50 protein-coding genes and 1 pseudogene (2 of these 51 only partly in view) are annotated in these 57,671 nt (G+C 52.0%); 29 read left to right on the top strand and 22 right to left on the bottom strand.

The window, feature by feature from the left end:
- The 3 genes and pseudogenes from BUQ98_RS12335 to BUQ98_RS12345 all read right to left on the bottom strand — a co-directional run.
- Positions 1-1,897 (bottom strand): annotated as a pseudogene (locus tag BUQ98_RS12335) (glycosyl hydrolase family 18 protein); its annotated part reaches 92 nt to the left of the window's first position; the annotation flags it as partial.
- Positions 1,898-1,906: 9 nt separating this feature from the next.
- On the bottom strand, positions 1,907-3,079 hold the full coding sequence (locus BUQ98_RS12340) for a lytic polysaccharide monooxygenase (protein ID WP_083605283.1): 1,173 nt from the start codon (positions 3,077-3,079) through the stop codon (positions 1,907-1,909).
- A gap of 52 nt (positions 3,080-3,131) precedes the next feature.
- Positions 3,132-5,957 (bottom strand): glycosyl hydrolase family 18 protein, encoded by a 2,826-nt coding sequence (locus BUQ98_RS12345; protein ID WP_074214231.1) that lies wholly within the window; start codon positions 5,955-5,957, stop codon positions 3,132-3,134.
- Between the two features lie 663 nt (positions 5,958-6,620).
- On the opposite strand from BUQ98_RS12345, the gene rpsF reads away from it, so the two are divergent.
- The 4 genes from rpsF to rplI are packed head-to-tail and all read left to right on the top strand — an operon-like array spanning position 6,621 to position 8,086.
- Positions 6,621-7,049, top strand: a complete 429-nt coding sequence (gene rpsF / locus BUQ98_RS12350; RefSeq protein ID WP_074214084.1) for a 30S ribosomal protein S6 — start codon at positions 6,621-6,623, stop codon at positions 7,047-7,049.
- 8 nt (positions 7,050-7,057) lie between these two features.
- A complete protein-coding gene (priB, locus tag BUQ98_RS12355) occupies positions 7,058-7,360 on the top strand; it encodes a primosomal replication protein N (RefSeq protein WP_074214085.1) in 303 nt (100 codons plus the stop codon).
- Positions 7,361-7,376: 16 nt separating this feature from the next.
- Entirely contained in the window at positions 7,377-7,604 is a 228-nt protein-coding gene (gene rpsR, locus BUQ98_RS12360) for a 30S ribosomal protein S18 (protein ID WP_021023493.1), read from the top strand.
- Positions 7,605-7,636: 32 nt separating this feature from the next.
- On the top strand, positions 7,637-8,086 hold the full coding sequence (gene rplI, locus BUQ98_RS12365; protein ID WP_074214086.1) for a 50S ribosomal protein L9: 450 nt from the start codon (positions 7,637-7,639) through the stop codon (positions 8,084-8,086).
- A gap of 56 nt (positions 8,087-8,142) precedes the next feature.
- Here the strand turns inward: rplI and BUQ98_RS12370 are convergent, their stop codons facing one another.
- Complete coding sequence (locus BUQ98_RS12370) at positions 8,143-8,889, bottom strand: DUF481 domain-containing protein (protein WP_074214087.1); 747 nt, start codon at positions 8,887-8,889, stop codon at positions 8,143-8,145.
- A 178-nt stretch (positions 8,890-9,067) separates the two neighbouring features.
- On the opposite strand from BUQ98_RS12370, the gene BUQ98_RS12375 reads away from it, so the two are divergent.
- Positions 9,068-10,459: a replicative DNA helicase gene (locus tag BUQ98_RS12375; protein WP_074214088.1), complete on the top strand. Its 1,392-nt coding sequence runs from the start codon at positions 9,068-9,070 to the stop codon at positions 10,457-10,459.
- On the top strand, positions 10,449-11,579 hold the full coding sequence (alr, locus tag BUQ98_RS12380; RefSeq protein ID WP_074214089.1) for an alanine racemase: 1,131 nt from the start codon (positions 10,449-10,451) through the stop codon (positions 11,577-11,579). The genes BUQ98_RS12375 and alr (BUQ98_RS12380) overlap by 11 nt, the downstream gene beginning before the upstream one ends.
- 40 nt (positions 11,580-11,619) lie before the next feature.
- On the opposite strand, the gene BUQ98_RS12385 is transcribed toward alr (BUQ98_RS12380), so the two are convergent.
- Entirely contained in the window at positions 11,620-12,054 is a 435-nt protein-coding gene (locus BUQ98_RS12385; protein WP_074214090.1) for a secondary thiamine-phosphate synthase enzyme YjbQ, read from the bottom strand.
- A gap of 229 nt (positions 12,055-12,283) precedes the next feature.
- Between BUQ98_RS12385 and pgi the strand changes: the two genes are divergently transcribed.
- Positions 12,284-13,939 (top strand): glucose-6-phosphate isomerase, encoded by a 1,656-nt coding sequence (gene pgi, locus BUQ98_RS12390; protein WP_074214091.1) that lies wholly within the window; start codon positions 12,284-12,286, stop codon positions 13,937-13,939.
- Between the two features lie 105 nt (positions 13,940-14,044).
- Here pgi and BUQ98_RS12395 read toward each other — a convergent pair whose 3' ends face one another.
- Together BUQ98_RS12395 and zur are read right to left on the bottom strand one after the other, a co-directional pair.
- Complete coding sequence (locus tag BUQ98_RS12395) at positions 14,045-14,509, bottom strand: chemotaxis protein CheX (RefSeq protein ID WP_074214092.1); 465 nt, start codon at positions 14,507-14,509, stop codon at positions 14,045-14,047.
- Positions 14,510-14,538: 29 nt separating this feature from the next.
- Complete coding sequence (gene zur / locus BUQ98_RS12400) at positions 14,539-14,982, bottom strand: zinc uptake transcriptional repressor Zur (protein ID WP_074214093.1); 444 nt, start codon at positions 14,980-14,982, stop codon at positions 14,539-14,541.
- A gap of 282 nt (positions 14,983-15,264) precedes the next feature.
- On the opposite strand from zur, the gene azu reads away from it, so the two are divergent.
- The 10 genes from azu (at position 15,265) to alr (BUQ98_RS12450) (ending at position 26,201) form a co-directional block, all read left to right on the top strand.
- A complete protein-coding gene (gene azu / locus BUQ98_RS12405; RefSeq protein WP_074214094.1) occupies positions 15,265-15,711 on the top strand; it encodes an azurin in 447 nt (148 codons plus the stop codon).
- A gap of 240 nt (positions 15,712-15,951) precedes the next feature.
- Positions 15,952-16,980 (top strand): tRNA dihydrouridine(20/20a) synthase DusA, encoded by a 1,029-nt coding sequence (gene dusA, locus BUQ98_RS12410; protein ID WP_074214095.1) that lies wholly within the window; start codon positions 15,952-15,954, stop codon positions 16,978-16,980.
- A gap of 158 nt (positions 16,981-17,138) precedes the next feature.
- The gene (gene pspG, locus BUQ98_RS12415; RefSeq protein WP_074214096.1) at positions 17,139-17,402 is read left to right on the top strand and encodes an envelope stress response protein PspG; all 264 of its coding nucleotides are present in this window, start codon (positions 17,139-17,141) and stop codon (positions 17,400-17,402) included.
- Positions 17,403-17,563: 161 nt separating this feature from the next.
- Positions 17,564-18,208 carry a TIGR04219 family outer membrane beta-barrel protein gene (locus BUQ98_RS12420; RefSeq protein ID WP_074214097.1) on the top strand — a complete coding sequence of 215 codons (645 nt, stop codon included), beginning with the start codon at positions 17,564-17,566 and terminating at the stop codon, positions 18,206-18,208.
- A gap of 213 nt (positions 18,209-18,421) precedes the next feature.
- Positions 18,422-19,930 (top strand): acetaldehyde dehydrogenase ExaC, encoded by a 1,509-nt coding sequence (locus BUQ98_RS12425; RefSeq protein WP_074214098.1) that lies wholly within the window; start codon positions 18,422-18,424, stop codon positions 19,928-19,930.
- A gap of 128 nt (positions 19,931-20,058) precedes the next feature.
- A complete protein-coding gene (locus tag BUQ98_RS12430; RefSeq protein WP_074214099.1) occupies positions 20,059-20,286 on the top strand; it encodes a thymidylate kinase in 228 nt (75 codons plus the stop codon).
- 154 nt (positions 20,287-20,440) lie between these two features.
- The gene (locus tag BUQ98_RS12435) at positions 20,441-22,249 is read left to right on the top strand and encodes an assimilatory sulfite reductase (NADPH) flavoprotein subunit (RefSeq protein WP_074214100.1); all 1,809 of its coding nucleotides are present in this window, start codon (positions 20,441-20,443) and stop codon (positions 22,247-22,249) included.
- Positions 22,249-23,964: an assimilatory sulfite reductase (NADPH) hemoprotein subunit gene (cysI, locus tag BUQ98_RS12440; protein WP_074214101.1), complete on the top strand. Its 1,716-nt coding sequence runs from the start codon at positions 22,249-22,251 to the stop codon at positions 23,962-23,964. Before BUQ98_RS12435 ends, cysI begins: the two co-directional genes overlap by 1 nt.
- Positions 23,957-24,736 carry a phosphoadenylyl-sulfate reductase gene (locus tag BUQ98_RS12445; protein WP_074214102.1) on the top strand — a complete coding sequence of 260 codons (780 nt, stop codon included), beginning with the start codon at positions 23,957-23,959 and terminating at the stop codon, positions 24,734-24,736. Before cysI ends, BUQ98_RS12445 begins: the two co-directional genes overlap by 8 nt.
- 229 nt (positions 24,737-24,965) lie before the next feature.
- The gene (alr, locus tag BUQ98_RS12450) at positions 24,966-26,201 is read left to right on the top strand and encodes an alanine racemase (protein WP_074214103.1); all 1,236 of its coding nucleotides are present in this window, start codon (positions 24,966-24,968) and stop codon (positions 26,199-26,201) included.
- 79 nt (positions 26,202-26,280) lie between these two features.
- Here alr (BUQ98_RS12450) and BUQ98_RS12455 read toward each other — a convergent pair whose 3' ends face one another.
- The gene (locus tag BUQ98_RS12455) at positions 26,281-26,901 is read right to left on the bottom strand and encodes an FKBP-type peptidyl-prolyl cis-trans isomerase (protein ID WP_074214104.1); all 621 of its coding nucleotides are present in this window, start codon (positions 26,899-26,901) and stop codon (positions 26,281-26,283) included.
- Between the two features lie 124 nt (positions 26,902-27,025).
- Between BUQ98_RS12455 and BUQ98_RS12460 the strand changes: the two genes are divergently transcribed.
- The gene (locus tag BUQ98_RS12460; RefSeq protein ID WP_074214105.1) at positions 27,026-27,643 is read left to right on the top strand and encodes a LysM-like peptidoglycan-binding domain-containing protein; all 618 of its coding nucleotides are present in this window, start codon (positions 27,026-27,028) and stop codon (positions 27,641-27,643) included.
- A 377-nt stretch (positions 27,644-28,020) separates the two neighbouring features.
- Positions 28,021-29,652: a methyl-accepting chemotaxis protein gene (locus tag BUQ98_RS12465; protein WP_074214106.1), complete on the top strand. Its 1,632-nt coding sequence runs from the start codon at positions 28,021-28,023 to the stop codon at positions 29,650-29,652.
- Between the two features lie 64 nt (positions 29,653-29,716).
- On the opposite strand, the gene BUQ98_RS12470 is transcribed toward BUQ98_RS12465, so the two are convergent.
- Positions 29,717-30,184 carry a GNAT family N-acetyltransferase gene (locus BUQ98_RS12470; RefSeq protein ID WP_074214107.1) on the bottom strand — a complete coding sequence of 156 codons (468 nt, stop codon included), beginning with the start codon at positions 30,182-30,184 and terminating at the stop codon, positions 29,717-29,719.
- 78 nt (positions 30,185-30,262) lie between these two features.
- Positions 30,263-32,227: a bifunctional 2',3'-cyclic-nucleotide 2'-phosphodiesterase/3'-nucleotidase gene (locus tag BUQ98_RS12475; protein WP_074214108.1), complete on the bottom strand. Its 1,965-nt coding sequence runs from the start codon at positions 32,225-32,227 to the stop codon at positions 30,263-30,265.
- Positions 32,228-32,523: 296 nt separating this feature from the next.
- Between BUQ98_RS12475 and cysG the strand changes: the two genes are divergently transcribed.
- Genes cysG through cysC form a run of 5 tightly spaced genes read left to right on the top strand, consistent with a single transcriptional unit; the run spans position 32,524 to position 38,716 of the window.
- Complete coding sequence (gene cysG / locus BUQ98_RS12480) at positions 32,524-33,951, top strand: siroheme synthase CysG (RefSeq protein WP_074214109.1); 1,428 nt, start codon at positions 32,524-32,526, stop codon at positions 33,949-33,951.
- A 12-nt stretch (positions 33,952-33,963) separates the two neighbouring features.
- Positions 33,964-34,872 (top strand): sulfate adenylyltransferase subunit CysD, encoded by a 909-nt coding sequence (gene cysD, locus BUQ98_RS12485; RefSeq protein WP_074214110.1) that lies wholly within the window; start codon positions 33,964-33,966, stop codon positions 34,870-34,872.
- A gap of 9 nt (positions 34,873-34,881) precedes the next feature.
- Positions 34,882-36,306 (top strand): sulfate adenylyltransferase subunit CysN, encoded by a 1,425-nt coding sequence (gene cysN, locus BUQ98_RS12490; RefSeq protein ID WP_074214111.1) that lies wholly within the window; start codon positions 34,882-34,884, stop codon positions 36,304-36,306.
- A 3-nt stretch (positions 36,307-36,309) separates the two neighbouring features.
- Positions 36,310-38,052 (top strand): SLC13 family permease, encoded by a 1,743-nt coding sequence (locus BUQ98_RS12495; protein WP_074214112.1) that lies wholly within the window; start codon positions 36,310-36,312, stop codon positions 38,050-38,052.
- 34 nt (positions 38,053-38,086) lie between these two features.
- Positions 38,087-38,716, top strand: a complete 630-nt coding sequence (cysC, locus tag BUQ98_RS12500) for an adenylyl-sulfate kinase (protein ID WP_074214113.1) — start codon at positions 38,087-38,089, stop codon at positions 38,714-38,716.
- On the opposite strand, the gene BUQ98_RS12505 is transcribed toward cysC, so the two are convergent.
- The 7 genes from BUQ98_RS12505 to BUQ98_RS12535 form a co-directional block, all read right to left on the bottom strand.
- Complete coding sequence (locus BUQ98_RS12505) at positions 38,713-39,618, bottom strand: TIGR03899 family protein (protein ID WP_074214114.1); 906 nt, start codon at positions 39,616-39,618, stop codon at positions 38,713-38,715. The two genes, cysC and BUQ98_RS12505, sit on opposite strands and share 4 nt — an antisense overlap.
- 240 nt (positions 39,619-39,858) lie before the next feature.
- A complete protein-coding gene (locus BUQ98_RS12510; RefSeq protein ID WP_074214115.1) occupies positions 39,859-40,356 on the bottom strand; it encodes a DUF3299 domain-containing protein in 498 nt (165 codons plus the stop codon).
- Positions 40,357-40,359: 3 nt separating this feature from the next.
- Entirely contained in the window at positions 40,360-41,625 is a 1,266-nt protein-coding gene (locus BUQ98_RS12515; protein WP_074214116.1) for an ABC transporter permease, read from the bottom strand.
- The gene (locus BUQ98_RS12520; protein ID WP_074214117.1) at positions 41,622-42,317 is read right to left on the bottom strand and encodes an ABC transporter ATP-binding protein; all 696 of its coding nucleotides are present in this window, start codon (positions 42,315-42,317) and stop codon (positions 41,622-41,624) included. Before BUQ98_RS12520 ends, BUQ98_RS12515 begins: the two co-directional genes overlap by 4 nt.
- Positions 42,318-42,357: 40 nt before the next feature.
- The gene (locus BUQ98_RS12525) at positions 42,358-43,092 is read right to left on the bottom strand and encodes a ZrgA family zinc uptake protein (RefSeq protein WP_074214118.1); all 735 of its coding nucleotides are present in this window, start codon (positions 43,090-43,092) and stop codon (positions 42,358-42,360) included.
- Between the two features lie 25 nt (positions 43,093-43,117).
- Entirely contained in the window at positions 43,118-43,405 is a 288-nt protein-coding gene (locus tag BUQ98_RS12530; protein ID WP_074214119.1) for a hypothetical protein, read from the bottom strand.
- Between the two features lie 98 nt (positions 43,406-43,503).
- A complete protein-coding gene (locus BUQ98_RS12535; protein ID WP_074214120.1) occupies positions 43,504-44,061 on the bottom strand; it encodes a YtfJ family protein in 558 nt (185 codons plus the stop codon).
- 373 nt (positions 44,062-44,434) lie between these two features.
- Between BUQ98_RS12535 and BUQ98_RS12540 the strand changes: the two genes are divergently transcribed.
- Positions 44,435-44,641: a DUF1107 domain-containing protein gene (locus tag BUQ98_RS12540; RefSeq protein WP_074214121.1), complete on the top strand. Its 207-nt coding sequence runs from the start codon at positions 44,435-44,437 to the stop codon at positions 44,639-44,641.
- Between the two features lie 69 nt (positions 44,642-44,710).
- Here the strand turns inward: BUQ98_RS12540 and msrA are convergent, their stop codons facing one another.
- The gene (gene msrA, locus BUQ98_RS12545) at positions 44,711-45,343 is read right to left on the bottom strand and encodes a peptide-methionine (S)-S-oxide reductase MsrA (protein WP_074214122.1); all 633 of its coding nucleotides are present in this window, start codon (positions 45,341-45,343) and stop codon (positions 44,711-44,713) included.
- A 163-nt stretch (positions 45,344-45,506) separates the two neighbouring features.
- Here msrA and BUQ98_RS12550 point away from each other — a divergent pair, with 163 nt between their 5' ends.
- Both BUQ98_RS12550 and BUQ98_RS12555 read left to right on the top strand, forming a co-directional pair.
- The gene (locus BUQ98_RS12550; protein ID WP_074214123.1) at positions 45,507-47,210 is read left to right on the top strand and encodes an autotransporter assembly complex protein TamA; all 1,704 of its coding nucleotides are present in this window, start codon (positions 45,507-45,509) and stop codon (positions 47,208-47,210) included.
- The gene (locus tag BUQ98_RS12555; RefSeq protein ID WP_074214124.1) at positions 47,207-50,974 is read left to right on the top strand and encodes an autotransporter assembly complex protein TamB; all 3,768 of its coding nucleotides are present in this window, start codon (positions 47,207-47,209) and stop codon (positions 50,972-50,974) included. The genes BUQ98_RS12550 and BUQ98_RS12555 overlap by 4 nt, the downstream gene beginning before the upstream one ends.
- Positions 50,975-51,027: 53 nt before the next feature.
- Here the strand turns inward: BUQ98_RS12555 and ppa are convergent, their stop codons facing one another.
- Positions 51,028-51,555 (bottom strand): inorganic diphosphatase, encoded by a 528-nt coding sequence (ppa, locus tag BUQ98_RS12560; protein ID WP_074214125.1) that lies wholly within the window; start codon positions 51,553-51,555, stop codon positions 51,028-51,030.
- Positions 51,556-51,690: 135 nt separating this feature from the next.
- Entirely contained in the window at positions 51,691-52,713 is a 1,023-nt protein-coding gene (fbp, locus tag BUQ98_RS12565; protein WP_074214126.1) for a class 1 fructose-bisphosphatase, read from the bottom strand.
- 256 nt (positions 52,714-52,969) lie between these two features.
- Between fbp and mpl the strand changes: the two genes are divergently transcribed.
- Both mpl and BUQ98_RS12575 read left to right on the top strand, forming a co-directional pair.
- The gene (mpl, locus tag BUQ98_RS12570) at positions 52,970-54,343 is read left to right on the top strand and encodes a UDP-N-acetylmuramate:L-alanyl-gamma-D-glutamyl-meso-diaminopimelate ligase (protein WP_074214127.1); all 1,374 of its coding nucleotides are present in this window, start codon (positions 52,970-52,972) and stop codon (positions 54,341-54,343) included.
- Positions 54,333-54,959 (top strand): flavin prenyltransferase UbiX, encoded by a 627-nt coding sequence (locus BUQ98_RS12575; RefSeq protein WP_074214128.1) that lies wholly within the window; start codon positions 54,333-54,335, stop codon positions 54,957-54,959. Before mpl ends, BUQ98_RS12575 begins: the two co-directional genes overlap by 11 nt.
- Positions 54,960-55,002: 43 nt before the next feature.
- On the opposite strand, the gene BUQ98_RS12580 is transcribed toward BUQ98_RS12575, so the two are convergent.
- Positions 55,003-55,434 (bottom strand): universal stress protein, encoded by a 432-nt coding sequence (locus BUQ98_RS12580; RefSeq protein WP_074214129.1) that lies wholly within the window; start codon positions 55,432-55,434, stop codon positions 55,003-55,005.
- A 58-nt stretch (positions 55,435-55,492) separates the two neighbouring features.
- Positions 55,493-57,671, bottom strand: the 3' portion of a protein-coding gene (locus BUQ98_RS12585) for a TRAP transporter permease (protein ID WP_074214130.1). 392 nt of this gene lie beyond the right edge of the window; the window shows 2,179 of its 2,571 coding nt (coding positions 393-2,571); the start codon falls outside the window, past its right edge — the gene reads right to left on this strand; the stop codon is at positions 55,493-55,495.

A 57,671-nucleotide genomic window follows, 5' to 3' on the forward strand; every position in this document is an offset into this window, starting at 1 on the left:
TCAGGGCATCGTCATCCCGATCGCGCCCATTAGCAGCAATGGTTAGCGACGCTCCAGGCGCCAGCGTATAGCTTTGTTGCGCAAGGGTGACGGTGGGGGCGCTATTAACCGGCGGCTGCCCATCCTGCGCTAAGCCTTCGTGCATGGCATTGAGAATATCGCCATTGTCGGCATCAATTTCCCATGCAAACAAACCGGCGAAGTTGTGGTTGCGCACATACTGGCCTTTGGCTTTGACCGAGCGGGGGGTGTCATAAGTGACTAGCTTGCCGTTGTCTGGGTTCCACACATACGCCGCTTCGGCTTGCTCATCATAGCCGGTTTGGAAGCCATTGATACCGTTACCCGTGCTGCCGAGCATCGATTTCACGATCCCTTTGTAGTCAATCACACCGGCTTCCCAAATACCGTCAGCGGTGCTGCCTTTGATGGGGCCGTTACCGGGGGCGGTCATCGGGTTGCTAGGATCGGTCGCATTGGCAGGGAAAACGCCTTCCCAACCACGCCCGTACATCGCGGTACCGATCACCATTTTTTCTGGTGGCACGCCGCTTTCTAGCATCAATTGCACGCCATTATCGAGCGTGTAAGCCGGGCCTTTTCGGGGCTCGCCGTTATCATCGACGCCAGTACCATCACATTCATCGGCACTCATATGGCTGCCGCAGTAAATGGCGGTTTGGTGGCCGGTGACATTATTCCACGCCCCGAAAAAGTCGTAGGTCATGGCAAAAATGTAATCCATGTACGGTGCGCTGGCACTGTAATCGACATTGGCCACTTTGTCATAACCGGCACCGACGGCCGAGGTGAGTTGGTACTCACGGCCGGTATCGGCTTCGAGCTCATCCAGCATCGCGCGCAGCTCACGCATCAATGCAGCATAGGCTTGACTGTCCTGATCTGGGTTGCCCAAATCTGGGTTGGCACCGCCACCGCCTGGGTATTCCCAGTCAATGTCGACCCCGTCATAGAACTTCCAGGTTTTTAGGAACTCTTTCATCGAGGCAACAAAGACGTCACGGTTGGCTTTATCGGTAAAATCATAGAAGGGGTCTGATAAGGTCCAGCCGCCTACGGATGGGAGAATTTTCAGATCCGGGTAGCGCTGCTTGAGCGCCATCATTTGCGCATAAGTGCCACCAATCGGATCTTTGGCCGGTGTGCCGGGCAGTTTTTTCTGAATCGCTGCCCAAGGATCATGGATCGCCACTTCATAGTCTTCTGAGCCTTGGCAGGCGAGCTCGAGCGCGCGCAAGCTGTTGCCATTTTCGATGCTTCCCAATGACTCATTGGGGCCACAAATGGGGATAAAGCCATATAAGATGTGGGTGAGGTTACCCGCGGGCACCTGACTAACATCGAAGTTACGGCCATAAATGCCCCATTCGACAAAGTATGCCCCCACTACGGTATCAGGCTGTTTGGGGTAGTCATTGTTGTTGGGGTCGACATTCATCGGCAGTGGGTCAAGGTGGACACCGTCGGTGTCTGCGATCACGATGGGTTTAGCGGCACTGGTCGCGCACTGGCCATCCACGCCGCCTTCACACAAGGCGAGTTTAAGCTGGTGACGACCGCCTTTGTCATAGGGGAAAGTGACCGTGCCGGACTGAGTGCCTGCCGGTAAGGTGCCTTGATTGACCACCTGATCGTCAAAGTACACCTTGTAGCTATCGCCACCGTCACCAGACCACGCATTCCATTTAATTTCAATTTGGACTTCGTCCACGCGTTGCACCAGATCTTTGTACGATCCGCGGCCATATTCGTCGACTTCAACAAAAGAATAGTTTTGTGGCTTCCAGTCCAAACTTGGGGTTGAGGGGGCCGCCACGGCGTGGCTGGCACCCAGTGCCCCAGCAATCGCCAGAGAGAGTAGGGTCATTGGCTTCATGTTTTCTCCTTATTGTGTCACGCGTTGCCAAACAAGGGCAGCGCCGGGTTGCTCGTTGCGTGTCCACCATTTTGCTTGGTAGATGTTGTCGCCGTAGCGCACGCGATCCTTGGCCACATAGACTTCTGAAGCGCTCCATGCGGGCAGGTTGCTGGTGGGTTCGTCGGTAGCCGGGATCACCGACAGGTTGAAGCTATAGCTATCGTGATGGCTAAAGACTTGGTTTTGCACCACGTCATCGGCATTAAACTGGATCTCACCGTTGCTCATCACCCCGATACGCAAAGGCTCATTGGCCTGCTGTTCGATAAGGCTGGCCAGCGCGTGTGGCCAATTCGCCACATTTTGATCCGTCAGGGTGAGTGTGACATCTACCACTTCTTGGCCTTGGCGGTTGTGCAAGCGGGCACGCACGCGATCGCCCAATGCTGCCATTTGTGGATGTGGGACAAAGTAGCCCAGCTCGTGCCACTGGGTAGGCGCTGTCTGACTGGGAGTGATGGTGATGTCGGCACAGTTGTAGAAGCCTTCACCGGCCGGATCAATGCGTTGCCAACGGCTATAGAGAATGGCGTCACCTTGACGATCGGCGGGCAGGGTCACGGTCATCTCGTAATACCGGTTTCCGTCATCGCCGATCACAATGGGCAGGTCGCCAAAGGTGTCGATCTTTTCGAGATCGTCCCACGTCAGCGCATCGGTCGCGCCGTTGTAGCCTGGCTTGGTGAGATAAATTTCCCAATAGCTTGGGTTGTGAGGTGTGGTGGCGCGAAAGCGTACATCAATTTGGCCGTTGCCATCTGGGGTGACCTCGGTGCGTTGCCAATCCGGTGAGGGCAAACTGATCCCAGCTTTATTGGGATCGCCGGCACCACATAAGTTGCCATCGGTAACGGCCGCTTTCACCGCATCCATATTGCGATAATCCGCCACCAATTGCGCCGATTCATGGTGTTGCACAAACGGGTAGTGCCCCGACTCTAAGAACGCAGCGCGACAGGCAGCGTTAGGGATTCGTGACCCATCTGAAGGCCACCAATAGCCCCCTTGCTCATGGCAAATCGCTTGGCGTGCTTTGGGGCTGTCTAAATAGCCATGTGCCATCACCTGTGAACTGCTTGCGACCAGCGCAAGGGCCACGGCGGTACGACAGGAAAACTGTGTGAACGAAGACTTGAACATAACGACTCCTTAACGGGGGCACGCAGCCCCCGCATTCAAGACCAGAAATGGATTAGAGGCTGCAGACTTGGCGCCAAGCTTGACCACCGGGTGCCGCTTGGGTCCACCATTTGGCTTCCCATACCGCCTCTTGGTAGATAAGTTGGTCGCCACCGCTGGCATGGTTGCCCCCGTTAGGCCAGTTGGGATAGGCACTCAGGCTGGCAACATCGACGCCGGGACACTGAGACTCTCCGCCACTTTGGCTGGTGCTACCGGGTAGCGAAGGCGGAAGGCTTGGATACTCCTGCTTCACCGCATAGCGCTGGCCATCTTTTTCGATGGTGATATTGGTCGGGTTGGTGATCGGCATGTAGTACATCACCTGAGCATCCAAGGTTTCACCCGGCTTAAAGCTTTGCTCAATGCCGCCCCATTCGTTAATCAGGGTGATGGCAAAGCGATGGTGCGTGGCATCAAACCCGCCGATGTTGTTGCCACTGGCGTTGCTGCTATCACGGACCACTTCCATGCGTAGCTTTTTCTGAGCGTTCCAGTCAGATTTAAAAATGGCCGAGGTGGAAACTGGCACATCAAAGCTGATGGTGGCGCCCGATAAGTCCAGATCGGAGTGGTTGGTAAAGCGGAACGTGGGGCGAATAGGATAGTTGTCATCGCCCACTGGGAAGTTCAGCGCGTCAAAGGTGACATCCACTTGCTCGCTTGGCACTTGGAAGTTGGCATCGCCACGTTGCAGTGAGTAGTCGCTGCCCGCTTGCTTAAAGGTTTGGTACGCCAGCGAAGTCAGGGTATCGCCCATAAAGTAGGCTTGACGCTGATCATCATAGCGATAATCCCCCGCCAGCTCCCAGAACATCACCCCGCCTAGGCCCTTATTGACTACGTAGTCGACCTTTTCGGCCATTGAGGTTTCGTCTTCCATCGACAGGAATACGCCTTTTTCCTCGTTCCAAACCCATGGAGCTTTGGCGATATCATCGTAATAAGCTTGATAGCTACCGGTGAGGCGATCGCTAGGATCTTGCTCAGGGTCGAGCCCGTACTTCGCGGCATAGGCCGGTAGTTTGCCGTCGAGCAGGTTTTTCACATGCCACAAAGGGTTAGAGCCAGCAGGTACTTCGTTACCGAGCTCGTCCACATCATGCCAAAGGTTATCTATCCCGATTGCACCGTTGCCGCATTTGTTTTTCTCACCGACACCTGTGCCAGCCGGGCACTCGCTTTGGTTTGGCAGTGGTGCGCGACCCCAAAGGCCTTTGTTGCCGCCTTGCACGTCTTTAAATCCACGGGTGTAATACGGGATGCCGATGTTGATACGGCCGGGTGACATACCGCCCATAAAGTAGGTGGCTGCCCAGTCGGTATTCAAATAGCCAATCCCTTCAAACTCAGGCGTTTGGTAGACATTCCATTGCTTGAGTTCGGAGTCTTCCCCGGTGTCGTACAGCGGTGCTTGGTGGCCAACATGATCATTCCATGCCCCGTGCAGGTCATAGCTCATGATGTTGACGTAATCCAAGTACTGGGTGGTTTGGAAGGTTTCCATCCCGCGCAATAAGTAACCCGATGACGGTGCGGCAATGGTCAACATATAGTGCTTATCATCTTGCGCACTGGCTTTATCGAGCGCTTCACGCAGCGATTTCATCAGCACTTGGTAAGATTTATTCAAGTGCGCTCGACGTGGGTTGGAGTAATCGAAATCGTCAGGGTGGCCAGAGTCTTTCATGGACGATGGGTATTCATAATCAATGTCTAGGCCATCAAAGCCATACTGGCGTAAAAAGGCGACGGCACTGTCGGTGAAAGCCTGAATGCCTGCTTGGTTGACGCTGCCATCGGCATTGGTGGTCATGGTGTAGAAGCCACCGCTATCGACGCGCTCGCCGTTTTCACCGAAGTAGCCCCCAGTTTCGGCCCAGCCACCCACAGAAATCAACGTTTTCACGTCGGGGTGTTGCTTTTTGTACTTGTTGAGCAAGTTAAAATGGCCTTGGTACGGCAGGGTTGGATCCATGTCTGCGCCTTCAACGCCCGGCCAGGTCATTTGTGTCGCTGGATTGTCCGGCGCATTGGGATCGCCAATTGAGAGTTGGTTGTCGGCATTCACGTGCGCAAAGGCGTAGTTAATGTGGGTGATCTTGTCCCAAGGAATATCGCTGACTAAATAAGCAGGCTGGCCGTTGGCACCGTTTCGCCAGCTAGTGAAATAACCGATGACACGGCGAGGGTGATCGGCCCCCATGTCTTCCAGACCGTTTTCGTCATACACAGAGCAATACGGCACCTCGACATCAGGGGTGGTATATAAACCGGCAGGGCGACAGGCGTACTCATCACCGCCGGTTTGGTCATCACCCACCACCTGTTGCAATGTTTGGGTGTCGGTGGCGCCTTTGTCGTCGGTCACGGTGAGGGTAAACGTAAAACGACCCGTTTGTTCGGCTTGCCAGTCAATGGTGGTCGCCTCGGCGCCTTCATACAATAGGGTGTCGCCTTGCGAGAGCGCGAATGAGGTCACCGTGCCGTCACTGTCGGTGCCCGAGAGGGTGAAGGTCAGTGTGTCGCCAACTTGTATCGGGCCGGAAGGCGAAACCGTTAACGATGCCGTGGGCGATTCGTTAACGCTGCCGGCACATTGGCCGAGGATTTTCCATGCTTTCCATTCCCCAGACTGGGTGGCCGGATTGGCTTGCGTCCACCATCGAGCTTCATAGGCGGTATCATCCGCTTTGACTTGCTCCCCTTTGGTGTAAGTATTCCCGTTTTGCCAGTTGCTCAGGGGCTGGCAATCAACCGCAGCCTGCACGCTGGGGCTACTTAACGCAAGCCCCGCCAAACCTAGCGCGACGGCACGCGATGGCGTCATCAATTTCATATTTTGCTCCCAAAATTTTTGAAGCGAATTCACTCGCCTATCCATATTGGCGAGCGTGATTATTACGGCCTTTACGCATGAAAATGTCGATTCATGGTCAAGCTTAGGTAATGAATCGGTTATGTTGGGCAATAAGTGCCAAGAAATGGAGACTGTCGTGCAATAATTTGAGCGCGGGTTCAGAAATTAATTATTGGTAAAAAATAAGTACATCAATAGCGTGAACCTGGTTGAAAATTGCGCATAATTGACAGCTTGCAGGGTTGATTTCTTAATTTATTTGCGAATCGTCATGTTTTTAAGGTCGATATCACGGAGGATGTTATCGGCAAGTTTATGTTTTTAGAAAAATAAGTGGGGTCGCTTGGCGGTCAAACTGAATGCGAATGAAATGGCGTGGCCACTGTTACCACTCACTGTTGATCTTAAAAAATGCCTGTTAGTGATCACCGACGGTATTGGCAGACATAAATAGGAGGTGTTCTCGCGCATCTTTACGAGGCAAACGCGTCGAAAAGTGATGGGGTGAAAATCTGTTTGCTTATGCCGCTGCAATTCTGTACTATCTCGCGCCTGATTCTCGGTCTTTTTCTTTTCGTTCCTTGCTTCCGCTGGACGACCGGGCCAATTGTGGAAGCTGATTAATCCGTAAGGAGCAACTCAATGCGTCATTACGAAATCGTATTCATGGTGCACCCTGATCAGAGCGAGCAAGTTGCTGGCATGATCGAGCGTTACACTGCGTCTATTAAAGATGCAGGCGGTCAAATCCACCGTCTAGAAGACTGGGGCCGTCGTCAACTGGCTTACCCAATCAACAAGCTGCATAAAGCGCATTACGTTATGATGAACGTAGAAGCTGAGCAGTCTGTGATTGACGAGCTGGAAAGCGTGTTCCGCTTCAACGACGCAGTGATCCGTAACATGGTCATGCGTACCAAAGGCGCTATCACTGAGCCATCTGTGATGATGAAGGCTAAAGAAGAGCGTACCGCTAAGCGTGAAGATCGCCCTGAGCGCGAAGAGCGTGCAGAAGCGAAACCAGAAGCACAAGCTGAAGCGCAAGCTGAAGGCGAAAACGCAGCTGAGTAATTGCTGTGATGACCAATCGGTTGGAGCTTGCTGGTGTTATCAGTAAAGCGCCTATCCATCGCCAAAGCCCTGCAGGGATCCCGCACTGTCACTTTGTGTTAGAGCATCGTTCCACGCAGGTAGAAGCTGACTTATCGCGGCAGGTGTTTTGTCGCTTATCCGTGGTTGTCAGTGGGCAAGGGTCAACACAACAAACGCAACATTTAGCTTTAGGCAGCCCTATCAAGGTAAGTGGCTTTTTGGCTTACCAGACTAGCCGACAAGGCGAAGGCAAATTGGTATTGCATGCCGACCACATTATAGACATTTAGATCAGGAGATAAGCCCATGGCACGTTTCTTCCGTCGTCGTAAGTTCTGCCGTTTTACTGCAGAAGGCGTCACAGAGATCGACTACAAAGATGTAGCGACTCTAAAAAATTACATTACCGAATCAGGTAAAATCGTACCTAGCCGTATCACTGGTACTCGTGCTAAGTATCAGCGTCAACTGGCTCGTGCTATCAAGCGCGCTCGTTACCTGGCCCTGCTACCGTACACTGACAAGCATCAGTAATCGGAACTGTCCAAGTTAGAGAGGATTGAAGAATGCAAGTTATTCTACTTGATAAAATCGGTAACCTGGGTGGCCTAGGTGATCAGGCAACTGTTAAATCTGGTTACGCACGTAACTTCCTTATCCCTCAGGGTAAAGCGGTTATGGCAACCAAAGCCAACATTGAACATTTCGAAGCACGTCGTGCTGAGCTAGAAGCAAAAGTTGCTGAGCAACTGGCAGCGGCTCAAGCGCGCGCAGAGAAAGTTGAAGCACTAGAAGCGGTTGAAATCGCTTCTAAAGCGGGTGATGAAGGTAAACTGTTTGGTTCTATCGGTACCCGTGATATCGCTGACGCTGTGACTGCAGCGGGCGTTGAAATCGCGAAAAACGAAGTTCGTCTACCAGAAGGTGCCTTGCGCAACACTGGCGAGTACGACATCAGCGTGCAACTGCACTATGACGTTTTCGCAACCGTAAAAGTGAACGTTGTTGCTGCTTAATGTCGCAATAATGGTTCGATAAAAAGCCAGCCTTCGGGCTGGCTTTTTTTATGATGTTACAACCATTGGTAACGGACACCCACCGTAAATACACTGTCATGGTGCTTCAGTCCTGGCGGCACATCTGTCATATAGTTGTGTTTGCTGGTTATTTTGATCGCGAGCTTCTCCGTAATGGTGGAGGCTAAGGTTACCGAGCCTTCGACGCTCGTGTTGCTCTCTCCTGAGATCACGATACTTCTCCCCTCTAAACTGACAGTATTAATGATATTCCACTGTCCCTTTGCCTGTGCTCGGATAACGGGCTCCCGGACGGAATAGGGCATAATCAGATCATCATTATCGATTTCGTCCAAATTAGGACGCTGATACCGATAACCTGGCCCAACTTCGGTACTTAGATTGAGGGTGTCGCTTTGCCACCATTGGTGCCCAACCCCTGTGGCTAACATAAAATCGTCATAATAAGGCCCGTAACGGTCAGCCACATACGTGGCATTGAGCAAGGTATAGCTTTGTGCGCTAATACTTCGGTTGGCTTGGGTTTCTACTTCTGTTTTGCGTTTGTCTTCTTCACCATCTTTCTCTACTTGTAGCAAGCTGACACTGGCTTGGTAACGAGTCTGTTGCGCATCATATTGTCCGGTCACTTCGCCGTTAATGGTTTGCGAGTCGGCATTACCACTTAGACGCTGTAAGCCAAGGGATAGGTCACTTTCCCAAGGCGATGGCGTGGCATTCGCGGCGTGACAGGCAGGCATATAGAGTGTCGTCACGACAAGGTAGACATAAGCAGATTTCATCGTGGATAACCTATCTCAAACTATAGCGCGTTATCCTAGGGATCCTGAGGCCCTTGGCGGTCAAATTTCCGTTAAAATCCAGGGTGCTTATTCAGCGTTTAGAAAAAAATGTCGTATAGGGCAGCGTCCCGCGAGGACAGCGGGTATAATGATGCCCATTAGCAATAGGTGAGTTTTTATGGCAGACAATCGTAAACCCGCAAGAGATCAGCAAGTCGCTAACCTCAAAATGCCGCCGCATTCAATAGAAGCTGAGCAGTCGGTTTTGGGGGGGTTGATGCTCGACAATGAGCGCTGGGATGCGGTTGCGGAGAAAGTGGTCGGTCATGATTTTTATAGCCGCCCCCATCGGTTGATTTACGAATCAACCAAATCTCTGCTCGATGAGGGCAAGCCGCTTGACTTGATCACCTTATCTGAGCATCTAGAAAAAGCCGGTCATTTGGATGATATTGGGGGTTTTGCCTATCTTGCGGAGCTGGCGAAAAATACCCCGAGTGCAGCGAACATTGTTGCTTATGCGGATATCGTCCGCGAACGTGCGATGGTCCGTAACCTGATTGGTGTTGCTAATGAGATTGCCGATGCGGGTTATGATACACAAGGGCGAAGCTCTGAAGACTTGCTTGATATGGCGGAGAGCAAGGTGTTTGCGATTGCCGAGTCACGTACCAGCGAGACAGAAGGCCCGCAGCATATTGACTCGGTGCTCAGTAAAACCCTTGAGCGTATTGAAGAGCTGTTCAAATCCCCACAAGACGGTGTCACTGGTGTGTCGACTGGCTTTACCGATCTCAATAAAAAGACGGCAGGTTTGCAATCATCTGACCTAGTGATTGTCGCGGCTCGACCATCAATGGGTAAAACCACATTCGCCATGAACTTGTGTGAAAACGCGGCGATGGATCAAGATAAACCGGTCCTGATCTTCTCTCTCGAGATGCCGGCCGAACAGTTAATGATGCGTATGTTGGCTTCGCTATCACGTGTGGATCAAACCAAGATCCGAACGGGTCAACTTGACGATGAAGATTGGGCACGCATTTCCTCATCAATGGGGATCTTGATGCAGAAAAAGAACATGTACATCGATGACAGCTCAGGGCTGACCCCCACGGATGTGCGCTCGCGTGCTCGTCGAGTGGCGCGTGAACATGGCGGTCTGAGCATGATCATGGTCGACTATTTACAGCTAATGCGTGTGCCTGGGTTACAAGAAAACCGAACCCTCGAAATCGCCGAGATTTCTCGCTCGCTGAAAGCGCTCGCCAAAGAGCTCAATGTACCTGTGGTCGCCCTGTCGCAGCTAAACCGCTCGTTGGAGCAACGCGCCGATAAACGCCCGGTGAACTCGGATTTGCGTGAATCGGGTGCGATTGAGCAGGATGCTGACTTGATCATGTTTATCTACCGTGACGAAGTCTATAACCCGGAAAGTGCGATGAAAGGGATTGCCGAGATCCTCATCGGTAAACAGCGTAACGGTCCGATTGGCTCCGTGCGCCTGACTTTCCAGGGGCAGTATTCGCGATTTGATAACTATGCAGGACCGGCTTTTGATGACGAGTAACCCTTTTATCATGACTAATGCGGCTAAAGCCGTTATCGATCCGGAGGCGATGGTACACAACATCCAGGTGATGCGTCGCAAAGCCTCCAATAGCAAAGTGATGACAGTGGTTAAATCCGATGGTTATGGCCACGGTTTAGTGTCAGTGGCCACCACACTTGCGCCTTATAGCGATGCCTTTGGGGTGGCTAGGATTGAAGAAGCGCTGACCTTACGTCAGGCCGGTATACACTTGCCTATTGTTTTGTTGGAAGGTTTTTATGAAGCCGACGAGCTGCCGCTATTGGTTGAACACCAACTGACCGCCACGGTGCACTGTGATGAGCAAGTCACTATGCTGACTAACGCGTCATTGAGTGAGCCTTTACCCGTGTGGTTAAAGGTCGACTCAGGGATGCATCGCTTAGGCTTCGAGCCGGACCAAGTACCAGACGCGCTCTCTGCCCTGACAGCATGTGACAATGTGGCGCCAGACATCGGCTTTCTCAGTCATTTTGGTTGTGCCGATGAAATGGATAACCCCATTACTCAAGCGCAAATAGACACCTTCACACAGGTGACAGAAGGGCTGCCTGGTGAACGCTCACTGGCGGCGTCGTCGGGAACCTTGTTTTGGCCGCAAAGTCACTTTGATTGGGTGCGACCCGGCATTTGCCTATATGGCATTTCTTCGCGGATTGAACTGACGGGTGAACAGCTGGGCTTGAAACCGGCGATGCGCTTAACCTCAAGGGTAATGGCCGTTCGCAAGCTAAAAGCCGGTGAGCCGGTAGGATATGGCGCGCGCTGGCGTAGCGAGCGCGATACGCTGATTGGTGTGATAGCCATCGGTTATGGCGATGGCTACCCACGACTGGCTCCCGATGGCACCCCTGTTTGGTTGAATGGCCGCGAAGTACCACTCGCTGGGCGGGTATCGATGGATATGATCACCGTCGATTTAGGGCCAGATGCCACTGACAAAGTGGGGGATGAGGCGGTGTTATGGGGCCCCGAGCTTCCCGTCGAGCGGGTTGCCCGCTTGGTCGATACCATCGGCTATGAGCTCGTGTGCCAAGTGACCGGCCGAGTGCCGCGCCAATACCTGACCACCACCTCTGAGCAGCGGGCGGCCGGCTAGGCCCCGCCACCCTTATCTAAACGCATGCTGGCCAGCGAGACTAGACGTTGGCTTGTGGTGTGCCTTGCAGGGTCACTACCAAGGTACGCATGCCGCCCTCATCGCGATGCTCGCCCAGATAAATCCCTTGCCACGTGCCTAAATTCAGCCGACCTTGGCTGATGGGCACCGTGACGCTTGCGCCTAACAATGACGCTTTGATATGCGCTGGCATGTCATCGTCCCCTTCGTAGGTGTGGCGATAATAAGGCGCACGCTCAGGTACTGAGTGATTAAAGTGCGCCTCCATATCTTGGCGCACGGTCGGGTCGGCGTTTTCATTGAGGGTTAAGCTCGCCGAGGTGTGCTTGATAAACACTTGCACCATGCCCATATCCATGTCGCCCAACATGGGGAGCGCGTGCACGATCTCGTCGGTGATCAGGTGAAACCCGCGCGGCCGAGCACGCAGACGAATCTCAGTTTGATACCACATAAGCAATCCTTGTTGTGATCTTTATCGTATGCTGTTGGCTCACAGGCGATCCAACTATTCTATGATTGATCGCAACCTACTCACCGCGATTAGATGTGAGAATCGAGCCATGATTATGTAATATTACACCAATGACCGCTGCGTACAGCGTGGTGGTGCTGACGTTATACAGGATCCTTGCCTGCTGTGATACCCACAGCAGCACTCACAACGCGATTTGGATGACATGATGCTAAAGACAACGAATCCCACTCAGACCGTGGCGTGGCAATCACTGACCGCCCATTTTGAAGAAGCGCAGGACTACACACTGGCTGATCTGTTTGCTGATAACCCAGAGCGATTTGCCCACTTCTCAACGCAATTCGAAGACAGCATTCTGTTGGATTATTCCAAAAACTTGATCAGCGAAGAAACGCTGACCAAGTTATTGGCACTCGCCGACGAAACCGGGGTCGCTGAAGCGATTGAGTCAATGTTTAGCGGTGAGAAAATCAACCGTACAGAAGATCGCGCGGTTCTCCACACAGCACTACGTAATCGTAGCAACACGCCTGTGATGGTTGACGGCGAAGATGTGATGCCTAAGGTTAATGCGGTACTGACGCAGATGCAGTCTTTTTCTGAGCGCGTGATCAGTGGCGAATGGAAAGGTTATACCGGTAAAGCGATCACCGATGTGGTGAATATTGGTATCGGCGGATCAGACTTGGGTCCTTATATGGTCACTGAAGCGTTGGCGCCGTATAAGAATCACCTTAACCTGCACTTTGTCTCTAATGTCGACGGCACCCATATGGCTGAGACGTTAAAAGGCCTTAACCCGGAAACCACCTTGTTCTTGGTGGCGTCAAAAACCTTTACCACCCAAGAAACCATGACCAACGCACACACGGCGCGTGACTGGTTTATGAATGCAGCAGGGGATGAGACCCAGGTGGCGAAGCATTTTGCTGCGCTATCAACCAATGCCGATGCCGTGGCGAATTTTGGTATTGATACCGCCAACATGTTCGAGTTCTGGGATTGGGTTGGCGGCCGCTACTCACTGTGGTCGGCGATTGGTTTATCTATCTGCTTGGGGGTAGGTTACGACAACTTTGTCGCGCTGCTTGATGGTGCGCACCAAATGGACAATCACTTCAAAACCGCGCCGATGGCACAGAACATGCCGGTTTTGTTGGCACTGATTGGTCTTTGGTACAACAACTTTCACGGGGCGGAATCAGAAGCTATTTTACCGTATGACCAATACATGCACCGTTTTGCGGCTTACTTCCAGCAAGGCAATATGGAATCAAACGGTAAGTATGTCGACCGCAACGGTCGCCCGGTTGACTACCAAACAGGGCCTATCATCTGGGGCGAGCCAGGAACGAATGGCCAGCACGCTTTCTACCAGCTGATTCACCAGGGCACCAAGTTGATCCCATGTGATTTCATTGCTCCTGTGCACAGTCATAATGCGATTGGCGATCATCACGCCAAATTGATGGCGAACTTCTTCGCCCAGACGGAAGCGCTAGCCTTTGGTAAGAGCCGTGAGCAAGTCGAAGCTGAGTTGACGCAAGCAGGCAAATCAGCCGAAGACGTGGCTGCGATTGCGCCATTTAAAGTGTTTGAAGGCAACCGCCCAACCAACTCGATTTTGGTGGAGAAAATTACCCCTTATACACTCGGCGCGCTGATTGCCATGTATGAGCACAAGATTTTCACCCAAGGGGTGATTTGGAATATCTTCAGCTTTGATCAGTGGGGCGTTGAGCTCGGTAAACAGCTGGCGAGTAACATTCTGCCTGAGCTCGGTGATGCACAGCAGGTTGAGAGCCACGATAGCTCTACCAATGGGCTGATCAACGCGTTTAAGCAGTGGCGCCAAGCCTAAGCTGAGCGGAACCACGATTGAGGAAGCAAAACGCCGCGATATCTGTCGCGGCGTTTTTTTATGTTTTGGGGCGAAGCTTGATATTCAGCTATTGAGTGTGCCCGCTTAGTGATCAAAACAGATTTCGATAAAGGCAGTGCCGTGCGGAGATTTAAACGGCATGATGATCACTGGGCCATCACTTTTGTGGTTGATGGTATGGCCTTTACCGGACACCACCACAGGGGTCGCCATTTCAAACTCAAAGCCTTTTTCCGACAAAATACGCTTCGCGCCACCTGTTACCATATTGGTGATTTCACCGACCATATCGGTCACCTCTTCATCAATAGAGTCCGAGCGTTCCCCAAGCATGCGCTGCATGATTTCAAGTGCCATATCTTCATCAAAAGTGACGGAAAAGGAGCCCTTAGTCTGTGGGCCGACCATGCCAATTAATCCAGAAACGTCCCCTTTGGCGATCTCTGACTTTTTCAAGTGAGGCTTCTCTGGCTGGATTTCCAGCTGTGCCATCGTCTGTAGCACATTGATCAGTGAAGTAAGAAACGGGTTGACGAATTGTGCTTCCATAAAGAATGTCCGTCCTAATCAATTCAGTATTAGTGAGCTAGGCATTGTGCGCAGGTACCATGGGTTTCAATCACGTGATGTTGGACCTCAAACCCCATTGTTTGCGCCTTTTCACGCAACGCCTCAGAAAGCTCCTCAGTGTGACACTCTTCCACGGTGCCGCATTGATCACAGATGAGCAGTTGGGAGCAGTGCCCCTGGTGGCCAAGATGACAACAAGCGATATAGCTATTGGTTGATTCCACCTTATGCACAAACCCCTGCGCTAACAGAAAGTCTAGCGCACGATAAACCGTTGGTGGTTTGGCTTGTGGCTCTGTTTCACGCAGCTCGTCTAGCAGCTCATAGGCGCTGATCGCACGTGAATAGTTGGCGATAATCTCGTAAACGCGCGTCCGCTGCGGCGTTAATCGCACGCCGCGTTGCTCGCAAAGCTGCTGTGCGCGGTGCAGTAACCCAGTGGTGTTGGTCATAGCGCCTCAAAGTGCTAACAGTCAGTCAGTTATCTTACCATAGCTGTATAACATCGCACCCCACCTATCGTCATCCTATGCGCTTTGCCACAAGTGTAAATAGGTAGTCTAATATCACTTGATCGCGATCAGTTACCCTACAGTAATGATAGAAGTAAAAATAAAAACCAATCAGTCGATTTTTGAATCGGCTAACTGTTTTGCGCTGTCATGTCAGTATGATGACAGCGTGCCACAGGCATTAAAAACATACCTTTACATCCATAATAGGAGTATGTACCGATGAAAAAACTGTTAGCCCTCGCCGCCCTGGCGTTCGCGTCTGTTTCAACGCAAGCGGCTGCCAATGAGTGTGAGTTAACTGTCACCACCGGCGATAAAATGGCCTACGACCAGTCATCGTTGTCCGTACCAGCAAGCTGCAGCGAAGTCACGCTAACGCTGGAGCATCAAGGCTCAATGCCTGTGACCTCTATGGGCCACAACTGGGTGCTGTCGGAAACGTCTAACCTGCAAGATATCGCCATGAAAGGCGCCGGTGCCGGCGCAGATAACGACTATCTGCCACAAGGCGACGATCGCATCTTGGCACACACTAAGCTGATTGGCGGCGGCGAAAGCACCACCATCACCTTCTCAACCGACGGTTTGCAAGGCAAAGACTTAACCTATTTCTGCTCATTCCCAGGCCACTGGACTGTGATGAAAGGCAAATTCACCATCGAATAAGTCTTGTTGCGAGAGAGCACCTCGTTCGGCTCTCTCGCTTGTTTTTGCCCGTTCTACAAAGCAATTCTCTCCAACTTGGGCAAAAAATGTCACGCTTTTTATACCACTACCTGATCGGGCTCTCTCTCGAATCTCGAATGCCTACCTGTTCTGCTTAAATCTTACCGGTGCAATGTGTATAATCCGCGTCCGCCTGTCGAAAATGACCGTCGTTCAACGTAATTGCAGAGATTCGAGACCATGACTAACCCCAGCAAAACCGCCGCCAGCCCTGATGTGACGCCAAAAACGGTGATGCAGCGTTTCTCTGTTGCGCCGATGTTGGATTGGACCGATCGCCACTGTCGTTATTTTCATCGCTTACTATCAGAACACACTTTGCTGTTTACTGAGATGGTCACCACAGGCGCGATCATTCATGGTAAGGCCGATTACCTTGCCTACAACGAACAGGAGCATCCGGTGGCGTTGCAGCTGGGGGGATCGGATCCGGCGGACTTGGCAACATGCGCCAAGCTGGCGGCTGAGCGTGGTTATGATGAAATTAACCTCAACGTTGGTTGCCCGTCGGATCGGGTGCAAAACGGGCGTTTTGGGGCGTGCTTAATGGCTGAGCCTGAGCTGGTGGCGCAGTGTGTGGCTGCCATGCGCGAAGTGACCGATGTGCCTATTACGGTGAAAACCCGCATTGGTATTGATGAGCAAGACAGCTACGAATTTTTGACTGACTTTGTGGGTACCGTCAGTGAAAAGAGTGGTTGTGATATGTTTACCGTGCATGCACGTAAGGCGTGGCTAAAGGGGCTGAGTCCTAAAGAAAATCGGGAGATCCCGCCGTTGGATTACCCGCGTGTTTATCAGCTTAAAAAAGATTTTCCGCACCTCACGCTTGCCATCAATGGCGGGGTGAAAAGCCTTGAGGAAGCGGAACAGCACCTAGCGCATCTTGATGGGGTGATGGTCGGCCGCCAAGCCTATCAGAGCCCGTTTATGTTGGCCGAGGTCGATCAGCGTTTATTTGGCAAGACAACCCCTCGCATTACACGTCGCCAAGCAGTCGAGGCGATGTTCCCGTACATCGAACAGCAGCTCACTCAAGGGGCGCAACTCAACCACATTAGCCGCCATATGTTAGGTCTGTTCCAAAATATGCCAGGCGCGCGGCAATGGCGCCGCTATATCAGCGAGAATGCGCACAAACCGGGCGCGGGTGTTGAGGTACTCACCACCGCAATGAGCCATATCCCTGAGCAATGGCTTGATGCTTGAACCGGTGAAAAGCACCAATTATTGGTGCTAATCTAACCACGCCTTCATATTATCGTGAAGGCAACGCTGTAGTCTATTGAATTAATGAGAATATATAGAGTGACAAATTGGCCTGAAACCTGCAAAGTCTGCATCGCTATCAAGACAAGGAGATCGCAATGATCGAACTACTCTTTCTGATTGGCTTTGCTGTTGTATTGTTCATGACGGGTGTGAGCATCATGGGCATGGTATTGGCCATGCTGGCTGGCTTTGCTGTGATGATGTTAGCCGGCATGATTGGCACCTTGTTAAAGCTATTGCCATGGCTGTTGGTGATCGCCCTGGTTGTGTGGTTAGTCAAGCGCCAGCGTCGCAGCCGTAAAGGCCAGGCAGAAGTGATCATTAATGAAAAGCGCTGGGCGAGGTTCCGTCGCCGTTAAACGTGCAAACTTTGCGCGTTGGCACAGCAAACACACGTCGTTGAGGGTTTTTCTCTTCACCCCGGCACAAAGCTTGCTATTATTCTAATCAGTCGGCGACAAGGCATGGCTTTGCCGCCTCCGCGTGACGACCCTTTTTAATCGACAATGTGGAGAGTTTCATGAAAACCACTTCAATGACGCTTGCCGCCGCAGCATTAACCGCGCTGATGGCGGTGCCTTCTCAGGCAGCAACCCTTGCAGGCGGAAAAGTAGGGGCGGATGCTTGGTTTATGGATGCTGACGTCAATAATGTAGAAGCGGATGACGCAAGTACCTCAGGCTCTTACTATGCTGCGATCGAGCACCCACTTCCGCTGATCCCCAATGCTAAGATCCGTCAAACTTCGGTGAGTGTTGACAACCCTGATGTTGATTTTGACCAAATCGACTTTGTTGCCTATTACGAGTTTCTCGATAATGACCTAGTGTCAGTGGATGCGGGCATTAATATGCAGCGTTTCCAATCTGGCAAGTTTCAAGGGCAAAGCTTTGACGAGTGGCAGCCTAATATCTATGTCGATGCGCGTGTTGGCTTGGTAGGGACGCCACTCAATGTGTTTGCCACCGTAAGCAAAGGCGAATTTGATGGCACCAGCACCTTGGATGCCGAGGCTGGGCTGATCTATCAGCTTGGCTTGGTGGCCGCTGATCTGAATGTGCGTGGTGGTTATCGTATGATTGATCATGATTTTGATTACTTTGACAACAACAAAGGCGAGCTTGATCTGACCGGTTTCTTTGTCGGGGCGGAACTCGATTTCTAACATTCCTTTGTTGAAAGCGTTATTTATTAAACCGTGCTTGGGCGCGGTTTTTTTATGCCCATAAATGCTGACTCACTCTTTGTCGCACACGTCTCACTGCGACTTTCGCCTAATACCCAGTGATAAAAAACTCTGCCACGCTTTTTGGGCGATAACGCCAGGAGAGACAGTACGTGCTCCTCTATCGACTCAAACACGGAATGAGGAAAGAGTATGATCTACGCAAAACCAGGAACAGACGGGTCAGTGGTGAATTTTAAATCGCGCTACCAAAACTTTATTGGTGGTGAGTGGGTACCGCCGGTAAAAGGTCAATATTTTGCTAATACCTCGCCCTGTACCGGAGAAACCCTTGCTGAGATCCCTCGATCAAGTGGCGAAGACGTGGATCTGGCATTGGATGCCGCCCATGGTGCGAAAGACGCATGGGGGAAAACCTCCGTGACAGACCGTGCCAATGTCTTATTAAAAATCGCGGATCGGATTGAATCGAATCTTGAGATGCTTGCGGTGGCGGAAACCTGGGAAAATGGTAAAGCGGTACGAGAAACCTTGGCGGCCGATATTCCGCTTTGTGCGGATCACTTCCGTTACTTTGCGGGTTGTATTCGTGCCCAAGAAGGCACTGCGGCGGAGCTGGATGCGGGGACGGTGGCTTATCATATTTATGAACCTCTGGGTGTAGTGGGCCAAATCATTCCGTGGAACTTCCCCTTACTGATGGCGTCATGGAAGCTTGCGCCGGCCTTGGCGGCTGGGAACTGCGTGGTGCTAAAGCCGGCGGAGCAAACCCCAACCACCATCTTGCTGCTGATGGAATTGATTGGTGATCTATTGCCTGCTGGTGTGGTTAACGTGGTCAATGGTTATGGCGCCGAAGCCGGTCAGGCACTCGCGACGTCCCCACGGATTGCCAAGCTCGCGTTTACGGGGTCAACGCCAGTCGGTCACCACATTCTGCGCTGTGCGGCAGAAAACCTCATTCCTTCAACCGTTGAGCTGGGTGGCAAATCGCCCAACATCTATTTTGAAGACGTAATGCAGCAAGAAGAAGCGTATATCAACAAAGCGGTCGAAGGCCTGTTGCTTGGCTTTTTCAACCAAGGCGAGGTGTGCACTTGTCCATCACGTGCGTTGATCCAGGAAAGTATCTATGACGACTTTATCGCACGTGTGATTGAACGTGCGGGCATGATTAAACAAGGTAATCCGCTTGATACCGAGACCCAAGTGGGGGCGCAAGCATCTGACGAACAGTTCGATAAGATCATGAGCTATTTGAAGGTGGGGCAAGAAGAGGGCGCGAAGGTGTTAATTGGCGGTAGTCACCAAGATTTGGGCGGTGGCTATTATGTACAGCCGACCTTACTGGAAGGCCATAATAATATGCGGGTGTTCCAAGAAGAGATTTTCGGTCCCGTAATTGGAGTCACCACCTTTAAGGACGAAGCGGAAGCGTTGGCGATTGCTAACCACACCGAGTATGGGCTAGGGGCGGGATTATGGACCCGAGATATGAACCGCGCCTATCGTGTCGGACGTGCGATTGAAGCAGGGCGGGTCTGGACAAACTGCTATCACCTTTATCCGGCGCATGCTGCCTTTGGTGGCTACAAAAAGTCAGGGATAGGGCGTGAGACCCATAAAATGATGCTGGGTCATTACCAACAAATCAAAAACTTGTTAGTCAGCTACGACATTGACCCTTTGGGCTTCTTTTAGCCAGGGGGGACGTCAACGCGGAGGCGGTGGTTCCACCGCCGCCTCTATATCTTCAAGCATCATGCGTGGCGGCTTTGCTTATCTGAGACTAAGCTCAATAGGTGAGTAAATGAGTGGGCAAACCCATCATGACAGCAGAACAGTTACGTGCATTATACCGTCAGCAGCTTTTGATTGAAGCGGTCGTTGAGCCCTCGTTAGCTAGCGAGGGATGGGTGGTTGAATGCCGCCATACCAGTGGAGGCTTAATGGTGCTCACCAATGCCGACGGCATTGAGCAGTGCTTTACCGATATTGATCAAGCGACCTCGAACGCGCTGAAAATTGGTTTTCAGCAAGTGCGTATTGCTGACTGACTCTCGCTCCCCGCCGAATAACACGCCTCTGCGCGTCCTATCTTACACGTCCTATCTTACAAAAAGTTATAAAACATTCGTATCTATTCTTTATCGTTATTAACTGGTGAGGTTACGCTAGCAGGATGCAATGTTAGCAAGGAATGTCGTCACCATGTTACTCAAGGATCTCTCTGGATTAACCAGCCCGCTCAATGATCAGCAAATCGGCCAGTTGCAACAAGCGGTGGCGGAGTTGTCGCCGCAGCAACTGGCCTGGATAAGTGGCTATTTTTGGGGGCTAAGCCAAACACCGAGCGGTGAAGCGGCGGCGCCCAATGCCATGACACAAGCCAGTTCATCCCCCAACCATACCCTGACCATTTTGTATGCGTCACAAACCGGCAATGCCAAAGGCGTGGCGGAGGCGTTGCATCAGGAGGCCGAGGCGGCAGGGATCTCGGCCAAGTTGGCTGCGACCGATAACTATAAAGGTAAGCAACTGGCCAAAGAAACCCACCTAGTGGTAGTGGCTTCTACCAATGGCGAAGGCGAGCCGCCCGATAACGCCATTGAGCTACATGAGTTTTTGCAATCTAAAAAAGCGCCCAAGCTTGATCATCTTCACTACGCTGTTTTGAGCTTGGGAGACTCGAGTTATGAGTACTTTTGTCAGACAGGGAAGGACTTTGATGCCTTTTTGCAAAAGCTTGGCGCCAAGCCGATGGTCGCTCGTCTTGATTGCGATGTGGATTATGAAGCGACCGCCAGCGCGTGGCGAGAGCAAACCTTAGCCGAGGTAAAGCAGCAATTTCAGGCCAGTGGTGATGCGCAAGTGGTGCCCCTCCATCACGCCACGACTCAGGCAAAATACTCCAAGCAGTCACCGTACACGGCCGAGCTACTCACCTGTCAGCGCATTACTGGGCGAGGGTCAGACAAAGCGGTTTACCATGTTGAGTTCGATCTGGATGAGTCGGGGATTGAATATCAGCCGGGCGATGCCTTGGGCGTCTGGTATCAAAACGATCCGGTATTGGCGGATGCCCTCTTAGCCAAGGTGGGCCTACATGGCGATGAAACCGTGGATGTCGATGGTGACAGCCTCTCGTTGCGAGACGCGCTAATTGCCCATTATGAGATCACCGCCTCTAACCCACAGCAGGTCAGTGCGCTGGCAGCGTTATCTGAGAGCGACACACTTACCGCATTGACGGAAGACAAAGCCGCATTGCGCGAGTTCGCCAATCGCACCCAGCTTATCGATGTGTTGACGTTGGCGGAGATCAAGCTAAATGCTGAGCAATTTCAATCGATATTGCGCCGACTTACCCCGCGTTTGTACTCGATTGCCTCCAGCCAAGCGGAAGTGGAAGATGAAGTACACCTCACCGTGGGGCTGGTGGCGTATCAGCATGAGAGCGGCGAGTCACGCCAAGGTGGTGCATCGAGCTTTCTCGCCCACCGTGCTGAGGCGGCCGAGACGGTCAAAGTGTTTATTGAGCACAACGATAACTTCAAACTGCCGGCCAGTGATGAGACCCCCATTATTATGATTGGGCCGGGTACCGGCATTGCGCCATTCCGCGCCTTCTTGCAAGAGCGAGAGCAACGAGAGGCAAAAGGGGACAACTGGTTGTTCTTTGGCGATCGCACCTTTACCGACGATTTCCTCTATCAAGTGGAATGGCAGCAATATCTTAAGTCTGGCTTGTTAACGCGGATGGATGTGGCCTTCAGTCGCGATCAAGCTGAGAAAGTCTATGTTCAGCACCGATTACTCGCGCGTGCCGAGGCGGTGTGGCAATGGCTATCAAACGGCGCCTACCTCTATGTGTGTGGCGATGCCAACCAAATGGCGAAAGATGTTCATGAAGCCTTAATCGAGATTGCCCAAACACAGGGCCAACAAAGCCGTGAGCAAGCGGAAGCCTTTATTAACGAATTGCGCAAAGATAAGCGCTATCAAAGGGATGTGTACTAATGAGTGAGCAGAAATTTGAGGGCGATACACTGGGCCCACTGGCCGATAACGAGCGACTAAAAGACGACAGTGACTTCTTACGCGGCACCATCAGTGACGATTTGACGGACCCGATCACTGGTGGATTCACCGATGATAACTTCCAGCTGATCCGCTTCCATGGCATGTATCAGCAAGATGATCGCGATATCCGTGCCGAGCGACAAAAACAAAAACTGGAGCCGTTGCACAACGTGATGCTGCGTGCGCGGATGCCTGGCGGCATTATCACGCCCCAGCAGTGGTTGGCGATTGATAAGTTTGCCCGCGAAAGTTCGCTCTATGGCAGCATTCGTTTGACCACCCGACAAACCTTCCAGTTTCATGGTGTCCTCAAGCCTAACATCAAGCTCATGCACCAGACCTTGAATGAATATGGCATTGACTCGATTGCTACCGCCGGGGATGTGAACCGCAACGTCTTGTGTACGTCCAACCCAGTGGAGTCAGAGCTCCATCAGCAAGCCTATGATTGGGCAAAACGGATCAGCGAGCACCTGCTGCCTAAAACCCGCGCTTACGCAGAGATTTGGCTCGACGGTGAAAAAGTCGAAGGCAGCCAAGACAAAGAGCCGATTTTGGGTGAGCGTTATCTGCCACGTAAGTTCAAAACCACGGTGGTGATCCCGCCACAAAACGACGTCGATGTGCACGCCAACGACCTTAATTTTGTCGCCATCGCTGAGCAAGGACAGCTTATCGGCTTTAATGTACTCGTTGGTGGTGGGCTGGCGATGACCCATGGTGATACCAACACCTACCCGCGTCGCGCGGATGACTTTGGCTTTATTCCGCTTGAGCACACACTGAAGATCGCGGAGGCGGTGGTGACGACCCAGCGTGACTGGGGGAACCGTTCGAATCGTAAGAATGCCAAAACCAAGTACACACTTGACCGTGTTGGCGCGGATGTGTTCAAAGCGGAAGTGGAAAAGCGCGCTGGGGTGAGCTTTGCGCCAAGCCGCCCGTATACCTTTACCGGACGCGGCGATCGCTTAGGCTGGACCAAAGGCATTGACGGTAAATACCACCTCGCCCTGTTTATCGAAAATGGTCGTTTGCGTGATACACCAGACAAGCCACTGAAAACCGGTATGGCGGAGATTGCCAAGGTCCACCAGGGCGATTTCCGTATGACCGCCAATCAAAACCTGATCATCGCGGGGATCCCGGAAGCGCAAAAAGACGAGATTGAGGCGTTAGCGCGCCGCTACCGCTTGATGGATGATGGGCACAGCATTCAGCGCACCAACTCGATGGCGTGTGTCTCCTTCCCGACCTGTCCTCTGGCGATGGCTGAAGCCGAACGTTTTTTGCCGGACTTTGTCACGGAAGTAGAGAAAATTCAGCAAAAGCATCAAGTGCAAGATGATCCGATTGTACTGCGTGTGACCGGTTGCCCGAACGGCTGTGGCCGCGCGATGCTTTCGGAAGTTGGGCTAGTGGGTAAAGCGCCGGGTCGTTACAACTTGCATTTAGGTGGGAATTGGGAAGGTACTCGGATCCCAAAAATGTATAAAGAGAACATTACCGATCGCCAGATCCTTGAGGAGCTGGATCAACTGATTGGACGCTGGGCGACGGAGCGCGATCCGGGTGAGCACTTTGGTGATTTCTTAATCCGCCGCGAGGTAATTGCCCCCGTGCATGTATCTAAGAGGGATTTTTATGCCTGAAACCGTTCAACCTAACGCGACGTTAGCCTTAGCTGACATTGCCGCGATGAATAAAAGTCAGCAAGCCTTGGCATTGGCGGAGGTGAATGCCACCTTGGAGGCACTCTCGGCACCTGAGCGTGTCGCCTGGGCGTTAGAGCACCTTGAAGGGCAATTTGTCCTCTCATCGAGCTTTGGGGTGCAAGCGGCATTGATGCTGCATTTGGTCAGCCAGGTGAAGCCGGATATTCCAGTGATTTTAACCGACACGGGTTACTTGTTTGCTGAGACCTATCGGTTTATCGATACCTTAACCACACGACTGGATTTGGATTTACGGGTGTATCGCGCCGCACTCAGCCCCGCTTGGCAGGAATCGCGTTATGGCCAACTGTGGGAGCAAGGAGTGGAGGGGATCACCCAATACAATCACATCAACAAAGTCGAGCCGATGAAGCGCGCGTTGCGAGAGCTAAACGCCGGCACCTGGTTATCGGGGCTGCGCCGAGGGCAGTCAGACTCGCGCGCCAATTTGCCGGTACTCAGTGTCCAGCATGGAGTGTTTAAGTTCTTACCCGTGGTTGATTGGTCGAACCAAGCGGTGGACGACTACTTGCGCGAGCATGATTTGCCGTATCATCCCTTGCGAGACCAAGGCTATGTGTCGGTAGGGGATGTGCATACCACCCAGCGCTTGGAGCCGGGGATGCGTGATGAACAAACGCGCTTTTTTGGCCTAAAACGCGAATGTGGGTTACATGAAGACGACCTGAATGATGGCGCTGGCATATAGCGTATCGAGTCTTGTCTGCGACAACGCTTCTCTTAAACGTCACCGTAGGGTGGCGTTTTTTTGTTCAAACACGTGGAACTTGTCTATCTTTTTTATTGAGTGACTCGTCAGCCGTGAAGTGTTCTGTGATATAAACAGCGCGCAATGCCAGGAGGCACAAATAGAAGTGCGACGCTTTTATTTTCAACACGTCACGGATGCTCCATTTATGTGACCAACAGTGAAGCTTATGAACAAAAAATTCTCTTTAGTGGCGCTTGCCGTCGCCGGTGTCGTTGCCCTTGGGGCACCTGCCGTCATGGATTACACCTCGCCTACGCCGTCGACGCCTGATACAGGTAATCGTTACATGGGGCATGGCAACGGCTGGCTAGAAGTGAGCACCTCCACCTTTGGCGACAATATTCAACGCGTGCAGCAGCAAGTCAGTGAAGGCACCAAGATTTGTGTGGTAATGAAAGCCGATGCCTATGGCAATGGCATTGCTGGCCTTTTACCCACGGTGATTGCCAGTGGCATTGATTGTGTTGGCATTGCCAGTAATGAAGAAGCACGGACCTTGCGTGAAGGCGGCTTTACCGGCGAGATCATGCGTGTGCGCACCGCGACCTTACAGGAAATGGAGAGCGCCTTAGCATTGAATATGCAAGAGCTGATTGGGTCGGCAGAGCAAGCCGAACAAATGCGTCAGCTTGCTGATAAACATGATATTACCATTCCGGTCCATATGGCGTTTAATGCCGGTGGAATGGGGCGCAATGGCATCGAGATGAACGAGGAGTCGGGTAAGCAAGTCGCGTTGGATATTGCCACTGACCCGCGTTTTAACGTGGTCGGTATCATGACGCACTTTCCTAACTACGAAGCCGATTATGTGCGCAGCAAGTTAGGACAATTTAAAACCAACAGTGAGTGGTTGATTGAACAGGCCGACTTGAAACGTGAAGATGTCTTGCTGCATGCCGCGAATTCGTTTGTCACCCTAAACGTGCCAGAGGGCCATTTTGATATGGTTCGCCCTGGCGGTGCCTTGTATGGCGATCAGCCAACCAATCGAGAGTTTCCGCCCATCATGAGCTTTAAGACCAAGGTGGCCTCTGTGCATCATTTACCCGCGGGCAGCACGGTTGGTTATGACAGCACTTATACCTTGGAGCGCGATTCTATTCTGGCCAATTTACCGGTCGGCTATTCGGATGGTTTCCCACGTAAAATGGGTAATGATGCCGATGTGCTTATTCAGGGCCATCGTGTGCCTGTCGTCGGGGTAGCCTCAATGAACACCATTATGGTTGATATTACTGATATTGCGGATCAGGTGGCCCCCAACGATGAGGTGGTGCTATTCGGTCAGCAAGGGGATAAAACCATTGGTGCGGTAGAGTATGAGACCAATGCGGATGTGATTTTCCCAGAAATCTATAGCTGGTGGGGCGCGGTTAACCCACGTGAATACGTGCAATAACGCGGGATTAAAAGAAAAAAAGCGATGCCGAGGCATCGCTTTTTTCATTCCTGATTTGGCGCTTGTATTCAATCAGCTATTACAGGATGTCGAGTAGCTCAACTTCAAAGACAAGGGCGGCAAACGGAGGAATGGCTGCGCCCGCACCACGCTCGCCGTAGGCAAGATCTTGTGGGACATACAGCTTCCACTTAGAGCCAACCGGCATCATTTGCAGCGCTTCAACCCAGCCTTTGATGACGCCAGTCACCGGGAATTCAACCGGCTCACCACGAGTGACTGAGCTATCAAACACGCTGCCATCAACCAATTGACCGTGATAGTGAACACGCACCTGCTTATCGCTGGTTGGGATCTCTCCATCACCTTTTACCAGCACTTCGTACTGTAGGCCTGACTCGGTGACGGTGACTTCATCACGTTTAGCATTGTCTGCTAGGAAGGTATCGCCTTCAGCGGCTTGTTCTTTTGCAGCCTCTTGACGTACTTCTTCCGCTTTTGTGTGAAGCTCACGCAGTGCGTTATTGATGTCGTCAATTTCAATCTCTGGCATTTCACCAGCCAGCGCGGTGCTGATGCCTTTTGCAATGGCATCAACATGTAAGCCTTCTAGGCCACTACCTGCGAGCTGCTGGCCCATTTGTAGGCCAATACCATAGCTGGCTTTCTGCTCGATGGTTTCCAGTTGTACGTCAGACATAACGTCTCTCTTTTTTGCGTCAATAAAGTGTGAAAGGATAACAGGTGATGGTTTCGTGGGTAAACTTTTGTGCCAAAAAGTCGTCTAAGATGGGTCAAAACAACAAAACATGCGCGGAGTGGCAATGAAGTTAACAGCAATGCGTTCGCACTGGAACAAACTGCGTGCTGGATGGCGAGATCAAGTGACCGCCATATTGGAAAAGCGATCCAGTTTAAAAAAGATCACACTGTGCTTGAAGCGAACCAAGCAAATATGGCTGGGTCTCCCTCGTTTGCATCGACGACTACTGATGGTGCTGGGCCCGGTCGTGTTGGTGTTGACGTTACTTCCCAGCCCTTCACCGACAGCGCCATCACCTCAGGTGCGCCAACCGGTCGCGATCAATGCCGATTCAAACTTGCCGACATCATCGGACGAAGCACCGCCGTCAGCGACCACCTCCACGTCCTCAGAGGCGGAATCAACTGCCGGAAAGAGTCCTTGGATTAGCCACCAGATTGAGTCAGGTGACACGTTGGCCAAGGTGTTCCGGGACTATGATTTAGCCCTGACGGATCTTTATTCCATCGCCAATATTGAAGGGGAAGGAAAGCCGATTAGCCGTATCCAGCCTGGGCAATGGATTCGCTTTAAACGTAAATCCAATGGCGCGCTTGATATTTTGCAAATTGAAACCGAAAAAGGGCAGTCTGTACTGTACTTCCGCCTTTCTGACGGCAGCTTCGCCCGCCAGCGTTAGTCTCTGGAAACATTCCACACAACCGAAGGCTTAGCTTAGACAGGTCTTCGCTTGTCTCTTTTTTGAGCAACCTTGTGATTTAAGTCGCTGCCGTACGATTTTTGAGCTACTTTTATAAATCAGTCAATACGGCTGAATGCGCTACATCATTGGGGCGGGAAAGGGATAAGTTGCTGTTAAGGGCGAGAATGCCTACCAAGTCAGCCAGTGCTGTATGACAGACTTTTTGCAAAAATAATGAGTCTTTCGTCACACTTTGGTTATTTTTTGTGCTAGTATTCTCAGCTGTTGTGTAGGAAAAACACGCAAGCCCGCCTCAACATGGATGTCCAGGCATTAACACGCTAATCATTAATCTGTTGAGGACTCGCTTTTCCATGTTGAAAAATCTATCTATCGGTAAAAAGTTTACGGCGGCTTTTTCCCTCATTGGTATCGCTGTCGCGATCTTTGGGTTTTATATTTTCACCCAAGTCAGTGGCATGCGCGATAATATGCTCAACTTTACTGACGATACCCTACCTGCGGTACTTGAGATCGAGCGCCTCAACGAAGAGGCGATACGTATCCGCCAAGACCAGTATGCGGTCCTCACCTTTAGTGATCCAGCAGAGCGACGTGAAATCTTGGGTGAAATCGATGTCATGAAGCGTGACTATAGCCGCGCGCTCGATGCGTATGAAGACAGCCTTTGGTACGATGATGAGAAAGCGATTTTCAGTCGTATTCAAAATCACTGGGACCAATACAATCAAGAGCTCAGTGCCTTCCCTGACAGAGTCGAAGCGGGACAACTGACCGCGGCACAAAAAACCCTGTCGAACTCGTTCGGTACTTTTGGCCAGTTAGATAAGTCTTTGACGGAAATGTCTGAATTAACACAAGGCTTTATCGTTAAAAACCGCACCTCGATGCTCAGCCAAGTTTCCACGGTGAGCATGACTATTATCGGAGTTCTGCTTGCGGTGATCGCCTTTATGATTGTGGTAGCGGTTATCTTCACCCGTGCGATCATCACGCCGTTGCGGTTAGTGATGGAGCAATCGTCTGCCATCGCCAAGGGCGATTTGAGCTATCAGTTGGATCGCAGCCAGATTGGTCACGATGAAATGGGTCAATTGGCTGACTCAAGTATTGCGATGCAAGACAGCCTGCGTCGCTTGATTGAAGAAGTGATCGCCGCGGTCACTCAGCTGAGCAGCGCGGTAGAAGAAGTTAGCGCCGTGTCTAGCCAAACGTCGAGCGGGATGCAAAGTCAGCAACATGAAGTGTCACAAGTGGCCACGGCGATGGCACAAATGAAGGCTACCGTTGCCGATGTGGCACAGAACACCGAAAGCTCATCAACCGCCGCCAACGAAGCGAGCGAGCAATCACGCATGGGCGCACAAGACATTGACGGTATGGTGGCCTCGATTCGTAAAGTTGCCGAGGACATGCGTCAAACCGGTGATACTGTGAATGAATTGGATCAGCAGTCGAAACAAATCAATATGGTCGTGGATGTGATCCGTGATATTGCCGAGCAAACCAACTTGTTGGCCTTGAACGCGGCAATTGAGGCGGCGCGTGCGGGTGAGTCTGGTCGTGGCTTTGCGGTGGTCGCGGATGAAGTGCGCACCCTCGCGGGCCGTACTCAAGATTCGACCGGTGAAATCACCACCATTATCGAAAAACTGCAACAACACGCCACGCAAGCGCGCAATGCCACCACGCAAAGCCGTGAGAGCATTGAGCAATGTGTTGAACAGGGCGATCAGGCGCAACAGTTGGTACGTGGTATTGAAACGTCGGTCGAAAACATCGCCGACATGGGGATGCAAATCGCCAGTGCCTGTGGTGAGCAGGATTCTGTCGCAGACGAGCTTAGCCGTAATATTGAGCGCATCAATGATTCGTCACAAGAAGTGGCTGGTGGCGCCGATCAAACGGCGCAAGCCTGTAGTGAGCTCAGCCAATTGGCACAGTCACTGCAAACCACCATGCAGCGATTCCGCCTGACAAAATAATCGCTATTACAGCGAATTAATCCTAATGACCGTCAATCCCGCTCCTTGAGCGGGATTTTTTTGTTTAAACGGCGGATGCATCACTGACTGATAAACGCATATCAATATGGGGGATCCCGTCTTCTAAGTAAGGCTCGGAAAACGCCACAAAACCATGTTTTTGATAAAAGCGCTGCAAGTGCTCTTGAGCGCCAATCTCGATATCCTGCTCTGGCCATTGCTGTTGGCAAGCTTGAATGGCTTGGTTGACGAGCTGATGTCCCCAACGTCCGTTGCGATGAGCGGGGGCAATGATCACGCGGCCAATACTGGCACCTGGGTAACTTGTGTCCGGCGCCAAAATACGAGCATAGGCGGCCAGCTCGCCATTCAGCCAGCCCAGTAAATGCACGGTGTCTGGTGCGGTATCATGTGTGTCTAGCTCTGGATAAGCACACGCCTGCTCGACCACAAACACATCGACACGCAATTTCATCAGTGTGAATAAAGTGCGAGTATCCAATGTGTCAAAGGTTGCCCGTTGCCATTCCATACGACGTCCTCCTGATTAAAAATAAAAAATACCGCAGACAAGCTGCGGTATTCAAAGACTATTTATTGTGCAGGCTATTTATTGGCGAGGCTGGCTTAAATTGACGCGATAGACCGCGAAGCCAACGTCATCTTTGCCGGCTTTCGTCATCGCCCAGCGGCCTTTTTGCTCAATAAATTGCGCGGCTTTCTCGCTGGGTGAGGTTTCAAAGTGCACGATGGCATCGCCTTTTATTGGGGCGATGGACCAGTTGTTGTCAGCACTCACCGTGACTTGGCCTTTTTCATCACTTACGCGGTTGATGTAGTTGGCGACCACGGTGCGGTTTTCATCCGGCGCGGCAAAGGCAATATGATCGCTGCCGGTACCTGGGAACTTCGCGCTATAAGCGCGATAGTTATTGGTCGCCACCAAGAAGGTTTGCTCAGGGGCAACCGGTTTGCCTTGATAAGTGAGATTGACGATGCGTGATGCGTCTGGGTTCACTTCATTACAATCGCCGTCGTAACGCGCGGGTTGAGTGATATCAATTTGATACTCTACCCCGTCAATCACATCAAAGTTGTAAGTACGGAATCCGTCCCAGTTCACTAGCGTCTGAGGCTGCTTCGCATTGGGGTCGATTTGGTTAAATTGACCGGCGCTGCATTCCAGCCATTGTGTTAACTCATCACCAGATACTTTCAGTGCGACCAAGGTATTTGGATACAGGTAAAGATCGGCGGCGTTACGGAACGTCAGTTGGCCGGCTTCTACTTCGGTAAAGTTGCTCGGATCGTTTTTGCGACCACCGGCCTTAAAAGGCGCGGCAGCAGACAGTACCGGTAGCTCTGCTAAGTCGGGATCGCCTTGGATCATACGCTCGACATAGTCTTGCTGTGCCAAGTTAACAATCTGTACGGTGGGGTCATCTTGGAGCAATGCCAAATAGGAGTACATCACATCATTGGCTTGGCCAATTGGCTGATTAACGAACTCACGAGTAGCATTGTGATCTTTTTCAACGGCTTTGAGTAGGGCTTTATCGGCATCGACCAACGCTTTGCCGCTGGCCCGGTCAAAGATAGGGCGAGCATGCGCTTCACTATCCACCACTTGCCACTGGCCATCGACTTGCTCGAGATTCAAATCTATCACGCCAACATGACTGCCCCAGCGACCGGCCATCACACTGGCCACGCCATTGATGGTGCCTTTTTCAATATCGGCACCGGGAATATTGGCAAAATCATCGCTTGGGAATACCGCGTGTGAGTGACCAAAGGCAATCGCGTCAATACCATCGACTTCTGAGAGGTAATAGACAGAGTCTTCAGCCATCGCTTTATACGGTGCTTGAGAGACGCCAGAGTGTGGAATGGCTACCACCACATCGGCACCCTTGGCTTTCATCTCTGGAACGAGTTTTTCAGCGGTTTGTTTAATGTCTTTGGCTATCACTTTGCCTTCAAGGTTCGCTTTATCCCAAGTCATGATCTGCGGCGGGACAAAGCCGATGTAACCGACTTTGATGGTATGGCTGTCACCGTCTTCATCTTTGAGTTGGTATTCTTTAATTAAATACGGGTCAAAGTAGTGCTCGCCAGTTTCTGCATCAAACACGTTGGCGTTGATATACGGGAAGTTGGCGTCGTTAATCGACTCTTTTAAGAACGCTAAGCCGTAGTTGAACTCATGGTTGCCAATGTTGCCCACTTCATAATCGAGCAAGTTCATCGCTTTATATACCGGATGCACTTCACCGGGTTTGATACCTTTGCTGGCCATGTAATCGCCCATCGGGCTGCCTTGCAACAGGTCGCCATTATCGACCAAAAGAGCATTTTTTGCCTCATCACGCGCTTGTTTCACCACAGTGGCGGCGCGGACCAAGCCGATTTTTTGCGAGGGCTTGTTTTTGTAGTAGTCGTAGTCCATCACGTTGGTGTGAATGTCAGTGGTTTCAATCACACGTAAATTGACGGTGTCGGCAAAGGCACTGCCAGAGGTAGCAAGCAGGCCGGCAACTACCGCTGTAGCGACCGCAGAAGGCATCAAACGCATAACAAAATCTCCAGTAAAAAAGTGTGCGTCAGGTATCAAGCGGCGCCATTATGCAACTTACATTATGACAAAAGCTGTGGCCTTGATCGGCTTCTGTCATTTTGTCGGAATTGAGTGTTGATGAAAGCGGCATTTTGAGACCGTCATCATTGCGTGGTAGATGGACGTGAGGGTTTTCAGCGGATAAATACACGACTTTTAATCACAAAAAAGAATAAAAAATGAATTTATAGAATTTCAGGTAATAGTTGCTGGGCGATATAGTGGCTGCATTGTCATCAAGGGAATGCGCGATCATGGATTATCTCCCCCTCTTTGCTCAGCTTAAACATCGTCCTTGCCTCGTGGTAGGTGGCGGCGAAGTCGCATGGCGCAAAACGCGCATGTTGCTCAAGGTGGGTGCGGCCGTCACTGTCGTTGCCCCTGACGTCGACCGTGAAATTGCGGAGGCGCAAGCGCAAGGAAAGCTGACGGTATTGCGTGAGGCGTTTCGTCCCGATCACCTGGACGGAAAGATGCTGGCGATTGCGGCGACTGACAATGCCCTCGTCAATGAGCTGGTCTCCACTGCCGCTGATAGCCGTAATATCTTAGTCAATGTCGTTGATGATACCCCTAAATGCAGCTTTATTGTCCCTTCTTTGGTTGATCGCTCCCCCATCATCATTGCTATCTCGTCGGGCGGCAAAGCACCGGTATTGGCGCGGATGTTACGAGAAAAAATTGAAACCCTAGTGCCGCAACATATTGGCAAAATGGCGGCAATGGCGGGTGCGTTTCGCGACAAACTGAAAGCGCGTATTCCGACCTTAACGGGCCGGCGCAAATTCTGGGAGGCCGCTTTTAGTGGGCGGTTTGCCGATTTAGTCGCGGCAGGCAAACACCAGCAAGCCGAGCAAGCGCTGGAGCAGCTTAGTGGACAAATCACCACCCAAGGCGAAGTGGCGTTGATTGGTGCCGGGCCGGGGGATCCTGGGTTATTGACCTTGCGCGCGTTGCAGTTGATGCAGCAAGCCGATGTAGTGCTTTACGACTACTTGGTGGCTGAACCGATTATGGAGCTGTGCCGCCGAGATGCGGAGCTGATTTGTGTGGGCAAACGTGCGAGCTACCACAGTGTGAGCCAAGACGAAATCAATCGTCTGTTGGTCGAGCATGCTCAAGCCGGAAAACGGGTGGTGCGCTTAAAAGGGGGCGATCCTTTTATGTTTGGCCGTGGTGGTGAGGAATTACAAACCCTTGCCAACGCCGGTGTCTCGTTTCAAGTGGTGCCCGGGATCACTGCGGCGGCGGGGGCGACGGCCTATGCCGGTATTCCGCTCACCCATCGCGATCATGCCCAGACCGCACTGTTCATTACCGGTCATTTGAAAAAAGAACAAGACACCTTGGAGTGGGCGACGTTAGCGCGCCCGCGTCAGACCTTGGTGATTTATATGGGATTGATGAAATCTGCCCATATTCAAAGCCAACTGATGGCTCACGGCCGATCGCCGGACACCCCTGTGGCGGTGATTGAAAACGGCACGCGTCCGGAGCAGAAAGTCTTTACCGGTCAACTCAACAACTTACCGTCGCTGGCGGAACAAGCTGCGTCGCCCGCGCTTATTGTGGTGGGCGAAGTGGCGGCACTCGCCGGTCAGCTGACATGGTTTGGCGAGGGGCGCGCGGTAAGCGATGCCGACCCCACGCAAGCTCCCACCGCTGTGGTTAACTTCGCTTAAAGGATAGTTAGGATGGATGCAAAAACACTCACTCACCTCCAGCAGTTAGAAGCCGAGAGCATTCATATACTGCGGGAAGTCGCGGCGGAGTTTGATAACCCCGTGATGCTGTATTCGATTGGCAAAGACTCGTCAGTGATGCTGCATTTGGCGCGCAAAGCTTTTTACCCCGGGAAGATCCCGTTTCCGCTGCTGCATGTCGATACCGACTGGAAGTTTCGCGACATGATTGCCTTTCGCGATCGTACTGCCAAGGAGCTCGGGCTAGATCTGATTGTGCACAAAAACCCAGAAGGGATGGCTCAGGGGATCAATCCTTTTGATCACGGATCCGACAAGCACACCGATATCATGAAAACCCAAGCGCTAAAGCAGGCGCTGGATCAGCATAAGTTTGATGCGGCATTTGGCGGCGCGCGTCGGGACGAAGAAAAATCCCGCGCCAAAGAGCGTGTCTATTCGTTCCGTGATAAGAACCATCGCTGGGATCCGAAGAACCAACGGCCAGAGCTGTGGCGCAACTATAACGGTCAAGTGAATCCGGGCGAGAGCATTCGTGTTTTTCCGCTCTCTAACTGGACTGAGCTCGATATCTGGCAATACATCTATCTAGAAAATATCGACATTGTTCCGCTTTATTTAGCAGCCGAGCGCCCAGTGGTCGAACGCGATGGCACCTTGTACATGGTGGATGATGCGCGGATGCCGATTGGGCCCGACGAAACCGTGACCCATAAATCGGTGCGTTTTCGTACCCTGGGCTGCTACCCATTGACCGGGGCAGTAGAGTCACACGCCAATACCTTGCCAGAGATCATCGAAGAGATGTTGGTCGCTACCTCGAGTGAGCGTCAAGGGCGGGTGATCGACCACGATCAGTCCGGGTCCATGGAGCGCAAGAAGCGTCAGGGTTATTTCTAAGGAGCAGTCATGAATCCAGCAATTCAACAACAGGTGGCCGATCTGGGTATTGAGGGTTATCTGCAACAGCACCAACACAAAAGTTTATTGCGCTTTTTGACCTGTGGCTCGGTCGATGACGGTAAATCGACCTTGATTGGCCGCTTGCTGCACGACTCGCAGCAGATTTATGAAGATCAGCTGGCTGCGGTCCATGCCGATAGCCAGCGTGTCGGCACCACGGGCGAGAAACCCGATCTGGCGTTACTGGTAGACGGCCTGCAAGCCGAGCGTGAGCAGGGGATCACCATTGATGTGGCGTACCGGTATTTCTCCACCTCCAAACGTAAGTTTATCATTGCCGATACCCCAGGCCATGAGCAGTACACCCGTAATATGGCTACCGGTGCGTCGACCTGTGATGTGGCGGTGATCTTAATTGATGCCCGCCACGGCATCTTGGATCAAACCCGCCGCCATTCATACATCGCTAACTTGCTGGGTATTCAGCATTTTGTGGTAGCGGTGAACAAGATGGATTTGGTGGCATATAGCCAAGCCCGATTTAATGAAATCCAAGAGCAATATTTGGCGTTTGCCGATCAGCTCAACCCCGGCTTGTCGGTGTCTATGGTGCCCTTGTCGGCACTGGAAGGCGACAATGTGGTCAATGCCAGTGACGCAATGGCGTGGTATCAAGGCGAGCCGCTACTCAGCCAGCTAGAAGCCATCGACATTGAAAAATCGCGCGGGACGGGCGCATTCCGTTTTCCGGTGCAGTATGTCAATCGACCAGATCTGAACTTTCGCGGTTACGCCGGCACCCTTGCCAGTGGCGAGTTGCATGTGGGCGATGAGGTTAAGGTACTCCCCTCTGGGCTTGCCGCGAAGGTCGCGCGCATCGTCACCTTTGACGGTGATCGTGAATTTGCCTTTAGCGGTCAAGCGGTCACCCTCACTTTAGATAGAGAAATTGATATCTCGCGTGGCGATCTCTTGGTGCGAGCGGACGATGACGTCGCGGTGGGGCAACGATTTGACGCCGACGTGGTGTGGATGACGCAAACCCCACTGGCTCCGGGGCGCGAATACGAGATTAAGTTGGCCAGCAAGAAAACCTCGGCGCAGGTTGAGGCGCTGTCGTATGGGGTCGATGTCAATACGCTTAACACCCATGACGCAGACACCTTGCCGCTCAATGGTATTGGTCGTTGCACCCTGACCCTGGGCGAAGCGGTGCCGCTGGATACCTATTATGATAGCCCGAATACCGGTGGCTTTATCTTGATTGATCGCCTCACCAATGTGACGGTCGGCGCGGGCATGATCCGCCATGTGGCTGAGGCGCAGTCGCAAACCACCTCGTCGTTCTCAGCGTTTGAGCTTGAGCTAAACCAGTTGATCCGCAAGCACTTTCCGCATTGGCAAGCGCGGGATCTACGTCAACTGGGATAAACGATGAGTTGGCAGGAAACCACGGTACTCACCTTGCTGGTAGCGATTGTCGCCGGCTTGGTGCTCACCCGCATAAAGCCTGTGCTCTTGTTTGCCGGGGCCGCGTTTGTGGCGTTCCAAACCGGGCTCACCTCGGTTGAAGCGTTGACGGCGAACTTTACTGCGCCATCACTGCTGACCTTGGTATTGCTGATTTTGGTTTCTTGTGCGTTGGAGAAAACCCATCTGACCAGCTGGGTCGCCCGACAGGCGTCGCACGGCGCGCTACCCACCGTGATTGCTAAATTAGGGATCGCGAGTGCGCTACTGTCGGCGCTGGTTAATAATACCGCGGTGGTGGTGTCCATGATTGGCGCGATCAAGCGTAACCGGCGCCACTCGCCCTCGCAGCTTTTGATCCCATTGTCATACAGCGCCATTCTCGGTGGCACCCTGACGCTGATTGGCACATCCACCAATTTAATTGTGAATAGCTTTGTTGAGCGTGCGGGGTTACCCAGTTTGGGCTTTTTCACGCCGACAACCATCGGTGCCGCCGCACTGGTGGCGGGGCTGTTGGTGTTAATTCCGTTCAGCTATCGGTTGCCACGCCATGATGGTGAACAAGAGGAAAGCTTGCCGTATGTACTTGAAGCACGGCTAGCTGCCGACTCGCCCTTATGTGGACAAAGTGTGGCAGACAATGGCTTGCGGGCATTACGTCGCTTGTACTTGGCCGAAATTCATCGCCAAGATGGGGTGATTGCGCCTGTGTGTCCGGATACACCGTTATTGGCCGGTGATAAGTTGCAGTTTGCTGGCGATGTGGAAAGTGTTGCGACCTTGCAAGAGATCCCAGGACTGACCTTGTTCGGCCAGCATCACATCGATGGGCAAAATTTGATTGAGGTGGTGGTGAGCCACAGCGCCAGCATTTGTGGCAAAACCCTCAAAGCCGCCCGTTTTCGCGAGACCTTTGATGCCGTGGTGGTCGCCATTCGCCGCGGCCATGAAAAACTCGACGGGGGACTGGGCAATATTCCTTTGCATGCCGGCGATACGCTGGTGTTGGTGCCGGGCAAAACCTTTCGCCAAGACAGCCAAGCGTTACGGCGTGAGTTCGTGCTCTTTAATGGCTTGGAAGCCAGTACCCGTCTTTCCGAGCGCAAAAGCGTTGCGGTACTGGCGGGATTTGTCGCGGTGATTGGCGCTGCCTTGCTGACCCCGATACCGCTGCTTAATGGCTTAGCCGCTTATTTGGTGGTGTTGCTGGTCACCGGCATTATCTCCTTGCACGATTTACAACGCCGATTTCCGGTTGAAGTGGTGGTGATTGTCGGCGCGGCACTGACGTTGGCACAGTTGATGTTGGCGTCAGGGCTGTCGGCGCGCTTTAGTGATTGGTTTATGGCGACGTTTGCCGCAGGTGGCGCGATAGGGGCGTTGGTGGCGGTGTACTTGCTGACCTTGTTGCTGACCGAGCTTATCACTAACAATGCCGCGGCGGCGCTGGCTTTCCCGCTGGGCTATAGCTTGGCGCTAGGGTATGGGGTGGATCCTATGCCCTTTGTGATGGCGGTGCTGTTTGGCGCCAGTGCCAGTTTTATTTCCCCTTACGGATATCAAACCAATTTATTGGTATATAGCGTGGGCAATTACCAGCTGCGTGATTATTTGCGTCTGGGATTACCGTTATCTGTGGTGTATTCCGCGGTGGTGCTCACCCTGTTACCGATTGTTTTTCCTTTAACGCCGGTGGCCTCTTAATTATGGCGTGGCCAACGAAATTGCGGAGACTTTCATGACTGACACTGTATCTGCGCCAACCGATCCCAATGTGATTTGGCATCAGCATCATGTTGATCAAGCCCAGCGCAGCGAACAAAAACAGCAGCAACCTGTAGTGCTTTGGTTTACCGGCTTGTCTGGCTCGGGCAAATCGACCATCGCGGGCGCGCTAGAGGCGGCCTTGGTGGCCGAAGGGCACCATACCTATTTGCTGGATGGCGATAATATTCGCCATGGTTTATGTCGCGATCTGGGCTTTTCCGATCAAGACAGGCGCGAGAATATTCGCCGGATTGGTGAAGTGGCCAAGTTGATGACCGATGCGGGCCTGATTGTCTTGAGTGCCTTTATTTCACCGTTCCGCGCGGAGCGAGAAATGGTGCGCGAGCGTTTGCCTGATGGGCAGTTTATCGAAGTCTTTGTCGATACGCCGCTGGCGGTGTGTGAGCAGCGTGACCCGAAAGGGCTCTACAAAAAAGCACGTGCGGGCGAGATCCCTGCGTTTACCGGTATCTCGTCAGATTATGAGCCGCCGCAAATACCGGCCATCCATTTAACCGGCGAGCAGAGTGTCGCTGAGCATGTGGCGACCTGTTTTCGTGTATTGCGTGAGCGCGGGGTGCTGGGCTCGCCTCTGGATTAAGCGTGGGTGTTGACCGTATCACCCACATCGCTGTGCATCTCAAAGCCCTCGGCGAGTAACTCACAAACCGCATGATGATAATCAGTATGCACGCGCTTGCCGACCAGCTTGGCGAGCTCATGGCCGGTGGGACTGAAGCGGTAATAATACAGGCGCATCCCTTTGTGGAGTGGGGTGAGCATATATTGGGTGTCTTGCAGTTTAAACGGCATCGCTGGCTGCATCTCAATCACGCCGGATTCTAGCTCGGTGCGCAGGATCAGCCCCAAATCCATCAGCAGCATTAAGTCGGTATAAGACAGTTGGTAGTGACCTAGGGTGAGCTTGTGGGGCGGCTCGGGGCGCAGCAGTTGCACCAAACCTTGGCGACGACGAAAACCGGTGACTAGCTTTTTAGTGCTGTCTTGTCCAAAGGTACTGGACAGTGCACAGGCGCGTTGCAGTGCTTGTGCTTCGCGCTGGGTCATGGTTTCTAACAGCGTGAGTGCTTTAATCGAGGTGCTACCTGGACGCAACATTTCTTGTCGTAGGATCTTCGCCCATAACTGTTGCATGGCATGGCCATGAATATTGCGCGCTAAATCGAAGAAACGCACCAGCCAATCTGGATCGGGCGTTTGGGCCGTTTCGTTATGACAGTGGTCATAGGTGTGGGCGATGATAGCTTCGAGATTCGCCTGCTGTTTTTGCATCACTTGGCGTTGGCGGTTAGCACTGCGGTGAGCCAGATCTTCTTGCTCGACCTCTTGTAGGCGAGCATCGACGTGATACTCACTGGCAATCGCTTTTAAGCGTCCTTTGCTGCCGCGCAGATCAGCGTCTTCTTGATAGGCATGATCTTTTTGCTGACGACGCTTTTCTTGCGGGACGTCGATAACCACGGGCTTTTCTTGCTCTGCCATGCTGCTCTCACACTGATTGTCAGCAAAATTTAATGCTGGCAAATATGTTAATTAATGATTAAATTTGTTAACATTATGAGTGTTAATAATCAAGTGTAGGGACGCGTGTGCGAAGGCAAAAACCCAACCCCATCAATCTCGTGCTGATAGCTGTCTACATCGGCGCCTTAGCAATCTTGTCTCATTATATTGCCTGACAATCTTAGGTGCGACGATCCGGTTCACTGATTGAGTGGGAAATTAGCCATCATCATAGTCTGTTAGCGCCGAGCCTTGGAGTACATAGCCCACTTCTGCTAAATCATGGCTAATATGTTCAGTTTTTAACGTCCCTTCGACATAGACCACATCCCATAACTGTTGAATCGGCGCGCCACCGGTAAACTTTACATAAACAATTTGATTAGGGGGAGGTGGCGGAACATGGATACAGGCCCCTAAGAAGGGCACCAGTAAAAATTCAGTCACCACTTTGTCATCCCCCTCTAGTGGGATCACAAAGCCGGGAATTTTGACTTGGCTGTTGTTGAGCTCTGGGCGAACCGAGCCAACCAAGCTTTGTGGATTCTCACTATGGTGACTGATATCTGGCATACCCCGGCTATCAAACTGAGCGCGTTCATGCTCAGGCACCAAATCAATCCAATCCAGCGTGAGTGGTTCACTGCTCGCCCATGTAGGCGAGCTCAAAACACCGCTCAGTAAGGCAATAAGCCCGAGCATTATTCGTTTTTTCATCTGTTATACCTTAATTGTCATTCCATCGGCGAGCGCCTGTCGGTAGGCGCGCCAAGCCGGAATTAATCCCACGATAAAGCCAGCGACTAACACTCCGGCCATCAATGAAAGCTCATAAGAGGACGGCCAGTCGAGCGGTAAGAATAAGCCAAACTCACTGAGAATATAGGGTTGTGCCAGCGCGAGTCCACCATAAAGCAGTAGCACGCCAAAGACGATCCCAGCGAGGGTGATCGCGACCGCTTCACTGACCAAAAGCAAAATAATATGCAAAGGACGCGCGCCCATTGCTCGCAGAATCGCCATTTCTCGACGACGTTCGTTAAGACTTGTGAGTAAGCTTGAGAGCATGCCCAACAGCCCCGCGACGGCCACAAAGCCAGAGATCACCAAGAGCGCTTGCTCGCCAACACGCATCATCCCCCATAACTCATGCAAGGCAATGCCGGGCATAATGGCCGTTAATGGCTCGCGCGGATAGGTGTTGACCCAGCGCTGGACGGCAAAGGTTTTGATTTTGCTGTTTAGTCCCACCATTACCGCGGTCAGTTGTTCGGGTTGTAGCTCGCGCTGCTGCGCTTGGGCTTGGGCTTGGGTGAGACCTTGGCCCAGTCGTGCACCACTTTCCCAGCCGACATGAATCGCTTCTATGGCCTCAAGTGACACATGCACACTTCGGTCGACGGGCGTGCCGGTGGGGGCCAAGATCCCGGTGACCGTAAAGGGTAAATTATCGTGTTGGTTAAAGCCTTTGTCGGCCAGTCCATGCGCGATCACCACGTTATCCCCTATGGTGTAGCTCAGTTCTTTCGCCACTTGAGCGCCAATCACGGTATCAAATAAGCCCCCAAATTGACTGCCTTGGCGAAAAGCCAGTGGCTGCTTTTGGCCATATTGGTAATGGGAAAAGTAATCATTGGTGGTGCCGACCACCCGAAAACCACGGTGGGAATCGCCCAGTGAAATCGGAATGGTCCAACTCACATCCGGGTGCTCACGAAGGCGCTGGTAACTGTCCCAGCCGATATTATTGGTGGCGTTGCCAATACGAAACACCGAGTAGAGCAGTAAATTGATCGGGCCTGAGCGGGCACCCACAATTAAATCGGTGTTCGAGATGGTATTCGCAAAACTCGCCTTGGCTTGAGTGCGCACTTTCTCCACCCCGAGTAAAAGCACCACAGCGATGGTGACGGTCAGCAAAGAAAGCAGTGCGGTGGCACGGCGGTTCTTCAGACTTTGCCCGGCCAATCCTAATAGTGAAATCATTGGTTGGCCTCCTCGCGGTGTATGGCGCGATTAAGCGCGGGAAGCGAGACATCTCGGTCAAATAAGTGCGCCAATTGGCTGTCGTGGCTGACAAACAATAAGCTGCTGTTAGCCTCGCGGCATCGATCTTGTAGTAAGCGAATAAAGGCATTGCGGGTGTTGGCGTCAAGTGCGGAAGTGGGCTCGTCAGCGATGATCAACGCCGGTGCCCCCATCAGCGCCCGCGCCGCCGCGACCCGTTGTTGTTGGCCAATACTCAATGCGGTGACAGGCTGATGGTAGCAGCTTGCTGGCAAGCCCAGTCGATCGAGCAAGCTGGCGGCCTCTTGATGAGGCGATTGAGTCAGTGTCTGACGCCGCGCGTGAGAAAAACGCAGTGGGACGGTGACATTATCGATCACCGATAAATAGGGCAGCAGATTAAACTGCTGGAAAATATAACCAATATGGTTGGCGCGAAATTGGTCACGCTGGCGATCGTTCAGAGCCGTCAGTGCTTGGTGATTGACGGTCAGTGTTCCCGCCTGCGGGGTATGAATGCCCGCAATCAAGCTTAGCAGGGTGGATTTACCACTGCCGCTGGGACCTTGTAAAAAAACATGCTCGCCGTCATTGAGCGCAAACGCATCGATATCAATGATCGGTTGCGGCTGACCAGGCCAAGTAAAACGCAGTTGTTCGATGGTTATCATGCCTGACAGGGGCGCAGTATACGCCCCGCCTCCTTGTTCACTACCACTGGATGTGCGACTTGGCACGATTCAAGGTGTCTACCCAGACCTTATCATCGGTAAAGGCCTGAATCTTAATGGTGTCTGTATTAGGGAATAGATTAAACCAATCAGTTTTCAATTCGGTGAAGGCTTGCGGGTTTTGGCAAATGAATTGGTAGTTCGCTGATAAGGTATTGTGGTTACCGTGATCATGCCCATGATGATCGTCATGGTGATCATGATGTCCTTCGTGATCATGGTGGTTGTGATCACCATGTTCCTCATGATGGGCATCTTTGCCGTCTCTGCCATCGCGACCGTCACGATGGGCGTGGCCATCTTCGCCATCTTCACCGTGAATACTATTATGCTCATGCTCATGCTCATGCTCATGCTCATGTTCGTGGTCATGCTTATGGTCGTCAAAACTGCTGGTGACCTTGGCATCGACGAGCTGGCAATCGGCCGCCTCGGCAAGCTGGAAGCGTTTTTCCCCCTCGCGCAGTAGGGCATAGGCATCCTCAAGGGCTTGTTGCTCGGTGGCATGTTTCGGTGAGTGTTCAAAGCCGACCACATCATGCCCGGGCGCAGTCAGTTCAATCAGTACGCGCTCTCCGTCTTGGGCGAGGCTTGCGGTGACTTCACCGTGTACATGAGCATCAAATGACTGATAGCTGGCCTCTTCGGCCAACGTGGCCATAGAGGCCGTTGCCATGGCCAGGGTGATAACACTGGGGTAAAAACGAGCTTTCATGGTGTTCTCCTAATGAATAAATGAATTAAATAATGAAGGCATTTATTCGACTAGGTGGAGCTCGTGCCGAAAAGGCAATGGCTGTGCGACAAGCTTGCTGCGGTTTTGACCAGACTGTGATGGTATTGACGGCATAAATGGGGGTCGGTGTCACGATACTAGAAGCCAGTACCACCGGTGGGACAAGATGGCAGGCACCACAGTGCTCACTGTGATGTGTCGGCACTAAGGTGTCGACGTGGTGGTGAGCCCATAGTCCGGCTTGGCTAAGCACCAGTACAAATAGCAGGTTGACGAGCACTCGCCGAGTCATCCAGACGTCCATGAGGTTGATAGGTAATGTGATAACATAACAATTATCATCATCGACGCCAAGTGTCGAATATAAACGCGGGCAAGGCCCGCGTACGGTTATTGATTGACGAGCTGTGTGACTAAGCTTATGACTTGATCCACTTCATCTTTGTTTAATTTGCCTTCTTTGACAAAGCGTACGGTGCCTTTATCGTCCAACACGGCAATCATCGAGCTTTCTTCTTTTAAGCGCCATGCCTCTGCGACATTGCCGTTTTCGTCCAGCACAATTGATGACCATGTGAAATCCCGCTTACTGTCTTCGGCAGAGGATTTAACAAAGCCTCCCGTTCCCCACATGGCATCATCTTGATTAATGATGGTGGTGGTTTGATAACGAGCGTCGTCAAAGTCAGCGGCTGTAATCGCTTCCATCAAAGGTGCGTTCATTTCTTTGGCACTGCTACGCCCGGCAATGGCTTGGATAACACGCACCTTGCCTGGCAACTGGTCGGTTTGCCACGCTTGATAGACGATGTCGTCGCCATTCAACGTCAGCTCGCCGTGTTCAGCGACGCTGGCATCGGGCAAGGGAGCACCATTTTGGAGCGTATGCGCCCAACTGACGCCAGTAAATAACGCAAAGGTGAGAGCGAGTAGGGTGGTTTTTTTCATTATCAATCATCCATGTCTGTTGTCATTGTTTGGCATCAGGTGCCAAGTTATCTATGGTTACGTCAGACGGTGATTTGTGCCAAGTATCTAGGGTGAATCCGTGCGCAAGATCGGAGTTTTATCCAAAGAGCGCCACTGAGCGCCGTGAGGATTGATCTCGTCGAGGGAACTTTTAGTGTTGGATAGGCTCTAATTCTGTACTTGCCATCAGAGTAAGGTGGCACTTTGCTTGCTTAAGTAAACAACGCGGAGAAGGCCAGATAATACTCTGCTCTCCATGGTGGTAACACGATTCACTGCGAAACGGTGAAAGCACATTGTTACTGTTTCGGTCTGTTAATCAGACTCTGTTGAGAAAAAGAAAGGGCTCCTTATGCTTCGCATCTTTCGTCAATATCGACCAACGCAGATTGCGCGGTATGTGAAACGATTTTTTAAGGGCCGACTCTATATTGAAGGTGTCGGCGCGTTTGAGTTTGATGGTGGGCGTTTACTGCCGCCCGGGCACAGTGATAGGCGCGCACTCTCAGTCATGACTGAGATTAATAAAGAAATTAAAGCCATGGCACTGAGTGCCTAACAATGCCTGAAGCAAAAAAACACGTCTAGCCGACGTGTTTTTTTATGTCTGTGTTTGCTTTCCGTAAGCTTATTGAGGTGGGAAGCAAACGCCGGTGCCACCTAAGCCGCAGTAACCTTGCGGGTTTTTATGTAGATACTGCTGGTGATCGGTTTCAGCTAAGAAATAAGCCCCGGCTGGTGCGATCTCTGTGGTTACGGCATCCGGTTTGCTCGCGTTCCTCAGTGCCTCCTGATAAGTAGCGAGACTTGCTTCGACGCTAGCTTTATCCGCAGGGTCACAATAGTAAATGGCTGAGCGGTATTGTGGGCCGACATCGTTACCTTGACGTAATCCTTGCGTAGGATCGTGGTTTTCCCAAAAGACCGTCAATAAGTCGTCTAAGCTGGTGACATTAGGATCAAAGATCACGTGCACGACTTCAGCGTGACCCGTCTGGCCGGTGCTTACATCTTGATAGCGAGGGTGTTGTGTCACGCCACCGCTGTAGCCGACAGACGTCATGACGACGCCTGGTTGTTGCCAGAATTTGCGTTCTGCTCCCCAAAAGCAGCCCATACCAAAAATGACCTGTTTTTGACCGTCGGCTGGCGTTACCGTGATAGGCTGTCCGAATACCGAATGGGGTGCAGATGGAATGATCGCATCAGAGCGATCTGCAATCGGATTGTTGGGTTGGTTAAAGGAAGATTGCATCGACATAGGGATCCTTATATTGCTGTGATTAAAAGCGTCACAGGTTATACGAAACAACGTTGGGTGTGGACCGAAGTGATTGATGCTAGCATCGAGCTCGGCTCAGCGCGTAATATGGCAAGATATCATCAATTTTGTCGAGCGACACCCTGGTAATGGTTCTCATTGCATGAAAATACATAGACTTCCCCTTATTGCGTTCGCTTTTTTACTGCTGCCCTGTTGGGCCAGCGCTAACCTTGATTTTGAGATCCAAGGGCTAGAAGGAGAAGTGCAACAAAATGTGGAAACCTATCTTGCAGCTATTTCTCCTGAAGAGCGAGAGATGTCCTATCGCTTTACCGCCCGTGTTGAACGCGATGTGCGCCAAGCGCTCCAAGCCGTGGGATATTATCAACCCAAGATTAAACTCCAAGGCCCAGAAGACGAGACCCTTGTCGTATCAGTAACTCCTGGGAAGCCGGTAAAGGTGGCACAGGTAGATGTGGTTTTTGAAGGCGAAGCGGCGATGGACGATGATTTTCATTCGCTCAAAGCCAATGGGCCACAGCCGGGTAAACGGCTTAATCACGGTGACTATGAATCACTGAAAAGTCAGATTAAAAGTTTGGCGGTGAAGAAAGGCTATTTTGATGGCCGTTTTACGCAAACACGCCTCGATATTGCGCCAGAACGCCAGCAGGCTTTTATTCATCTGCATTTTGCCAGTGGTAAACGTTATCATTTTGGCGCAATCCGTTATCAAGGTTCACAGATCCAACTCAAACGTCTCGATACACTGCGCGACTTTTCTCCTGGTGATCCGTATCAAGTGACAGAATTGGGGGCCTTCAACCAAGCACTAGCTAATACAGGCTGGTTTGCCAGTGCCTTGGTGCAAGCTGATATGGAAGAGGCTGAAGGCACCGAAGTACCTATTAGGGTGACCCTGACACCCGACGCACGCAATAAGTTTGAGACGGGCTTAGGATATTCTACGGACATTGGTCCACGGCTGAAGTTTAACTGGCGTAAGCCTTGGTACAATTCGCGTGGACATAGCATTTCCACCTCTTTGGCTATATCTCAGCCTGAACAAACATTCACGTCCACCTACAAGGTCCCTTTAGAGGATGTGTCACGTGAATACTATCAAGTCCAGCTGGGTTTAAAACGCACGGAGCAACGAGATACGTCTAGCCTCGAAGCGACGACTTCTGTGTCTCGACACTGGCTTTATGATACCGGTTGGCAGCGCAGCGTATCGCTACGTTGGTTATATGAAAACTATACGCAAGGGCAAGATGAAGACATCGTTAGCGTGATCCTTCCGGGTATCAACTTTACCCGCACGCGTGCACGTGGGGGGTTAATGCCGCATTGGGGAGACAAACAATCGATTACATTGGAAGCGGCCGATCCTATCTGGCTGTCCGATATTAGCCTGTTCCGTCTGCAAGGCAGAAGTGCATGGATTCGTAGCCTCAATAAAAACCATCGCGGCTTGTTACGCGTCGACGGTGGCGCGCTGATTTCCGAAGAGTTCAGTGAAGCACCGCCCTCTTTACGCTTTTTCGCCGGGGGGGATAACAGTATTCGCGGTTATGCCTACGAAACCGTCTCTCCCGAAGATGATAGTGGTCAGCTTAGCGGGGCACGCTACATGTTAACCGGCACCTTGGAATATCAGTATCGGTTAGGCGGTAACTGGTGGTGGGCATTGTTTGCCGATGCGGGGGATGCTTGGACGAGTGAATTATCGTGGAAGCGTGCAGCAGGAACAGGCGTTCGCTGGTCGTCACCAGTTGGGCCTATTCGTTTAGATGTCGCACATGGTCTTGATAATGATGACGACGATTTTCGCGTGCATTTAACATTAGGGCCTGAATTATGAGTCGTTGGTTAGTCAGGCTAACGTTTATTGTACTCATGCTCACTTTTGTCCTGGTGGGCTTGGTGTCAGTCACGTTATTTACCCCAATGGGTTTACAAGTGGGTGTTTGGGGGGCGCAAAAAGCGCTGCCTGCGCTAACACTGGAAGACGCTGAGGGCGGTTTATTAACGGGATTTGAGTTACATGGCCTCCGTTACCAAGATGCGCAAGTTGAACTACAAGCAAAATACCTAGCACTTTCTATTGATGGTAAGTGCCTACTTACCCCAGAGATCTGTGTTGATAAGCTGGCCGCTGAAGGGGTAACGCTGGATCTGAATATTCCGCCAAGCGGTGACGCTCCCCCCGCGGAACCGTCCACGTCTATGATCCAAGCGCCGTTACCGATCCATGTTAATACGTTTGCTCTCAATGACGTGGCGATGAAAGTTGCGGGGCAGGTGATTGACTGGCAGCAACTCCAAGGTGGGGTGCATTTTGAGGGAGATACCTTGACGTTATCGCCCACTGAGTGGCAGAAGTTGGTGGTCACGCTCCCCTCGGAAGGCACTGAGCAAGCAAAGACCGAGCACGCGGTTGGTAAACCCGATGGCGAAGTATCGAGTCCCCCCTTTGATTATCCGGGGCTAAGTTTACCGACCCTCCACGTGCCGCTGAATATTGACGTTAAGCAACTCAGGCTGCGAGATACCCGTATTGACGCCGGCACGGTGCAAACCTTCTCCTCGCTGGTTCTGTCTGGAGGGGTCAAAGGCAGTGCGGTGACGATTGATGATTTCTCGCTGGCCGCGCCGCAGGGGACAGTTAGGGTTTCTGGCGATATCTTGCTAAAAGGTAACTATCCACTGACATTGCAGTCCCAGTTGACTACAAACTTGGCGCCGCTCCAAGGACAAGCCTTGTCCCTGTCTGCCTCAGGAAGCTTGGCTGTATTGGAAGTAAGCGCTAAGGCAAGCGGCCCAGTGAATGCTCAGCTTAACAGCGAGGCCAATCTGCTGGCTGCGGACTTACCCTTTGTCTTGCAACTGAATAGTGACCAGATCACTTGGCCTCTGACGGGGGACGAGATCGTAGCGTTGCACGGATTACAATTCAGTGCGGATGGCGATTTTTCCGACTATCAGCTTAGGTTACAAACCGAGGTCGACGGCCCCGAGGTGCCGAAAACACAGCTGAATCTTGCCGGCCAAGGCAGCCTGACGGCGCTGACCCTCTCGCAGCTGGAGGCCAACACGCTCGGAGGCAAGGTGGCTGGCCGTGCTAGCGTGGATTGGTCCAGCGTGCCATTTTGGCAAGCTGAGTTAGGCTTTGCCAACATTCAACCTCAGCAGCAATGGCCAGAGGTGACGGGGAATTTAACCGGTGCAATCAGCCACCGTGGCCGCTTAACCGCCCAAGGCGGCTGGGATGTCTCGGTGCCCACGTTGGTGGTGCATGGCGAGTTGCAAAAACTGCCGCTAGCGGTCGCGGGCGCGCTCAATGCGCACGATCGTGATGGCGATGGCCAGCCGAGCGTGTCGACGCCGGGACTGACGCTGTCGCATGGTCCCAATCACGTCACGGCACAAGGGCAAGTGCGTGATGAGTGGCAAATGGGACTGTCGGTCGATATTGCTGACTTATCGCAATCCTTGCCCATGTTCACTGGTGTGATCCGCGGGGATGCACGATTGAGTGGGCCGTTTGCGCAGCCAACCGCAAAGTTGGCACTCCATGCTAAGCAGCTGCGTTGGCAAGATGTGCGCATTAATCAGCTGACGGTAGACGGTGATCTGGCCGTAAAAGACCGCTTGGGTGGTGATTTGACGGTGTCGGTATTGGGCGGGCGCTATCAAACCGCGCGTTTAGATAACCTCGATTTAACCGTGCGCGGTGATGAAGCCGCACATCAGCTGGATTTGCGCTGGCAAGGGGCACCGGCTTCTGGCGCGCTGCGCATTGAAGGTGCATTGGCGCGAGACACAGGCTGGCAAGGAAAATTACTCGATACATCGGTGAACGTGGAAGAACTTGGCGACATTGTGCAGCAAAGTGCGGCATCCATTGCGTTTAGTTTCGCCAATATGCAAACCGAGGTTGGCGAGCATTGTTGGCAGTGGCAAGCGACTCAAGTTTGTCTTCCTCGTCCTGCGCGTTTAGGAGAGCAAGGTGAGGCAACCGTGAATATTACCGGGTTTGATACTCGCCAAATTGCCGCTTTCTTTCCGCCTGATTGGCAGCTCGACACGCAGGCAAATGCCGCGGTAAGTGCGCATTGGCAGCCAGAGTCAGCCCCAACGGTGAAAGCCTCTATCGATGTGAGTGAGGGAAAGATACAACAGCAAAAAGAGACACCTTTAGTGCTGGGGTGGCAACACGCAAACCTTGATGCGCGTTGGCAGAATAATCAACTACAAGGGGCGCTTGCGTTAACGTTGGAGGACGGAGGAACGGTTGCCTCCGCATTTACCCTTACGGATTTACTGACTTCCACGCGCACCGTGACCGGTGATCTCACCATCAATGCTGTACAGCTAGCCAAATTAGAGCCCTTATTAGGCAATGATAAGCAAGCTGATATTAATGGTGAGGTAAATGCCAATTTACGGATTGAAGGTCCCCTCACTTTACCGCAAGTACACGGTGGGGTCAGCGTCAGTGCGTTACGTGTGAAAGGTTTATCGTCACCGGTTGACGTAGACGACGGTCAACTCGCATTAACCCTTGATGGACAACAAGGGCAAATCAACGGGGAACTGGTGACGCCCGATGGAACCTTGGTGCTGAAGGGGAGTGGCCAGTGGCCCCGTGTCGATGATTGGCAGTTTGGTTTGAATGTCTCAGGTGACACATTGCGCGTTAATGTCCCGCCGATGGTGCGCCTCGATGTCGCGCCAGATCTCACCGTCTCAGCCACTCCTAATGATGTTGTGATTAGAGGCGATATTCGTGTGCCCTGGGGGCAGATCGAGGTGGAGAATTTACCGGAGTCGGCCATCACTGTGTCGGATGATACGGTGATCCTCAATCAAAACTATGAGCCTGAAGATGCAGAACAAAAAGATGCGGTTCCCTTTAATTTGGTCACGGATGTGCGCTTAGTGCTTGGTGATGAAGTTCGGCTGGCGGCGTTTGGTTTGAAGTCGCGCTTGGCAGGTGAACTTAACATTAAGAACAACCGCAAAGGCGCCTTGATTGTCGGCAACGTGAGCTTGTTGGAAGGGACCTACCGATCATTTGGGCAAGATTTGATTATCCGTAAAGGGGAGATCTTATTTAATGGCCCTGCTGATCAGCCGTATTTGCAAGTCGAGGCCATTCGCAATCCAGCCAGAATGGAAGGCGATGTGATTGCGGGTATTCGGTTAAGTGGCCCAGCAGACGATCCCGTCGCCGATATCTTCATGGATCCTGCTGGCTCTCAAGCCAATGCCTTGTCTTACTTATTGCGTGGCCGAGCTTTAGATGCGGGCGCGGGGGATGCCAATATGACGTCGATGCTTATTGGCATCGGTTTAGCGCAAAGCGGCAAACTCGTCGGAGAGATTGGTCAGGCGTTTGGTGTGGACGATCTGACGGTTGATACTGCCGGCGCCGGTGATGAGCAAAAGGTCGAAGTATCCGGTTATATTTTACCGGATCTAGAAGTGAAATACGGCGTGGGAATTTTTGACGCGATTGGCGTGTTTACCGTGCGTTACCGATTAATGAAAGATCTGTATGTAGAAGCGGTATCAGGGGTGGATCAAGCGGTCGATCTGCTGTATCAATTTGAGATTAAATAGATAGCAAAAGGCCCGCCAAATAGCGGGCCTTTATCTTCATTGATGAAACAGCATTACTTCTTTGCGCGTTCAAATGAAGACAAGATTTCGTCTTTTGCCGCTTGGGCATCTTCCCAGCCATCGACTTTGACCCATTTGCCCGCTTCAAGCTCTTTGTAACGCTCGAAGAAATGAGTGATTTGTGCTTTCAGTAGCTTAGGCAAGTCGCTCACGTCTTTCACGTGATCATACTCTTTAGTCAGCTTGCTATGGGGAACCGCGACAACCTTGGCATCTTCACCCGATTCGTCGGTCATTTTTAGCACACCCACTGGGCGGCAGCGGATCACAGAGCCAGGAACGAGAGGGAATGGTGTTGGAACCAGCACGTCTACCGGGTCACCGTCGAGTGATAAGGTGTGGTTTACATAGCCATAGTTACATGGGTAGAACATCGGAGTAGACATAAAGCGATCAACGAATAACGCGCCGCTATCTTTGTCCACTTCGTATTTGATTGGGTCAGCGTTCGCTGGGATCTCAATCACCACATAAATATCTTCAGGCAGCTCTTTGCCCGCAGGGACCTGGTTCAGGCTCATGGGATGTCCTTTTGTTTAATAAAAAAGTGTGTGCCAATTATAACCACCGAGCGTGAAAATAACAGAGGCGACCATGCGGGTCGCCTCTGTTATTTTCATACGGCAGGAATATTGTCGATTGACAGGGTCGATGTCTTAGCCGTCATCGTGATCCGAATAAATCTCTAAGAATTGATCGACTTTATCTACCATATTGCTTGAGCCAACAAAGAAAGGCACGCGTTGGTGAAGCTCAGTCGGATCAATATCCAAAATACGCTGAGCGCCGTCGGTTGCTTTGCCTCCCGCTTGTTCGATGATAAAGGCCATCGGGTTGCATTCGTAAAGCAAACGCAGTTTGCCATTGGGGTAGGCTAAGGTGCTGGGGTATAGATAAATGCCGCCTTTCAGCAAATTGCGATGAAAGTCGGCGACTAAGGAGCCAATGTAGCGTGACGTATAAGGACGTTTCTCTTGAGGGACGTTTTCTTGACAGTATTTAATGTATTTTTTGACGCCCTGTGGGAATTTGATGTAGTTCCCTTCGTTAATGGAATAAATGTTGCCGTCTTTAGGAATGGTCATATTCTCATGGGACAGGCAAAACAGCCCTAGAGATGGGTCGTAGGTAAAACCGTGTACGCCATCACCGGTGGTGTAAACCAACATGGTGGATGAACCGTAAATGATATAGCCCGCAGCAACCTGTCGATGGCCTGGCTGAAGAAAGTCTTCCTCGGTGGGAGGGGTACCAACGGGTGACACACGGTGATAGATAGAGAAGATGGTGCCAACCGATACATTGACATCAATGTTAGACGAGCCGTCGAGGGGATCGATAAGCACCACGTATTTGGCATTGCGATTGAGTTGTTTATTGAAAATGACGGCATCATCTTCTTCTTCGCTAGCAACACCACAGACTTGGTCTCGGGCTTCCATCGCAGCTTTAAATTTTTCGTTGGCGTAAACGTCGAGTTTTTGTTGCTCTTCGCCTTGTGCGTTTTCTGTGCCGATGGCACCAGCTATGTCAACTAAGCCCGCTTTGTTAATTTCACGGTTGACAATTTTGGCGGCGAGACGAATAGACGCAAGAAGAGAAGATAAATCGCCGCTGGCATGCGGGAACGCGTGTTGCTTCTCAACAATGTACTCGCCGAGGGTCTTAATGTCGGGCATTCTCAATCCTTAATGGTGATGAACTGTCTTTCTAATGCAATGAGATAAATGGGCAGTGAACTGCCTCTTGAAATCGTCGTCATTCTAGCGCTCGTGACTTTTTAATCGTACTGAAGAAATGGATGAGGCAAGGGAAGTGTGATCGCGACATAAAAACCATGTCAGATGCGCGCAAGCAATAAGACCCAAGCGTTAATCCAAGGCATAATAATCACCCGTGCCGAACGGCTGGGTAATCAATAACACAGTGAAGGCTATGCATATTCATATTCTAGGCATCTGCGGCACCTTTATGGGTGGCGCGGCGATGCTGGCAAAACAATTGGGGCACAAGGTCACGGGGTCTGATAGCCATGTTTATCCCCCTATGAGCACATTGCTTGAATCGCAGGGTATCGACATCATCGAAGGCTATGATCCCGCACAGTTATCACCAATACCGGATCTTGTGGTAATTGGTAATGCGATGAGCCGCGGTAATCCCTGTGTAGAAGCCGTATTGAATCAAGGGCTCCCGTATACATCAGGCCCTCAGTGGTTACATGACTGCTTACTCCAAGACCGTTGGGTGTTGGCCGTATCAGGGACGCACGGAAAGACGACCACCGCCAGTATGCTGGCATGGATCCTAGAAGATTGTGGGTATGAGCCTGGTTTTTTGATTGGCGGAGTGGCGAGTAACTTCAATGCGTCTGCGCGCTTGGGAGATAGCCCGTTTTTCGTGGTGGAAGCCGATGAATACGACAGTGCGTTTTTTGATAAGCGCTCCAAGTTCATTCATTATCAGCCACGCACGCTGGTGGTCAACAATCTTGAGTTCGATCATGCCGATATTTTTGATGATCTAGCGGCGATTCAGAAGCAGTTTCATCACGTGGTTCGCACTGTGCCGGGGATCGGGCAAATTATCGCACCGTCAGACGATGCCAATGTGGCGGATACCCTGGCGATGGGCTGCTGGAGTGAGTGTGTGTATGCTGGGCCAGATGGCCAGTGGCAGAGTGTGAAAAAAGATCCAGCAGGCAGTCATTTTGCGGTGTATTTAGCCGGCGAGCATGTCGGTGATGTCAACTGGGACTTGGTTGGCGATCACAATGTGCGTAATGCTTTGATGGCCCTTGCGGCGGCGCGTCATGTGGGGGTGACACCAGATCTTGCCTGCCAGTCGCTAGCGTCATTTATCAATACCAAGCGCCGGCTTGAGTGGCGCGGTGAGCAAGCCGGTGTCACTGTCTATGATGACTTTGCCCATCACCCGACCGCGATTCGACTTACCCTAGAGGGCTTGCGTGCCAAGGTGGGCAATGGACGTATTTTGGCGGTGCTAGAGCCGCGCTCTAATACGATGAAGCAAGGGGTGCATAAAGACACTTTGGCGGGGTCGCTTGCCAGTGCTGACAGTGTGTTCCTTTATCAACCGGACGGGCTTGATTGGTCACTCGATGACGTGGTGAACCATTGTACGCAGCCAGCTCAAATTGATACCGAGATTGACGCGCTTGTGGCCGAACTTTGCTTGCAAGCCGAGCCGGGTGATACCGTGCTGGTGATGAGCAACGGTGGGTTTGGCGGTATTCATGAGAAGCTGCTGACGGCACTCGCTGACAAGGAGGCGGTTTATGGCGGATAAACGCATCACACTGGCGTGGACCGGTGCATCTGGCGCACCGTACGGACTGCGATTGCTTGAGTGCTTGTTGGCGCAAGAGTATCAGGTTTTTTTATTGATCTCGTCGGCGGCAAGAGTGGTGCTGGCGACTGAACATGGCTTGAAGTTGCCTTCTGGCCCACAGGCGGCGCAGAAAGTGCTGGCTGAGCACCTTCAGTGCCCAACGGAGCAGTTGATAGTGTGTGGCAAAGAAGATTGGTTTTCGCCTGTCGCGTCCGGATCCGCAGCGCCAAAACAGATGGTGGTGTGCCCGTGCTCTGCGGGGTCGCTATCGTCGATTGCGCATGGTTTGTCAGATAACCTCATTGAGAGGGCGGCCGACGTGGTGCTCAAAGAGCGCGGACAGCTGCTCTTGGTGGTGCGCGAGACACCGTTTTCAACCCTACACCTAGAGAATATGCATAAACTGTCACAGATGGGCGTGACGATTATGCCCGCGGCGCCTGGCTTTTATCATCAGCCCCAGTCGATTGAAGACTTGGTGGACTTTATGGTGGCGCGCATTTTAGATCATTTAGGGGCCGAGCAAACTCTCGTGCCTCGCTGGGGCTATGACCAACGAGGCCGTGAGGAGTAAACGAAGCGGGTTCGGATAAGATCTGAACCTTCTCGCGCTGCGCCTAGGGCTTCAGTACCATCACATGCATGCTGGCCCCTTCGATCACTTTGGTCGCCACCGAACCCAGCATCATCTTATTGACCCGTGAGCGCTTATGACTTGGCATCACGATCAAATCACATCCCAAACGCTCTGCGGTTTTGATGATGCCTTTATACGGTTTGCCTTCTTCAACTGATACCTGACAAGCAACGGTCTTAGGGACATATTTATCGGCAAAGCCTTGTAAATTACGCTTCATATCACGCTTCATCTTATTGGCGGCATCTTCAGGAAAATAGGATGCGACCATTGAATTGTGAATACCCGGCAGTACGGTGAGCAGGTGTAGATTGGCTCCTGACTGGCTGGCGAGCCATGCGGCGTGGTCCACCGCCTTATCGGCAAAGCTCTCATCATTTAAATCGACTGGAACCAGGATGTGTTTATACATAGCAATATCCTTTGCAATCAAACAAGAAAGAGCACGCGTTAAACACGTGCCCTTGCGATCAGGCTTGGCGGATGCGGCGGCGTTGATTCCAGCCTAATAGTGCCAAGAGTAATAAGGTAGGTACAAATACCCACTCTTTCCAGGGGCGGATGTTGTCCACGGTCACGGTTTTGATTTGCCAATCAAAATCGATTCCGGCTTTGTCGGCATCGCTACCAAATTGGATCATATCAACCAGTAACTGATTGTTTTCTTTGCGCAGCATGAGACCCGTGTCGCTTATACGTGCATCACCGTCTTCTAAGCTGTGATCAATGGGAAGTTCCACATGCTTAGAGACCTGTTCACCAAAGAAATTCTCACCTTCTACTTCTAACCGAAGTGGCTTCCCTTCTGGTAACTCTTCAGCCACGTTAGCTATTTCTGTCCCTGGATAACTGGTCGTGGGCGGGTAGATTTCGTCCCACCAAAACCCTGGCCGGAATAAGGAGAAGGTGATGACCAAGAGTAAAGCCGTTTCCCACCATTTATTTTTAGTCAGCCACCAACCTTGAGTGGCAGCGGAGAACGCTAACATCGCAATGGTGGCAGAAAGCACGGTCAATATCAGGTGGAATGGCCCATCAAGATCGAGCAACAACAACTGGGTGTTGAAGATAAACATGAAAGGTAAAATCGCGGTGCGGATATCATAGGTAAAACCTTGTACCCCGGTTCGGATAGGATCGGACTTCGCGATCGCTGCCGCGGCGAAAGCCGCCAGACCCACGGGCGGCGTATCATCAGCGAGGATACCAAAGTAGAACACAAATAAGTGAACAGCGATCAAGGGGATGATTAAACCTTGTTGAGCCCCCAAGGTGACGATCACGGGTGCCATCAAGGTTGAAACAACGATGTAGTTAGCCGTGGTTGGCAGGCCCATACCAAGTAGCAGGCTAATGACTGCGGTAAACAGCAACATCAAGAAAATATTACCGCCAGAGATGAGCTCGACAAAATCGGTCATCACCAAGCCAATCCCCGTGAGGGTAACCGTGCCGACCACGATCCCTGCTGCTGCCGTCGCGACCCCTATCCCGATCATGTTGCGTGCGCCAGTAACAAAAGCCTCCAACAGATCAACGCCACCTTCTCGGATTTCCTCTTTAAAGTTGGTGCGTTGATTAAAGTAGGCGATCAGAGGACGTTGGGTCACGATGATAAAAATCATAAAGATGGTTGCCCAGAACGCCGATAAGCCGGGCGAAAAGCGCTCCACGGTGAGGCACCAAACTAACACCCCGATGGGCAGTAAATAATATAAACCAGAACGCACTGTTGGACCGGGTTCAGGGACTTCCGACAGATCGGTGGCGGCAGGATCTTCCGCGGCTTCGGATTTGTAGCGAGCAGAATAGCGGACCAGCAGAATATAGGTGATCAGTGTCAACACGCCGATGACCACGGTTGCCATCGCACCAAACACATCCTTGGTCCAGCCGATACCATAGTAGACTGCGGCACTGAGCACTAACAATCCTACGAACACCGTCATAAACGAGAATAACTTTTGTAAAACGGTACTGGTATGGCGGCGAGGTAAGCCTTCCATGCCTGCTTTGCAGGCTTCAAGATGCACGATGTATATCAGAGCAATATAGGAAATCAGTGCTGGGAGCAGAGCCGCTTTAATCACCTCGACATAAGAAATGCCGACGTATTCGACCATTAAGAACGCGGCGGCCCCCATGATCGGTGGTGTAAGCTGGCCGTTTGTGGACGCGGCCACTTCAACGGCACCTGCTTTATGGCTAGGAAAGCCAACGCGCTTCATCAGTGGAATGGTAAAAGTGCCTGTCGTTACCACGTTAGCAATTGACGATCCTGAGACCAAGCCTGATAGGCCAGAAGCCACAACAGCCGCTTTCGCCGGCCCACCTCGCATATGGCCTAGCAGCGAGAAGGCCACTTTAATGAAGTAACCGCCTGCGCCGGCACGATCGAGTAGCGCACCAAACAGAACAAACAAGAATACAAAGGAGGTAGATACCCCGAGTGCAACCCCAAAAACCCCCTCGGTAGTGAGCCATAGATGTGACATTGCCTTATTCAGACTCGCCCCTTTATGGGCAATCACGTCAGGCATGTAAGGGCCGGCAAAGGTATAGAGTAAAAACATGCCGGCAACCACCATTAGCGGTGGCCCCAATGCGCGACGAGTTGCCTCAAGCATCAGGATCATGCCGATTGCGGCG

The sequence above is a fragment of the Salinivibrio sp. ES.052 genome, assembly GCF_900141775.1.
GTDB lineage: Bacteria > Pseudomonadota > Gammaproteobacteria > Enterobacterales > Vibrionaceae > Salinivibrio.

Coding starts and splice junctions, on each gene's coding strand:
- BUQ98_RS12340 (WP_083605283.1), bottom strand. CDS start 3,079: ATGTTCAAGTCTTCGTTCACACAGTTTTCCTGTCGTACCGCCGTGGCC.
- BUQ98_RS12345 (WP_074214231.1), bottom strand. CDS start 5,957: ATGAAATTGATGACGCCATCGCGTGCCGTCGCGCTAGGTTTGGCGGGG.
- rpsF (WP_074214084.1), top strand. CDS start 6,621: ATGCGTCATTACGAAATCGTATTCATGGTGCACCCTGATCAGAGCGAG.
- priB (WP_074214085.1), top strand. CDS start 7,058: ATGACCAATCGGTTGGAGCTTGCTGGTGTTATCAGTAAAGCGCCTATC.
- rpsR (WP_021023493.1), top strand. CDS start 7,377: ATGGCACGTTTCTTCCGTCGTCGTAAGTTCTGCCGTTTTACTGCAGAA.
- rplI (WP_074214086.1), top strand. CDS start 7,637: ATGCAAGTTATTCTACTTGATAAAATCGGTAACCTGGGTGGCCTAGGT.
- BUQ98_RS12370 (WP_074214087.1), bottom strand. CDS start 8,889: ATGAAATCTGCTTATGTCTACCTTGTCGTGACGACACTCTATATGCCT.
- BUQ98_RS12375 (WP_074214088.1), top strand. CDS start 9,068: ATGGCAGACAATCGTAAACCCGCAAGAGATCAGCAAGTCGCTAACCTC.
- alr (WP_074214089.1), top strand. CDS start 10,449: ATGACGAGTAACCCTTTTATCATGACTAATGCGGCTAAAGCCGTTATC.
- BUQ98_RS12385 (WP_074214090.1), bottom strand. CDS start 12,054: ATGTGGTATCAAACTGAGATTCGTCTGCGTGCTCGGCCGCGCGGGTTT.
- pgi (WP_074214091.1), top strand. CDS start 12,284: ATGCTAAAGACAACGAATCCCACTCAGACCGTGGCGTGGCAATCACTG.
- BUQ98_RS12395 (WP_074214092.1), bottom strand. CDS start 14,509: ATGGAAGCACAATTCGTCAACCCGTTTCTTACTTCACTGATCAATGTG.
- zur (WP_074214093.1), bottom strand. CDS start 14,982: ATGACCAACACCACTGGGTTACTGCACCGCGCACAGCAGCTTTGCGAG.
- azu (WP_074214094.1), top strand. CDS start 15,265: ATGAAAAAACTGTTAGCCCTCGCCGCCCTGGCGTTCGCGTCTGTTTCA.
- dusA (WP_074214095.1), top strand. CDS start 15,952: ATGACTAACCCCAGCAAAACCGCCGCCAGCCCTGATGTGACGCCAAAA.
- pspG (WP_074214096.1), top strand. CDS start 17,139: ATGATCGAACTACTCTTTCTGATTGGCTTTGCTGTTGTATTGTTCATG.
- BUQ98_RS12420 (WP_074214097.1), top strand. CDS start 17,564: ATGAAAACCACTTCAATGACGCTTGCCGCCGCAGCATTAACCGCGCTG.
- BUQ98_RS12425 (WP_074214098.1), top strand. CDS start 18,422: ATGATCTACGCAAAACCAGGAACAGACGGGTCAGTGGTGAATTTTAAA.
- BUQ98_RS12430 (WP_074214099.1), top strand. CDS start 20,059: ATGACAGCAGAACAGTTACGTGCATTATACCGTCAGCAGCTTTTGATT.
- BUQ98_RS12435 (WP_074214100.1), top strand. CDS start 20,441: ATGTTACTCAAGGATCTCTCTGGATTAACCAGCCCGCTCAATGATCAG.
- cysI (WP_074214101.1), top strand. CDS start 22,249: ATGAGTGAGCAGAAATTTGAGGGCGATACACTGGGCCCACTGGCCGAT.
- BUQ98_RS12445 (WP_074214102.1), top strand. CDS start 23,957: ATGCCTGAAACCGTTCAACCTAACGCGACGTTAGCCTTAGCTGACATT.
- alr (WP_074214103.1), top strand. CDS start 24,966: ATGAACAAAAAATTCTCTTTAGTGGCGCTTGCCGTCGCCGGTGTCGTT.
- BUQ98_RS12455 (WP_074214104.1), bottom strand. CDS start 26,901: ATGTCTGACGTACAACTGGAAACCATCGAGCAGAAAGCCAGCTATGGT.
- BUQ98_RS12460 (WP_074214105.1), top strand. CDS start 27,026: ATGAAGTTAACAGCAATGCGTTCGCACTGGAACAAACTGCGTGCTGGA.
- BUQ98_RS12465 (WP_074214106.1), top strand. CDS start 28,021: ATGTTGAAAAATCTATCTATCGGTAAAAAGTTTACGGCGGCTTTTTCC.
- BUQ98_RS12470 (WP_074214107.1), bottom strand. CDS start 30,184: ATGGAATGGCAACGGGCAACCTTTGACACATTGGATACTCGCACTTTA.
- BUQ98_RS12475 (WP_074214108.1), bottom strand. CDS start 32,227: ATGCGTTTGATGCCTTCTGCGGTCGCTACAGCGGTAGTTGCCGGCCTG.
- cysG (WP_074214109.1), top strand. CDS start 32,524: ATGGATTATCTCCCCCTCTTTGCTCAGCTTAAACATCGTCCTTGCCTC.
- cysD (WP_074214110.1), top strand. CDS start 33,964: ATGGATGCAAAAACACTCACTCACCTCCAGCAGTTAGAAGCCGAGAGC.
- cysN (WP_074214111.1), top strand. CDS start 34,882: ATGAATCCAGCAATTCAACAACAGGTGGCCGATCTGGGTATTGAGGGT.
- BUQ98_RS12495 (WP_074214112.1), top strand. CDS start 36,310: ATGAGTTGGCAGGAAACCACGGTACTCACCTTGCTGGTAGCGATTGTC.
- cysC (WP_074214113.1), top strand. CDS start 38,087: ATGACTGACACTGTATCTGCGCCAACCGATCCCAATGTGATTTGGCAT.
- BUQ98_RS12505 (WP_074214114.1), bottom strand. CDS start 39,618: ATGGCAGAGCAAGAAAAGCCCGTGGTTATCGACGTCCCGCAAGAAAAG.
- BUQ98_RS12510 (WP_074214115.1), bottom strand. CDS start 40,356: ATGAAAAAACGAATAATGCTCGGGCTTATTGCCTTACTGAGCGGTGTT.
- BUQ98_RS12515 (WP_074214116.1), bottom strand. CDS start 41,625: ATGATTTCACTATTAGGATTGGCCGGGCAAAGTCTGAAGAACCGCCGT.
- BUQ98_RS12520 (WP_074214117.1), bottom strand. CDS start 42,317: ATGATAACCATCGAACAACTGCGTTTTACTTGGCCTGGTCAGCCGCAA.
- BUQ98_RS12525 (WP_074214118.1), bottom strand. CDS start 43,092: ATGAAAGCTCGTTTTTACCCCAGTGTTATCACCCTGGCCATGGCAACG.
- BUQ98_RS12530 (WP_074214119.1), bottom strand. CDS start 43,405: ATGACTCGGCGAGTGCTCGTCAACCTGCTATTTGTACTGGTGCTTAGC.
- BUQ98_RS12535 (WP_074214120.1), bottom strand. CDS start 44,061: ATGAAAAAAACCACCCTACTCGCTCTCACCTTTGCGTTATTTACTGGC.
- BUQ98_RS12540 (WP_074214121.1), top strand. CDS start 44,435: ATGCTTCGCATCTTTCGTCAATATCGACCAACGCAGATTGCGCGGTAT.
- msrA (WP_074214122.1), bottom strand. CDS start 45,343: ATGTCGATGCAATCTTCCTTTAACCAACCCAACAATCCGATTGCAGAT.
- BUQ98_RS12550 (WP_074214123.1), top strand. CDS start 45,507: ATGAAAATACATAGACTTCCCCTTATTGCGTTCGCTTTTTTACTGCTG.
- BUQ98_RS12555 (WP_074214124.1), top strand. CDS start 47,207: ATGAGTCGTTGGTTAGTCAGGCTAACGTTTATTGTACTCATGCTCACT.
- ppa (WP_074214125.1), bottom strand. CDS start 51,555: ATGAGCCTGAACCAGGTCCCTGCGGGCAAAGAGCTGCCTGAAGATATT.
- fbp (WP_074214126.1), bottom strand. CDS start 52,713: ATGCCCGACATTAAGACCCTCGGCGAGTACATTGTTGAGAAGCAACAC.
- mpl (WP_074214127.1), top strand. CDS start 52,970: ATGCATATTCATATTCTAGGCATCTGCGGCACCTTTATGGGTGGCGCG.
- BUQ98_RS12575 (WP_074214128.1), top strand. CDS start 54,333: ATGGCGGATAAACGCATCACACTGGCGTGGACCGGTGCATCTGGCGCA.
- BUQ98_RS12580 (WP_074214129.1), bottom strand. CDS start 55,434: ATGTATAAACACATCCTGGTTCCAGTCGATTTAAATGATGAGAGCTTT.